Origin of the sequence: Amycolatopsis bullii (assembly GCF_014654205.1) — a bacterium.
GTDB classification, from domain to species: Bacteria; Actinomycetota; Actinomycetes; order Mycobacteriales; family Pseudonocardiaceae; genus Amycolatopsis; species Amycolatopsis plumensis.
Genome location: NZ_BNAW01000047.1, coordinates 1 through 57,671 on the forward strand (window position 1 = coordinate 1; position 57,671 = coordinate 57,671).

Annotated in this window: 47 protein-coding genes; 27 read left to right on the plus strand and 20 right to left on the minus strand. The window is 71.8% G+C overall.

All coding sequences use genetic code 11. The annotated features are described in order from the left end of the window. Positions 1–65 precede the first annotated feature (65 nt). Complete coding sequence (locus tag IE317_RS35205; RefSeq protein WP_444859551.1) at positions 66–632, plus strand: DUF6885 family protein; 567 nt, start codon at positions 66–68, stop codon at positions 630–632. On the opposite strand, the gene IE317_RS35210 is transcribed toward IE317_RS35205, so the two are convergent. Genes IE317_RS35210 through IE317_RS35220 form a run of 3 tightly spaced genes read right to left on the minus strand, consistent with a single transcriptional unit; the run spans position 610 to position 3,979 of the window. After that, a complete protein-coding gene (locus tag IE317_RS35210; protein ID WP_444859552.1) occupies positions 610–2,031 on the minus strand; it encodes an amino acid permease in 1,422 nt (473 codons plus the stop codon). The two genes, IE317_RS35205 and IE317_RS35210, sit on opposite strands and share 23 nt — an antisense overlap. Before the next feature lie 41 nt (positions 2,032–2,072). Continuing rightward, complete coding sequence (locus IE317_RS35215) at positions 2,073–2,753, minus strand: response regulator (protein ID WP_191315695.1); 681 nt, start codon at positions 2,751–2,753, stop codon at positions 2,073–2,075. After that, the gene (locus IE317_RS35220) at positions 2,750–3,979 is read right to left on the minus strand and encodes a sensor histidine kinase (protein WP_191315696.1); all 1,230 of its coding nucleotides are present in this window, start codon (positions 3,977–3,979) and stop codon (positions 2,750–2,752) included. The genes IE317_RS35215 and IE317_RS35220 overlap by 4 nt, the downstream gene beginning before the upstream one ends. A gap of 117 nt (positions 3,980–4,096) precedes the next feature. Here IE317_RS35220 and IE317_RS35225 point away from each other — a divergent pair, with 117 nt between their 5' ends. The 12 genes from IE317_RS35225 (at position 4,097) to IE317_RS35280 (ending at position 23,603) form a co-directional block, all read left to right on the plus strand. Beyond that, complete coding sequence (locus tag IE317_RS35225) at positions 4,097–4,723, plus strand: hypothetical protein (RefSeq protein WP_229903066.1); 627 nt, start codon at positions 4,097–4,099, stop codon at positions 4,721–4,723. Further along, complete coding sequence (locus IE317_RS35230) at positions 4,720–4,914, plus strand: hypothetical protein (protein WP_191315698.1); 195 nt, start codon at positions 4,720–4,722, stop codon at positions 4,912–4,914. Before IE317_RS35225 ends, IE317_RS35230 begins: the two co-directional genes overlap by 4 nt. Positions 4,915–5,008: 94 nt before the next feature. Beyond that, positions 5,009–6,991, plus strand: a complete 1,983-nt coding sequence (gene malQ / locus IE317_RS35235) for a 4-alpha-glucanotransferase (protein ID WP_229903067.1) — start codon at positions 5,009–5,011, stop codon at positions 6,989–6,991. 69 nt (positions 6,992–7,060) lie between these two features. After that, on the plus strand, positions 7,061–9,187 hold the full coding sequence (glgX, locus tag IE317_RS35240) for a glycogen debranching protein GlgX (RefSeq protein WP_191315700.1): 2,127 nt from the start codon (positions 7,061–7,063) through the stop codon (positions 9,185–9,187). Further along, on the plus strand, positions 9,184–11,460 hold the full coding sequence (gene treY / locus IE317_RS35245; protein WP_191315701.1) for a malto-oligosyltrehalose synthase: 2,277 nt from the start codon (positions 9,184–9,186) through the stop codon (positions 11,458–11,460). The genes glgX (IE317_RS35240) and treY overlap by 4 nt, the downstream gene beginning before the upstream one ends. Beyond that, on the plus strand, positions 11,457–13,193 hold the full coding sequence (gene treZ, locus IE317_RS35250) for a malto-oligosyltrehalose trehalohydrolase (RefSeq protein WP_191315702.1): 1,737 nt from the start codon (positions 11,457–11,459) through the stop codon (positions 13,191–13,193). Before treY ends, treZ begins: the two co-directional genes overlap by 4 nt. 51 nt (positions 13,194–13,244) lie before the next feature. Continuing rightward, a complete protein-coding gene (gene glgX / locus IE317_RS35255; protein ID WP_191315703.1) occupies positions 13,245–15,392 on the plus strand; it encodes a glycogen debranching protein GlgX in 2,148 nt (715 codons plus the stop codon). Between the two features lie 251 nt (positions 15,393–15,643). Next, complete coding sequence (locus IE317_RS35260; RefSeq protein WP_191315704.1) at positions 15,644–17,626, plus strand: maltotransferase domain-containing protein; 1,983 nt, start codon at positions 15,644–15,646, stop codon at positions 17,624–17,626. 40 nt (positions 17,627–17,666) lie between these two features. Further along, positions 17,667–19,475 carry a maltose alpha-D-glucosyltransferase gene (treS, locus tag IE317_RS35265; RefSeq protein ID WP_191315705.1) on the plus strand — a complete coding sequence of 603 codons (1,809 nt, stop codon included), beginning with the start codon at positions 17,667–17,669 and terminating at the stop codon, positions 19,473–19,475. Positions 19,476–19,480: 5 nt separating this feature from the next. Then, entirely contained in the window at positions 19,481–20,860 is a 1,380-nt protein-coding gene (locus IE317_RS35270; protein WP_191315706.1) for a maltokinase N-terminal cap-like domain-containing protein, read from the plus strand. Then, positions 20,857–23,064: a 1,4-alpha-glucan branching protein GlgB gene (glgB, locus tag IE317_RS35275; protein WP_191315707.1), complete on the plus strand. Its 2,208-nt coding sequence runs from the start codon at positions 20,857–20,859 to the stop codon at positions 23,062–23,064. The genes IE317_RS35270 and glgB overlap by 4 nt, the downstream gene beginning before the upstream one ends. Positions 23,065–23,210: 146 nt before the next feature. After that, positions 23,211–23,603: a hypothetical protein gene (locus tag IE317_RS35280; protein WP_191315708.1), complete on the plus strand. Its 393-nt coding sequence runs from the start codon at positions 23,211–23,213 to the stop codon at positions 23,601–23,603. Between the two features lie 55 nt (positions 23,604–23,658). Here IE317_RS35280 and IE317_RS35285 read toward each other — a convergent pair whose 3' ends face one another. Both IE317_RS35285 and ppgK read right to left on the minus strand, forming a co-directional pair. Next, positions 23,659–25,059: an RNA polymerase sigma factor gene (locus IE317_RS35285; protein ID WP_191315709.1), complete on the minus strand. Its 1,401-nt coding sequence runs from the start codon at positions 25,057–25,059 to the stop codon at positions 23,659–23,661. A gap of 173 nt (positions 25,060–25,232) precedes the next feature. After that, positions 25,233–26,000 (minus strand): polyphosphate--glucose phosphotransferase, encoded by a 768-nt coding sequence (ppgK, locus tag IE317_RS35290; protein WP_373309196.1) that lies wholly within the window; start codon positions 25,998–26,000, stop codon positions 25,233–25,235. A 64-nt stretch (positions 26,001–26,064) separates the two neighbouring features. On the opposite strand from ppgK, the gene IE317_RS35295 reads away from it, so the two are divergent. Beyond that, a complete protein-coding gene (locus IE317_RS35295) occupies positions 26,065–26,883 on the plus strand; it encodes an inositol monophosphatase family protein (RefSeq protein WP_191315710.1) in 819 nt (272 codons plus the stop codon). A 327-nt stretch (positions 26,884–27,210) separates the two neighbouring features. On the opposite strand, the gene cei is transcribed toward IE317_RS35295, so the two are convergent. After that, positions 27,211–27,894, minus strand: coding sequence for an envelope integrity protein Cei (gene cei, locus IE317_RS35300; RefSeq protein WP_191315711.1), 684 nt, complete (start codon positions 27,892–27,894; stop codon positions 27,211–27,213). Positions 27,895–28,454: 560 nt separating this feature from the next. Between cei and IE317_RS35305 the strand changes: the two genes are divergently transcribed. Further along, entirely contained in the window at positions 28,455–28,763 is a 309-nt protein-coding gene (locus IE317_RS35305; RefSeq protein ID WP_013224476.1) for a DUF4193 domain-containing protein, read from the plus strand. A 137-nt stretch (positions 28,764–28,900) separates the two neighbouring features. Here the strand turns inward: IE317_RS35305 and IE317_RS35310 are convergent, their stop codons facing one another. Continuing rightward, positions 28,901–29,383: a DUF3093 domain-containing protein gene (locus tag IE317_RS35310; RefSeq protein WP_191315712.1), complete on the minus strand. Its 483-nt coding sequence runs from the start codon at positions 29,381–29,383 to the stop codon at positions 28,901–28,903. 24 nt (positions 29,384–29,407) lie between these two features. Between IE317_RS35310 and dut the strand changes: the two genes are divergently transcribed. After that, complete coding sequence (gene dut, locus IE317_RS35315) at positions 29,408–29,911, plus strand: dUTP diphosphatase (protein ID WP_191315713.1); 504 nt, start codon at positions 29,408–29,410, stop codon at positions 29,909–29,911. After that, entirely contained in the window at positions 29,911–30,573 is a 663-nt protein-coding gene (locus IE317_RS35320) for a DUF3710 domain-containing protein (protein WP_191315714.1), read from the plus strand. Before dut ends, IE317_RS35320 begins: the two co-directional genes overlap by 1 nt. Before the next feature lie 39 nt (positions 30,574–30,612). On the opposite strand, the gene IE317_RS35325 is transcribed toward IE317_RS35320, so the two are convergent. Beyond that, positions 30,613–31,296, minus strand: a complete 684-nt coding sequence (locus IE317_RS35325) for an alpha/beta fold hydrolase (RefSeq protein ID WP_191315748.1) — start codon at positions 31,294–31,296, stop codon at positions 30,613–30,615. Positions 31,297–31,432: 136 nt separating this feature from the next. Between IE317_RS35325 and IE317_RS35330 the strand changes: the two genes are divergently transcribed. Beyond that, positions 31,433–31,813, plus strand: coding sequence for an OB-fold nucleic acid binding domain-containing protein (locus tag IE317_RS35330; protein WP_003074944.1), 381 nt, complete (start codon positions 31,433–31,435; stop codon positions 31,811–31,813). 9 nt (positions 31,814–31,822) lie between these two features. Further along, entirely contained in the window at positions 31,823–32,542 is a 720-nt protein-coding gene (locus IE317_RS35335) for a DUF3159 domain-containing protein (protein WP_191315715.1), read from the plus strand. Between the two features lie 451 nt (positions 32,543–32,993). Here the strand turns inward: IE317_RS35335 and IE317_RS35340 are convergent, their stop codons facing one another. Continuing rightward, entirely contained in the window at positions 32,994–33,650 is a 657-nt protein-coding gene (locus tag IE317_RS35340; protein ID WP_003067924.1) for a potassium channel family protein, read from the minus strand. Continuing rightward, positions 33,647–34,312, minus strand: coding sequence for a potassium channel family protein (locus IE317_RS35345; RefSeq protein ID WP_229903068.1), 666 nt, complete (start codon positions 34,310–34,312; stop codon positions 33,647–33,649). The genes IE317_RS35340 and IE317_RS35345 overlap by 4 nt, the downstream gene beginning before the upstream one ends. A gap of 93 nt (positions 34,313–34,405) precedes the next feature. Between IE317_RS35345 and IE317_RS35350 the strand changes: the two genes are divergently transcribed. From IE317_RS35350 to IE317_RS35360, 3 genes are read left to right on the plus strand one after another with little or no spacing between them, the layout of a single operon-like run. Continuing rightward, positions 34,406–36,439 carry an APC family permease gene (locus IE317_RS35350; RefSeq protein ID WP_191315717.1) on the plus strand — a complete coding sequence of 678 codons (2,034 nt, stop codon included), beginning with the start codon at positions 34,406–34,408 and terminating at the stop codon, positions 36,437–36,439. After that, the gene (locus tag IE317_RS35355; protein ID WP_191315718.1) at positions 36,436–37,623 is read left to right on the plus strand and encodes a class I SAM-dependent RNA methyltransferase; all 1,188 of its coding nucleotides are present in this window, start codon (positions 36,436–36,438) and stop codon (positions 37,621–37,623) included. Before IE317_RS35350 ends, IE317_RS35355 begins: the two co-directional genes overlap by 4 nt. Positions 37,624–37,656: 33 nt before the next feature. Next, entirely contained in the window at positions 37,657–38,220 is a 564-nt protein-coding gene (locus IE317_RS35360) for a TIGR03086 family metal-binding protein (RefSeq protein WP_191315719.1), read from the plus strand. 412 nt (positions 38,221–38,632) lie between these two features. On the opposite strand, the gene IE317_RS35365 is transcribed toward IE317_RS35360, so the two are convergent. After that, entirely contained in the window at positions 38,633–40,102 is a 1,470-nt protein-coding gene (locus tag IE317_RS35365) for an aldehyde dehydrogenase family protein (protein WP_191315720.1), read from the minus strand. A 175-nt stretch (positions 40,103–40,277) separates the two neighbouring features. Here IE317_RS35365 and dxs point away from each other — a divergent pair, with 175 nt between their 5' ends. Beyond that, positions 40,278–42,194, plus strand: coding sequence for a 1-deoxy-D-xylulose-5-phosphate synthase (gene dxs, locus IE317_RS35370; RefSeq protein WP_191315721.1), 1,917 nt, complete (start codon positions 40,278–40,280; stop codon positions 42,192–42,194). Between the two features lie 95 nt (positions 42,195–42,289). On the opposite strand, the gene IE317_RS35375 is transcribed toward dxs, so the two are convergent. Genes IE317_RS35375 through IE317_RS35395 form a run of 5 tightly spaced genes read right to left on the minus strand, consistent with a single transcriptional unit; the run spans position 42,290 to position 49,118 of the window. Next, positions 42,290–43,738 (minus strand): purine-cytosine permease family protein, encoded by a 1,449-nt coding sequence (locus tag IE317_RS35375; protein ID WP_191315722.1) that lies wholly within the window; start codon positions 43,736–43,738, stop codon positions 42,290–42,292. Next, on the minus strand, positions 43,735–45,093 hold the full coding sequence (locus tag IE317_RS35380) for an aminobutyraldehyde dehydrogenase (RefSeq protein ID WP_191315723.1): 1,359 nt from the start codon (positions 45,091–45,093) through the stop codon (positions 43,735–43,737). The genes IE317_RS35375 and IE317_RS35380 overlap by 4 nt, the downstream gene beginning before the upstream one ends. Beyond that, positions 45,090–46,736 (minus strand): thiamine pyrophosphate-binding protein, encoded by a 1,647-nt coding sequence (locus IE317_RS35385; RefSeq protein ID WP_191315724.1) that lies wholly within the window; start codon positions 46,734–46,736, stop codon positions 45,090–45,092. Before IE317_RS35385 ends, IE317_RS35380 begins: the two co-directional genes overlap by 4 nt. Next, complete coding sequence (gene speB, locus IE317_RS35390; protein WP_191315725.1) at positions 46,733–47,677, minus strand: agmatinase; 945 nt, start codon at positions 47,675–47,677, stop codon at positions 46,733–46,735. Before speB ends, IE317_RS35385 begins: the two co-directional genes overlap by 4 nt. Then, positions 47,670–49,118, minus strand: a complete 1,449-nt coding sequence (locus IE317_RS35395) for a sodium:solute symporter (protein WP_191315726.1) — start codon at positions 49,116–49,118, stop codon at positions 47,670–47,672. Before IE317_RS35395 ends, speB begins: the two co-directional genes overlap by 8 nt. A 96-nt stretch (positions 49,119–49,214) precedes the next feature. On the opposite strand from IE317_RS35395, the gene IE317_RS35400 reads away from it, so the two are divergent. From IE317_RS35400 to IE317_RS35410, 3 genes are read left to right on the plus strand one after another with little or no spacing between them, the layout of a single operon-like run. Then, on the plus strand, positions 49,215–50,717 hold the full coding sequence (locus tag IE317_RS35400; RefSeq protein WP_191315727.1) for a PucR family transcriptional regulator: 1,503 nt from the start codon (positions 49,215–49,217) through the stop codon (positions 50,715–50,717). Between the two features lie 35 nt (positions 50,718–50,752). Further along, the gene (locus IE317_RS35405; RefSeq protein WP_191315728.1) at positions 50,753–51,433 is read left to right on the plus strand and encodes a response regulator transcription factor; all 681 of its coding nucleotides are present in this window, start codon (positions 50,753–50,755) and stop codon (positions 51,431–51,433) included. After that, positions 51,430–52,554 (plus strand): sensor histidine kinase, encoded by a 1,125-nt coding sequence (locus IE317_RS35410; RefSeq protein WP_191315729.1) that lies wholly within the window; start codon positions 51,430–51,432, stop codon positions 52,552–52,554. The genes IE317_RS35405 and IE317_RS35410 overlap by 4 nt, the downstream gene beginning before the upstream one ends. A gap of 142 nt (positions 52,555–52,696) precedes the next feature. Here the strand turns inward: IE317_RS35410 and IE317_RS35415 are convergent, their stop codons facing one another. After that, positions 52,697–52,936, minus strand: coding sequence for an alpha/beta hydrolase (locus IE317_RS35415; RefSeq protein ID WP_373309195.1), 240 nt, complete (start codon positions 52,934–52,936; stop codon positions 52,697–52,699). Between the two features lie 110 nt (positions 52,937–53,046). Between IE317_RS35415 and IE317_RS35420 the strand changes: the two genes are divergently transcribed. Further along, complete coding sequence (locus IE317_RS35420; RefSeq protein WP_229903069.1) at positions 53,047–53,475, plus strand: hypothetical protein; 429 nt, start codon at positions 53,047–53,049, stop codon at positions 53,473–53,475. Here IE317_RS35420 and IE317_RS35425 read toward each other — a convergent pair. The 3 genes from IE317_RS35425 to IE317_RS35435 all read right to left on the minus strand — a co-directional run bounded on the left by IE317_RS35425 (position 53,472) and on the right by IE317_RS35435 (position 57,569). After that, positions 53,472–55,583 (minus strand): 3-hydroxyacyl-CoA dehydrogenase NAD-binding domain-containing protein, encoded by a 2,112-nt coding sequence (locus IE317_RS35425; RefSeq protein ID WP_191315731.1) that lies wholly within the window; start codon positions 55,581–55,583, stop codon positions 53,472–53,474. The genes IE317_RS35420 and IE317_RS35425 overlap by 4 nt on opposite strands. Continuing rightward, positions 55,583–56,773, minus strand: coding sequence for a thiolase family protein (locus IE317_RS35430; protein WP_191315749.1), 1,191 nt, complete (start codon positions 56,771–56,773; stop codon positions 55,583–55,585). The genes IE317_RS35425 and IE317_RS35430 overlap by 1 nt, the downstream gene beginning before the upstream one ends. A gap of 166 nt (positions 56,774–56,939) precedes the next feature. After that, positions 56,940–57,569: a DUF998 domain-containing protein gene (locus IE317_RS35435; protein WP_191315732.1), complete on the minus strand. Its 630-nt coding sequence runs from the start codon at positions 57,567–57,569 to the stop codon at positions 56,940–56,942. Positions 57,570–57,671: the final 102 nt, after the last annotated feature.

Sequence of the window (57,671 nt, forward strand, 5' to 3'; positions counted from 1 at the left end):
CCCCCCCCCCCCCCCCCCCCCCCCCCCCCCCCCCCCCCCCCCCCCTTTTTGTCCGCGGGCCGGCCGTGCGCCCGCCCGGCGAGCCGGGCCGGCGCGACTTCCGGCTGCCGCTGCCCGTCGTCGACGACCCGGCCGCGGCCGGCACCCGGGTCTCCGTGCTGGCGGCGGCGATCGGGTCGCTGTCGCGAGGCGCCCTCTCGGCCGTGCCGGTGACCGGGGAGTGGACCACCGAGGCCTTGTTCGACCTCCTCGTCGGCTTGTGGGACGTCCCGCGCGTCGCGGTGCTGGCCCGGATCGACGCCGCCGAGCTCGGCGCGCACGACACCCCGGAACGCGCGCTGCTCGACTACCTCGACACCGGCGTCCCGCCACTGTGGACATCCCGCTGGCGCCCGCCCGGCGGCCACTTCGTGCTCCTGGCGGGCATCCGCATCGGCGCCGAGGGCACCCTGCTGTCCATTGTGGACACTTATCCGTCGCTCGGCGACCACGGCCGCCACGACCAGCCGGTCGAATGGGTGACGGCGGCGCTGGCCGGGCTCGGTGTTCTCGTGGTCGTCGACGCCGACCAGGCGGCCGGGGTGCGGAGAGCGGCCGGGGACGCCGGGCTCACTCCGTCCTATTGGGACTGAAGCGCGAGTGGCGGCGGCCATAGGCGAAGTAGATCACCAGGCCGATCACCAGCCACGCGGCGAACCGGATCCACGTCAGCACGTTGAGGTTGAGCATCAGGTACAGGCACGCCAGCGCGGCCACGACCGGGACCGCCGGGGAGAACGGCACCTTGAACGGCCGGTCGAGGTCGGGACGGCGGCGGCGCAGCACCGGGACCGCCACGGCCACGATGATCATCGCCGACAGCGCGCCGATGCTCACCATGTCGGCCAGCTCGGAAATCGGGATGAACGCGGCCAGCACGGCGATGAGCGCCGCGCCGCCGACGGTCATCCGGTGCGGGGTGTCCCAGCGCGGGTGCGCGGTGCCGAGCGCCTTCGGCAGCAGGCCGTCACGGCCCATCGCGAACCCGATCCGCCCGATCGTGACCAGCTCGACCATCATCACCGACGTCAGCCCGGTCACCGCGCCGAGCGAGATCAGCGCGCCCACCCAGTGCTGGCCGACCCGGTCGAACGCGTCCGCCAGCGGCGCGCCCGTGTCGATGTCGGTGAACGGGATCATGCCGGTCAGCACGATCGAGACGCCGATGTAGAGCAGCGCGCACACGCCCAGCGCGCCGAGGATGCCGACGCGCAGGTCCTTGCGCGGGTTCAGCGTCTCCTCGCCGAGGTTCGCGAGCGCTTCGAACCCGGTGTAGGCGAAGAAGACCACGGCCGCCGCGGTGATCATCCCGGCGATGCCGTAGACCGACTGCTCCAGCCCCAGCACCGCCTGGACCGCCGGCTGTTCCAGCACCGTCGTGCCGGCTTCGGGCGCCTTGGCCGGCGGGATGAACGGCGTCAGGTTGGCGCCCTTGACGTAGAACAGCCCGACCCCGAGCACCAGCACGCAGACCGCGACCTTCACGCACACCAGCAGGTTGGTCAGCCAGGCCGATTCCTTGATGCCCAGCACGGCGACCACGGTCAGCACGGCGATGATGAGCACCGCGCCGATGTTGACCTTCGCGTCTTCGCCGAACCACTCCGGCGACAGCCCGAGCAGGTTCGCCAGGTACCCCGACCAGCCCCGCGACACCACCGCGGCGCCGAGCGCGAACTCCAGCAGCAGGTCCCAGCCGATGATCCAGGCGAACACCTCGCCGAGGGTGGCGAAGGCGTAGGTGTAAGCGCTTCCGGCCGTCGGGACGCTGGAGGCGAGTTCGGCGTAGCACAGTGCCGCGAGCCCGGCGACGACCGCGCCGAGCACGAACGACAGCGTCACCGCGGGTCCCGCGTGGGTCTTCGCCTCGACCCCCGCCAAGGTGAAGATGCCGGTGCCGATGATGATCCCGACGCCGAACCCGACCAGGTCGCGTCCGCGCAGCCGCCGTTTGAGCTCCCCGGAGTCCTGCCGTTCCAGGACCTCGTCCACGTTCAGCGTTCGCCGCTCACCCATGAGGAGAAGTTAGAAGGTCACGGGTCGTTCCGCAGATCGACGCCGGAGTCGTGCGAGGCGAGGCCGGCCTCCTGGGCGAGGATCGCGGCCTGCACCCGCGAGCGCAGGCCGAGCTTGGCGAGCACGCGCGAGACGTGCGTCTTCACCGTCGCTTCGCCGATGTACAGCCGGGCACCGATCTGGGCGTTGGACAGGCCCTCGCCGAGGCAGCCGAGCACCTCGCGCTCGCGGTCGGTGAGGTCGCCGAGGCCGGGCGGAAGGGTGGACCGGTCCGGGGCCGACGCGGCGAACGCGGTGATCAGCCGCCGTGTGACCTGCGGGGCGAGCACGCCGTCGCCGGCCGCGACGAGCTTCACCGCTTCGATCAGCCGGGGCGCTTCGACCGATTTGAGCAGGAAGCCGGCGGCCCCGGCCCGCAGCGCGCCGTGCACGTACTCGTCGAGGTCGAAGGTGGTCAGCACGAGCACCTGGGTCAGGCCCGCGGACACCAGTTCCCGGGTGGCGGCGATGCCGTCGGTGCCGGGCATCCGGACGTCCATGAGGGTGACGTCCGGCCGCAGGGCCCGCGCCTGGCGGACGGCGGCGGCGCCGTCGGCGGCCTCGCCGACGACCTCGATGCCGTCGGCGTGGCCGAGGATGGTGGTGAGGCCGAACCGGACGGCGCTGTGGTCGTCGGCGACCAGGACGCGGACGGTCACAACGGCTTCCGGGGGTTCCGGGTGGCGGAGCCCCCGGCCCGGGTCGAAGCCCCGGTTGTCACGGGTGTGCCCACCGGGAGTTCCGCGCGGACCAGCCAGCCGCCGCCCGCCGGGCCCGCGGTGAGCTCGCCGCCCACCGCGTCCGCGCGTTCGCGCATGTTCAGCAGGCCCGTCCCGCCGCCGGGAGCGGGGAGCGGACCGTGGACGTCGTTGCGGACCTCGACCGCGAGGACGCCGTCGAGGCAGTGGACGGCGACGTCGACGCGTGCGCCCGGGGCGTGCTTGACGGCGTTGGTCAGCGCCTCCTGCGCGATCCGGTACGCCGTCAGGTCGACCGCCGCCGGCAGCGGCACGTCTGCGTCCACAGTGGACTCGACGTGCACCTCCAGCCCGCTGGCCCTGGCCGACTCCGCCAGCTTGGCCAGGTCCGCCAGCCGGGCGGGCGCGGTCGTCTCCGCGTCCCCGCCGTCGGCCTTGAGCAGCCCGATCATCGCGCGCATCTCCTCCAGGGCGCTGACACTGTTCTCCCGCACCGACTCCAGCACCGCCTTCGCCAGTTTCGGGTCGGGCAGCGACAGTGCCGCCTCCGACTGGATGGCGATGGCCGAGAGGTGCCCGGCGATCACGTCGTGCAGGTCGCGGGCCATCCGCCCGCGTTCGGCGGCGACCGCGGCCCGCCGGTCCAGCTCCGCGATCTTCGCCAGCTGCCCGGCGTTGGCGCGCTCGGCTTCGGCGACGTCGCGTTGCTGGCGGATGTTGGCCGCCCACCACACCGGCGTGATGACGAACGGCAGCACGCCGACCGCGGCCAGCACCGCCGCCCGCCACTGCTGGGCGAAGACCAGCACCGCGGCGAGCACGCCCACCACGGTGAACGCGGCGAGGCCGATCATCACCCGGCTGGTGCGCCGGGAGCCGTAGAGCGTCGCCGCGTACAGGAAGTCGGTGTAGATGATCAGCACCGGAAGCGACGGGCCGAGCCCGACGTCCACCGCGAGCACCGCCGTGGCCAGGACGAGGGCGAGGGGCACCCGCCGGCGCAGCAGCTCGAGCCCGCACAACGCGGACAGCTCCAGCAGCCGCACCGCCAGCGGCCCGTGGTCGTACGCCGCCACGAGCCGGTGGATCCCGGTCGCGTAGACGAGGAACCCGAGCAGCCAGGTGGCCAGCGCGATCAGGCCGTCCTGCTGCCACACCGGGAGCGAGCGCAGGCGGGGCAGGGGCACCCGGTCATCCCAGCACACCGCGCGCCGGCCCGCGTCCGACGAAGTGATGACACCGGGTCCGCCGCTTCGCCGACGCGGCCGGCCGCGACGGCGCGCGAGCGTGGCGGGGTGGACGAGATGGGGAAGTTCTTCGCGGAGAACCCGATGGCCGCCGTCATCGCGGCGGGCGAGATCGGGTTCTGGGTGTTCATCGCGGCGGGGCTGGCGGTGCGGTACCTGCTGCGCGCGCGGCGCGTGTCGGCGGTGCTGCTGGCCATGGTGCCGCTGGTCGACGTCGTGGTGCTGGTGGCGACCGTGCTCGACCTGTCCGGCGGGGGCCGGCCGGGGTTCACGCACGGCCTCGCGGCGGTCTACCTCGGCTTCAGCGTGGTGTTCGGGCCCAGCATGGTCCGGTGGGCCGACGAGCGGTTCGCCCACCGTTTTGCCGGCGGCTTTCGGGGGGGTCCGGGTGGCGAAGCCCCCGGCCCGGGGCGAAGCCCCGGTTGTCACAGCGGGCCGCCGCCACCGCCGAAGCGGCAGGGGCGGGAGCGGGCGCGGTACGAGTGGCGTGAGTGGGGCAAGTGCCTGCTGGCCTGTGGGCTCTCCGCGGTCGCGCTGCTGGCGGCGATCTTCGCGATCGGCGAGCCCGACCGGGTGGCGCCGCTGTGGGAGTGGTTCCCGCGGCTGGGGACCGTCTCGGCGGTCTGGCTGTTCGCCGGGCCGGTGTGGCAGGAGCTGTTCGGCAGGGAGGAGGTGCGGCCGTGAGGGAGCTGCTCGGGATCCTGCTGGTCGTGCAGGGCGGCGGCGGGCTGCTCAACCGCCTGCTCGGGGCGCGCTCGCCGAGCTGGTTCGTCCAGTTGCACCTGCTGCCGGCGTCGTGGCAGGTCGGGGCCAGCGTGGTGATGGTGCTCGCGGGGGTGGCGGTGCTGGCCGGCGGCAGGAGGCGCCGGGGGTGACGGGTGGGGACGCAGTGAATGACTCATTCCTGGCGTCGGAGGCCAGGAATGAGTCATTCAAGACGCCGGAGCCGGGGTGACGTAGGCCGCGCAGATGGCGGGAACGGCCGGGCACCGGAATGCTGGTCCCGTGCCCGAACAGATCCCCGCCCTGCACGAGCTCGCCGACTCCTACGGTGTCGCGACCCGGTACGAGAACGCCGACCGGGTCTGGGTCGACGTCGACGACGACGTCGTCGTCGCCGTCCTCGGCCAGTTCGGCGTCGATGCCACCAGTGACGAGGCCATCGCCGCGGCGCTGGCCGCCGTGCGCGAAGCCCCGGCCGCCCTGCCGCCGACCATCGTCGTCCGGGAAGGCACCGGCAAGACGCTGGGTGTCGACGCCGAAGTCGTCCTCGAAGACGGGACGCGGCGGCGGGCCGACGGGGAACTGCCCGCGGACCTGCCGCTCGGGTGGCACCGGGTGGTCACCGCCGACCAGGACGTCGTGCTGGCCGTGGTGCCGGCGAAGCTGCCGCGGGTGCGGCCCGCCTGGGGCTGGATGCTGCAACTCTACGCCCTGCACTCACCCGGGTCCTGGGGCATCGGCGACTACGCCGACCTCGCCACCTTCGCCGCCCGGTCGGCCGCCGAACTCGACGCCGGCGTTCTGCTGGTGAACCCGGTGCAGGCGATCAGCCCGGCCCACCCGATCGAACGCTCGCCGTACTCGCCGGCGAGCCGCCGGTTCGCCAACCCGGTCTACCTGCGCGTCACCGCCACCGAGACCTTCCGGCAGGCCGACGCCGCGACGCAGGAGGCCGTCGAGTCCCTGGCCCCGGACCGCGAAGGCGAGCTGGTCGACTACGACGCCGTCTGGACGGCCAAGCGCGCCGCCCTCGAACTGCTGTGGCCACACCGGGTCGAGGAGGTGCCCGAGGACGCCGACCTGCTGGACTTCGCCCTCTTCTGCGCCCTCGCCGAGCGGCACGGCGGTGACTGGCGCGACTGGCCGGAAGACCTGCGCGACCCGGCCGGACCGGCGGTGGCGAAGGCGCGCGACGAGCTCGAGGACCGCGTCGCCTTCCACGCGTGGCTGCAGCACCTCTGCCGGGTTCAGCTGGAAGCGGCGCGCACCGCCGCGCGCGAGGCGGGGATGACCGTCGGGATCGTGCACGACCTGCCGGTCGGGGTGCACCCCGGTGGGGCCGACACGTGGGCGCTCGAAGACGTCTTCGCCGCCGACGTGCGGGTCGGCGCGCCGCCGGACGCCTTCAACCAGCAGGGGCAGGACTGGAACCTGCCGCCGTGGCGGCCGGACAAGCTGGCGGAGGCCGGGTACGCGCCGTTCCGGGACGTCATCCGGGGCGTCCTGCGCTTCGCCGACGGCATCCGGGTCGACCACATCGCCGGCCTGTGGCGGCTGTGGTGGATCCCGCCGGGCGAGCCCGCGCACCGCGGCACGTACGTCCACTACAACGCCGAGGCCATGGTCGGCGTGCTCGCGCTCGAGGCGCACCGGGCCGGCGCCGTCGTCGTGGGGGAGGACCTCGGCACCGTCGAGGAGGTCGTCACCGACACGATGCACGATCGGGGGATGCTCAGCTCGGCCGTGCTGTGGTTCGAGCGCGACTGGGACGCGCCGGGCCAGCCGTTCACCCGACCGGAAAGCTGGGACCCGGACGCGATGGCCAGCATCTCCACGCACGACCTGCCGACGGTGCCGGGCTGGCTGAAGAGCGAGCACGTCCGGGTCCGGGCCGAGCTGGGCCTGCTGGACCGCGGGGTCGAGGCCGAAGAGGAAGCCGCCGCCGGTGAACGCAGGGCGTTGCTGGAACTCGTTGCGCGGGAAGGAATCCCGGACGACGACCCGGTCGTCGCGCTGCACACCCTGCTCGCGAAGGCCGCGTCACGGCTCGTGCTGACCTCGCCGGCCGACGTCGCGGGCCAGGTGCGGCAGCCGAATCTGCCCGGAACCGTCGACCAGTACCCTAACTGGCGGATTCGCCTGCCCGTCAGCGTGGACGGCTTCTTCACCGCGCAGGGGGTCCGCGCCGCGGTCGCACCGCTGGCGGCGGCCCGGCCGCTGCCCCGGTAACGACCACCCCGGTGCGCGCGACCCCCGGTGATACGGCACCGGTACGACCCAAGCTCGAGGAGACACCCAGTGCGGCCCTGGCCCGGAACGCCCTACCCGCTCGGCGCCACCTACGACGGAGTCGGGACGAACTTCGCCCTGTTCTCCGAGGTGGCCGAGCGCGTCGAACTGTGCCTGTTCGACGCCGAGGGCAAGGAGACGCGCTACGCGCTCGAAGAGGTCGACGGCTTCGTCCACCACGGCTACCTGCTCAACGTCGGCCCCGGGCAGCGCTACGGGTTCCGCGTGCACGGCCCGTACGACCCGAAGCGCGGCCTGCGCTGCAACCCGAACAAGCTGCTTATCGACCCGTACGCGAAGGCCGTCTCGCACGGCGTGAAGTGGGACGAGTCGCTGTTCGGCTACCAGTTCGACAACCCGGCCGAGCGCAATGACGACGACTCCGCCGGCCGCGTGCCGTATTCGCTGGTGGCGAACCCGTTCTTCGACTGGGGCAACGACCGGCAGCCGAATCGGCCGTACAACGAGACGGTCATCTACGAGGCCCACGTCAAGGGCATGACCGTGAACCACCCGTTCGTGCCGGAGCAGCTGCGGGGCACGTACGCCGGCCTCGCGCACCCCGCCGTCGTCGAGCACCTGCAGAAACTCGGCGTCACCGCGGTGGAACTGCTGCCTGTGCACCAGTTCGTCACCGACCACGGTCTCGCCCAGAAGGGGCTGACGAACTACTGGGGCTACAACACGATCGGGTACTTCGCGCCCCACGACTCCTACGCGGCGATGCCCGGCGAGGGCGGCCAGGTCCAGGAGTTCAAGGGCATGGTCAAGGCGTTCCACGAAGCCGGGATCGAAGTGATCCTCGACGTGGTTTACAACCACACGGCCGAGGGAAACCACCTCGGGCCGACGCTGTCGATGCGGGGCATCGACAACGAGGCCTACTACCGGCTGGTGGAGGGGGAGCCCGAGTACTACATGGACTACACCGGCACCGGCAACTCCCTCAACGTCCGCAACCCGCACACCCTGCAGCTGATCATGGACTCGCTGCGCTACTGGGTGACGGAGATGCACGTCGACGGCTTCCGGTTCGACCTCGCCTCGGCGCTGGCGCGCGAGTTCTACGACGTCGACCGGCTGTCGACGTTCTTCGACCTGGTCCAGCAGGACCCGATCGTCAGCCAGGTGAAGCTGATCGCCGAGCCGTGGGACGTCGGGCCCGGTGGCTACCAGGTCGGCAACTTCCCGCCGCTGTGGACGGAGTGGAACGGGCAGTTCCGCGACACCGTCCGCGACTTCTGGCGCGGCGAGCCGTCCACGCTGGGCGAGTTCGCGAGCCGGATCACCGGCTCGTCGGACCTCTACCAGGACGACGGCCGCCGCCCGTTCGCCTCGATCAACTTCGTCACCGCGCACGACGGCTTCACACTGCGGGACCTGGTGTCCTACAACGACAAGCACAACGAGGCCAACGGCGAAGACGGCCGCGACGGCGCCGACGACAACCGCTCGTGGAACTGCGGGGTCGAGGGCGAGACCGACGATCCCGAGGTGCTCGCCCTGCGGGCGCGGCAGCAGCGGAACATGCTCGCCACGCTGATGCTGTCCCAGGGCGTGCCGATGATCCTGCACGGCGACGAGTTCGGCCGCACCCAGCAAGGCAACAACAACGTCTACTGCCAGGACTCCGAACTGTCCTGGGTGGACTGGGAACTGGCCAAGGAGAACGCCGACCTGGTCAAGTTCACCGCCGGGCTGGGCGCGTTCCGGCACCGGCACCCGGTGTTCCGCCGCCGCCGCTTCTTCCAGGGCGGCCCGGTCGGCAAGGGCGCGAAGCTCGGCGACATCGCCTGGTTCACCCCGGCCGGCGAGGAGATGACCGAGCAGAACTGGGACGACGGCTTCGGCAAGGCGGTCGTCGTCTTCCTCAACGGCAAGGCGATCCCCGACCTCGACCCGCGCGGGATGCACGTCGAGGACAACTCGTTCCTGCTCGCCTTCAACGCCCACTACGAGGACATCGACACCACGCTCCCGGGCAACGGCTACGGGGAGAGCTGGACCGTCGTGGTCGACACCGCGACCGGGGAGGTCGAGCCCGCCGACACCAAGCCCATCGAAGGCGGCGGACGGCTCACCCTCCCCGCCCGGTCCCTGATCGTGCTGCAACGGACGGAAACGGAAGCCGAATGACGGTGCCGGAGTCGACCTACCGGGTGCAGCTGCGCCCGGAGTTCACCTTCGCCGACGCGGCCGGCATCGCCGGCTACCTGCGCGACCTCGGCATCGGGGCGCTGTACGCGTCGCCGGTGCTGGACGCGGCCCCCGGGTCGACGCACGGCTACGACGTCGTCGACCCGACGCAGGCGCGGCCCGCGCTCGGCGGCGAGGCGGCGCGGCAGGAGCTGTCCGCGCTGCTGAAGGAGCTCGGCCTGGGCCTGGTGGTCGACATCGTGCCCAACCACATGTCGGTCGAGGTGCCGAAGGTCAACCGCTGGTGGTGGGACGTCCTGAAGCACGGCCGCGACTCCGAGTACGCGGCCTTCTTCGACGTCGACTGGGAGCGCGGCCCGCTCCTGCTGCCCGTCCTCGGCGACGATGACGCCGTCGGGGAGCTGACGGTCGAAGGCGACGAACTGGTCTACTACGACCACCGGTTCCCGATCGCCCCCGGCACGGGAACCGGGACGCCGCAGGAGGTCCACGAGCGCCAGCACTACCGCCTGATCGGGTGGCGCCGCGGCAACGCGGAACTGACCTACCGCCGGTTCTTCGACATCACGAACCTGGCCGGGGTCCGCGTCGAGGACCCGAAGGTGTTCGCCGAGACGCACGGCGAGGTGCTGCGCTGGGTCGCCGACGGGGACGTCACCGGCCTGCGCGTCGACCACCCGGACGGCTTGGCCGACCCGGGCGGCTACTTCCGGCGGCTGCGCGAGAACGCGCCGGACGCGTGGATCGTGGCCGAGAAGATCCTGCACCCGGGCGAGCCGCTGCCGCAGAGCTGGCCGGTCGACGGCACCACCGGCTACGACGCCCTGCGCGAGATCGCCGGCGTCTTCGTCGACCCGGACGGCGAGCCGGGCTTCACCGAGCTGGCGAACGAGCTGGGCGTGCAGACCGGCTACCACCGCGTCGAGGCCGAGGCCCGGCGCCTGGTCACCGACCGCATCCTGGTCGCCGAGGTGCGGCGGATCGCCGCGCTGCTGCCGGACGTCGACCCGGAGCAGGCCCGGCAGGCGGTGGCCGAGACCATGATCGCCTTCCCCGTCTACCGCTCCTACCTGCCCGAGGGCGCTTCGCACTGGGCGGCCGCGATCGCCGGGGCCCGTGAAGCCCGGCCCGACCTCGCCGACGCGCTGGCGCGCCTCGACACCGCGGTCCGCGAGAACCCGGAGAGCGAGCTGGCCACCCGGCTCCAGCAGACGTCCGGCATGGTCGTCGCCAAGGGCACCGAGGACACGACGTTCTACCGCTACACGCGCTTCGCCGCGCTCAACGAGGTCGGCGGCAACCCGGACCGGTTCGGGCTCGGCGTCGAGGAGTTCCACCGGCTGGCCGCCGAGCGCGAGGCCGGCTACCCCGCGGCGATGACCACGCTCACCACGCACGACACCAAGCGCTCGGAGGACACCCGCGCGCGGATGGCGGTGCTGGCCGAGGTGCCCGGCGAGTTCGCCGAGGCCCTCCGGCGGTGGACCGCGCGGCGGGGGATCGACGAGCCGTCGCTGAACCTGCTGGCCTGGCAGACGCTCGTGTCGACCTGGCCGATCGAGCCGTCCCGGCTGCGGGACTACCTCGACAAGGCGGCCAAGGAGGCCAAGCTCCGGACCAGCTGGACCGACCACGACGAGGCCTTCGAGGCCGACGTCGCCGCGTGGCCCGAAGACGTCGTGAACAACGCCGAACTGGCCGCGGACGTCGAGGCGTTCGTCCAGCGCATCGAGGGGCCCGGGTACGCGAACTCGCTCGGCCAGAAGCTCGTCCAGCTGACCGCGCCCGGTGTCCCGGACGTCTACCAGGGCACCGAGCTGTGGGACTTCTCCCTGGTCGACCCGGACAACCGCCGCCCGGTCGACTACGTGGCCCGCCGGGAGATCCTCGCCCGGATCACCGACGGCGAGCTGCCGGAGATCGACGCGTCGGGCGCGGCGAAGCTGCTGGTCGTGCACAAGGCGCTGCGGCTGCGGCGCGAGCACCCGGCACTATTCCGCGGCTACCGGCCGCTGCGGGCCGAGGGCCCGGCCGCGGCCCACTGCCTGGCCTACACGCGCAGCCCGGACCTCGCCGTGGCGGTGACCCGGCTCCCGGTCGGCCTCGAGGCCGGTGGCGGGTGGCGCGACACCGTCCTGCCGCTGCCCGCCGGCGTGTGGACCGACGTCCTGACCGGCCGCGAGGTCACCGGCGACCTGGCCACCCTGTTCGACCGTTACCCCGTCGCGTTGCTGGTGCGAGGAGACGTATGAGGTTCAGCGTGTGGGCCCCTTCGGCCCGCCGGGTCCGGGTGAGCGTCGACGAAGGCGTGCACGAGATGACCGAAGGCGACGGCGGCTGGTGGCACGCCGACGCCGACGGCGTCAACTACGCCTTCCTCCTGGACGACGACGAGAAGCCGCTGCCCGACCCGCGATCGCGGTGGCAGCCGCACGGCGTCCACGCGGAGTCGCGCGTCTACGACCACGGTGAGTTCGCCTGGACCGACGACGCGTGGCACGGCCGCCAGTTGCCCGGCGCCGTCCTCTACGAGCTGCACATCGGCACCTTCACCGAGGGCGGCACCTTCGACGCGGCGATCGACCGGCTCGACCACCTCGTCGAGCTCGGCATCACGCACCTCGAGCTGCTGCCGGTCAACGCCTTCGACGGCACCGCGGGCTGGGGCTACGACGGCGTCCTCTGGGGCGCGGTCCACGAGCCCTACGGCGGGCCGGACGGGCTCAAGCGGTTCGTCGACGCGGCCCACGCGCGGGGCTTGGCCGTCGTGCTCGACGTCGTCTACAACCACCTCGGGCCGTCGGGCGCCTACCTCGACAAGTTCGGGCCGTACTTCGCCGGGCAGAACGAGTGGGGACCCGGCCTCAACCTCGACGGCGCCGGCTCCGACGAAGTCCGCCGGTACGTGGTCGACAACGCGCTGAGCTGGCTGCGCGACTTCCACATCGACGCCCTGCGCCTGGACGCCGTGCACGCGCTGCTCGACCGGCGGGCCGTGCACCTGCTCGAACAGCTCGCCGCCGAGGTCGACAGCCTGTCGGCGGCGCTGAACCGGCCGCTGACGCTGATCGCCGAGTCCGACCTCAACGACCCGCGGCTGGTCACACCCCGTGAGCGCGGCGGCTTCGGCCTGCACGCCCAGTGGTCGGACGACTTCCACCACGCCCTGCACGTCAAGCTGACCGGCGAGACGACCGGGTACTACACCGACTTCGCCGCGCCGGACGCCGTCGAGCGGGTCCTGCGCGAGGTGTTCTTCCACGCGGACACCTGGTCGTCCTTCCGGGAGCGGACCCACGGCCGCCCGGTCGACACGCGGACCGTGCCCGGCCACCGCTTCCTCGGCTACCTGCAGAACCACGACCAGATCGGCAACCGCGCGACCGGCGACCGGCTTTCGGCGACGGTCCCTCGCGACCGGCTGGCGTGCGGCGCGGCGATCCTCTTCTGCTCGCCGTACACCCCGATGGTGTTCATGGGGGAGGAGTGGGCGGCGAGCACGCCGTGGCAGTTCTTCGCATCCTTCCCGGACCCGGAGCTGGCCGAGGCCGTCCGCACGGGCCGCCGTCGCGAGTTTTCCCGGCACGGCTGGGGCGAGTCCGACGTACCGGATCCGATGGACGCGGCCACGGTCGAGCGCTCGCGGCTCGACTGGGCCGAGCCGGAGCGTCCCGGTCACCGGGACGTGCTGGAGCTCTACCGCGCGTTGATCCGGCTGCGCCGCGAGCGGCCCGAGCTGGCCGACCCGTGGGTTGCCGCCCTGCGCGTCGACGCCGCGCCCGACGGTTCCTGGCTGGTGCTGCACCGCGGCGGGCTGCGGCTGGCCGTCAACTTCGGCGCCGGCCCGGTCACGCTGCCCCTCGGGGCCACCGGGTCGCTGCTGGCCTGGGGGGAGGCCACCGTGGACGGTGGGGCCGCCCACCTGCCGCCGGACACCTTCGTCATCGCCGAAACGACCACCCCGACCGCGGTTGCCTCCGGGTAACTCATCGGTAATGGCGCGCACGGACCACCTCCGATCTGGGACGATTCAGGAATGGCCACACGACCCTCCGCCGACCACGTCCTCGCCGGCCGCCCCTTCCCCCTCGGAGCCCACCCCGAGGCCGGGGGAGTGCGGTTCGCGATCACGTCCGCCGTCGCGGACGCCGTCGAACTGTGCCTGATCGACGCCGACGGCTCGGAACGCCGGATCGCGCTGACCGAGCGCACCTTCGGCGTCTGGCACGGCCTGGTCCCCGGGGTCACGCCGGGGCAGCGGTACGGCTACCGGATCCACGGCCCGTACGACCCGGCCCGCGGCCTGCGGTGCAACCCGCACAAGCTGCTCGTCGACCCGTACGCCCGGCAGATCACCGGCGGGCTCACCGACCTGGCCGCGGCCCAGGGCTTCACCGGCGACCCCGAGCGCGGCCCGATGTCCACTGTGGACTCCCTGGGCAGCGTGCCGCTGTCGGTGGTCAGCTCGCCCGGCGGCCCGGACACCGGGATCAAGCCGGAGGTGCCGTTCGAGGAGGCGGTGGTCTACGAACTGCACGTCAAGGGCTTCACACAGCAGCACCCGTTCATCCCGGAGGCGCTGCGGGGCACCTACCTCGGCCTGGCCCACCCGGTGGCGATCGAGTACCTGACCCGGCTCGGCGTCACCTCGGTCGAGCTGCTGCCGGTGCACGCGTTCCTCGACGAGCCGTCGCTCATCCGGGCCGGGCGGCACAACTACTGGGGCTACTCGCCGCTGGGCTTCTTCGCCCCGCACGCCGCCTACGCCAGCGAACCCGGCCACGAGGTCGAGGAGTTCCGGCTGATGGTGGCCGCCCTGCACGCGGCCGGCATCGAGGTGATCCTCGACGTCGTGTTCAACCACACCTGCGAGGGCGGGCCGGACGGGCCGACGCTGAGCTTCCGCGGGCTGAACGCGCCGGTGTACTACCTGCACACCGACCGCGGGCACATGGCCGACATCACCGGCTGCGGCAACACCCTGGAGGCGGGCTCGCCGACCGTGGTCCGGCTGGTCACCGACTCGCTGCGGTACTGGACGCAGGAGATGGGGGTCGACGGGTTCCGGTTCGACCTCGCCAGCACGCTCGGGCGGCCCCGCGGTGGCGCGTTCGACCCGGCGTCGACGCTGCTCACCGCGATCACCACCGACCCGGTGCTCTCCCGCTGCAAGCTGATCGCCGAGCCGTGGGACGCGACCGGCGAGGGCTACCGCGTCGGCGGCTTCGGCGCCCAGTGGGCGGAGTGGAACGGCCGCTACCGCGACACCGTGCGTGACTTCTGGCGCGGCGCCACCGGCGTCCGCGACCTCGCGTACCGGCTGTCCGGGTCGTCGGACCTGTACGACCACAACCTGCGGCGGCCGTGGCAGTCGATCAACTTCGTCACCGCGCACGACGGCTTCACGCTGCGGGATCTGGTGTCCTACAACGAAAAGCACAACGAGGGCAACGGCGAGGACAACCGCGACGGCACCAACGACAACCGGTCGTGGAACCACGGCGCCGAGGGCGACACGGCCGACCCGGCGATCCGGGAGCTGCGCGCCCGGCAGGCCCGCAACCTGTTCGCGACGCTGCTGCTGTCCACCGGCACCCCGATGCTGACCGCGGGTGACGAGTTCTGGCGGACCCAGGGCGGCAACAACAACGCGTACTGCCTCGACGACGAGACGTCGTGGTTCGACTGGACCCCGGACGACCCCGCGGCCGAGGCCATGCTCGCGTTCGCCCGCCGGGTCGTCCGGCTGCGCGCGAACAGCCCGGCGCTGCGGCAGCCGGAGTTCTTCGAAGGCCGGACCACCCCGACCGGTAAGCCGGACCTGGTCTGGTTCCGCCCGGACGGCGAGGAGTTCGGCGAGAGCGACTGGTTCGAGGACCGCCACACGCTCGGCATGTGGATCGACGGCTCGAACAGCCAGGCCCGCAACCGCGAGGGCGAACTGGTGCCCGACCACTCGTGGCTGCTGTGGCTGCACGCCGGCGACGCCCCGGCCGAGGTGATCCTGCCGGGTCGCGAGTACGGCGAGACGTTCAAGCCGACCCTCGACACGAGCACCGCCGACGGCAGCCCGGCCAACCCGGGCACGCTCGAAGCCAAGAGCCGCGTGACCCTCCAGTCCCGCTCCCTGCTCCTGCTCCGCGCCCCGCGGCTGGCCGCAGAGCCGCACCCCGAACCCTACTGACCCGTATCTCGCCGGAGGGGCACTTTCACGTGAAAGTGCCCGGAGTGCGCGAGGCGTGCGCCGGAGCGGTGGGGCCGGGGGAGCGGGCGTGCGTAACCTGCGGGACACGCGCCCGGAACTCGTTGCCCCGAAAGTGTTTCGGTTGATCCGTTTTGGGTACAGGGATAGAGAACCCTGCCTCGTGGGCGCTTGATCGAGTCAGGCAGACTGTCGCCGTCTGCGTCCAACCGACACATCGAAGGGCGTTGCCCATGACCGGCCGGCTCGGCATCGACGACGTCTCCCCCAGTGTGAGCTGCGGCCGGTATCCGGCCAAAGCCGTTGTGGGGGAACACATCCCGGTCTTCGCGACCGTCTGGCGCGAGGGCCACGACGCCGTCGCGGCGACCGTCGCGTGGCGCGGTCCGGAAGACCGGCTGACCCGCCAGACGCGGATGGTGCCGCGCGGCCCCGACCACCCCGACGAGTTCGCCGCGGTGATCGCCCCGGACACCACCGGCCTGTGGACGTTCCGGGTCGACGCGTGGGGCGACCCCTGGGCGACGTGGGAGCACGCCGTCGAGGTGAAGGTCGCCGCCGGGCAAGGCCCCGAGGACCTCGCCAACGACCTGGAGAACGGCGCCCGCCTGATCGAGCGCGTCTCCCGCCGCCCCGACCGGCGGGGCGAGAAAGCGCTCCTCACCGGCGCGGTGAAGGCCCTGCGCGACGAAGAGCGCAGCCTCGCCGAGCGGGTCGGGCCCGCGCTCTCGCCCGAGGTCCGCCAGGTCATGCACGAGTTCCCGGTGCGGGAACTGATCACCAAGGGCAAGCCGCAGAAGATCTGGGTCGACCGCCGCCGCGCCGCGTACGGCTCCTGGTACGAGCTGTTCCCCCGCTCGACCGGCGGTCTCGACGCCGAGGGCCGGCCGGTGCACGGCACCTTCGCCACCGCCGCGACCGCCCTGGACCGCGTCGCGAAAATGGGCTTCGACGTCGTCTACCTGCCGCCCATTCACCCGATCGGGCGGGTGAACCGCAAGGGCCCGAACAACACCCTCGACGCCAAGCCGGAGGACGTCGGCTCGCCGTGGGCGATCGGCGCCGACGAGGGCGGCCACGACTCGATCCACCCCGAGCTGGGCACCTTCGACGACTTCGACGCCTTCGTGGCCCGCGCCGAAGAGCTCGGCATGGAGGTCGCGCTCGACTTCGCGCTGCAGGCCGCGCCCGACCACCCGTGGGTGCTCAAGCACCCGGAGTTCTTCACGACCCGCCCGGACGGCTCGATCGCGTACGCGGAGAACCCGCCGAAGAAGTACCAGGACATCTACCCGATCAACTTCGACAACGACCCCAAGGCCGTCTACGAAGAGATGCTGCGGGTGATCACCGTCTGGATCGACCACGGGGTGAAGATCTTCCGGGTCGACAACCCGCACACCAAGCCGCCGGACTTCTGGGCCTGGCTGATCCAGTCGGTCAAGGACGCCCACCCGGACGTGCTGTTCCTGGCCGAGGCGTTCACCCGCCCGGCGCGCCTGTGGGGCCTGGCCCGGCTCGGCTTCACCCAGAGCTACACCTACTTCACCTGGCGCACCGGCAAGCAGGAACTGATCGACTTCGCCATCGACCTGCGGGAACACTGGAACGAAGGCCGCCCGAACCTGTTCGTCAACACCCCGGACATCCTCCACGAGTCGCTGCAGCGCGGCGGCCCGGGCATGTTCGCGCTGCGGGCCGCGCTGGCGGCGACGATCTCGCCGACGTGGGGCGTCTACTCCGGCTACGAGCTGTTCGAGCACGTCCCGGTCCGCGAAGGCAGCGAGGAGTACCTCGACTCCGAGAAGTACCAGCTGCGCCCGCGCGACTTCGAACGCGCGCTCGCCGAAGGGCGTTCGCTGGAGCCGTGGCTGGCGAAGCTCAACGCCGTCCGCAAAGCGCACCCCGCGTTGCAGCAGATGCGCACCCTGCACTTCCACCACATCGACAACGACGCGCTGCTGGCCTACTCCAAACAGGACCCGGCCACCGGCGACACCGTGGTCACGGTCGTCACCCTCGACCCGTACGGGCCCCAAGAGGGCACGCTCTGGCTCGACACCGGCGCACTCGGTTTCGAAGCGCACGAACGGCTGATCGCCCACGACGAGGTCACCGGCGACACCTGGGAGTGGGGTCCGGCGAACTACGTCCGGCTCGAGCCCTGGCGGGCGGTCGCGCACGTCGTGTCGGTGAGACGACGGCTGGCCGGCTGAGAACGGAAGGACAGGAATCCGAGGGACTGAGGTGGAACACATGGCGGATGAATCCCGGCCCGACGCGGCGTTGGGGCTGGAGGGCGTGCCGCACACCGGCGAGGCGATGACCGCCGACGGCATGCTCGTGGAACCGCAAGCCGGGGACTTCCGGTCGGCGCAGCAGGCGCCGAGCAACCCGGAGTGGTTCAAGGGCGCGGTGTTCTACGAAGTGCTGGTGCGCGCGTTCGCCGACTCCAACGGCGACGGCACCGGCGACCTGCGCGGCCTGGCCGGGCGACTCGACTACCTGGCCTGGCTGGGTATCGACTGCCTGTGGCTGCCGCCGTTCTACGCCTCGCCGCTGCGCGACGGCGGGTACGACATCAGCGACTTCCGCGCGGTGCTCCCGGAGTTCGGCAGCGTCGAGGACTTCGTCTTCCTGCTCAACGAGGCGCACCGGCGTGGCATCCGGGTGATCACCGACCTGGTGCTCAACCACACCTCGGACGCGCACCCGTGGTTCCAGCAGTCCCGCAGCGAGCCCGACGGCCCGTACGGCGACTACTACGTCTGGAGCGACGACGACTCCCGCTACGCCGACGCGCGGATCATCTTCGTCGACACCGAGACCTCGAACTGGACCTACGACCCGGTCCGCGGCCAGTTCTACTGGCACCGGTTCTTCTCCCACCAGCCCGACCTGAACTACGAGAACGTCGACGTCCAGAACGCGATGATCGACGTCCTGCGGTTCTGGCTCGACCTGGGCATCGACGGGTTCCGCCTGGACGCCGTGCCGTACCTGTTCGAGCAGGAGGGCACCAACTGCGAGAACCTGCCGCGCACGCACGAGTTCCTCAAGCGCTGCCGCAAGGTCGTCGACGACGAGTACCCGGGCCGGATCCTGCTCGCCGAGGCCAACCAGTGGCCCTCGGACGTCGTCGAGTACTTCGGTGACCCGGCCGTCGGCGGCGACGAGTGCCACATGGCCTTCCACTTCCCGCTGATGCCGCGGATCTTCATGGCCGTCCGGCGCGAGTCCCGGTTCCCGATCTCGGAGATCCTCACCCAGACCCCGGAGATCCCCAGCGGCACGCAGTGGGGCATCTTCCTGCGCAACCACGACGAGCTGACCCTCGAGATGGTCACCGACGAAGAGCGCGACTACATGTACGCGGAGTACGCCAAGGACCCGCGCATGAAGGCCAACATCGGCATCCGCCGGAGGCTGGCCCCGCTGCTGGACAACGACCGCAACCAGCAGGAGCTGTTCACCGCGATGCTGCTGTCCCTCCCCGGTTCGCCCGTTCTGTACTACGGTGACGAGATCGGCATGGGAGACAACATCTGGCTCGGCGACCGCGACGCGGTGCGCACACCCATGCAATGGACCCCGGACCGCAACGCCGGGTTCTCCTCCTGCGACCCGGGCCGCATCTACCTGCCGGTGATCATGGACCCGGTGTACGGGTACCAGGGCCTGAACGTCGAGGCGCAGTCGAACAACGCGTCCTCGCTGCTCAACTGGACCCGGCGGATGATCGAGGTGCGCAAGCAGCACCACGCGTTCGCCGAGGGCGAGTTCGTCGACCTCGGCGGGTCCAACCCGAGCGTGCTGGCCTACAAGCGCCAGTGGCGGCGCCCGGACGGCGGCGAAGACGTCGTGCTCTGCGTGAACAACCTCTCCCGGTTCCCGCAGCCGGTGGAGCTGGACCTGTCGGCGCACCGCGGGTGCACGCCGGTGGAGCTCACCGGCGGCGTGCGGTTCCCCAGCATCGGGGACCTGTCGTACCTGCTGACGCTGCCCGGGCACGGCTTCTACTGGTTCCAGCTGACGAGTCCGGGAGACGAAGGCGAAGCGAGGTGAGTCCCTTGTCCGACCCGCGTGAGCTGGTCGACGACCTGACCGAGGACCTGAAGCGCTGGCTGCCGGAGCAGCGCTGGTTCGCCGGCAAGGACCGGCCGGTGACCGGCGTCCGGCCGCTCGGCGTGACCGAGCTGGTGTCCGGCGATCCGCAGCTGCTGCACGTGGTCGTCGAGGTCGCCCAGGACGACCGGCGCGAGCCCTACCAGCTGCTGGTGGGCCGGCGGACGCATCCGCCGGAGATCGCCTCGAGCAGCTGGATCGGCGCCGTCGGCGACCTCAACGCCTACGAGGCGTCCGGCGACCTGGACGTCACCGGCGTGCTGCTGGACCTGATGGCCCGCGAAGAGACAGTGGGCTCGCTGGTCTTCGAGCACGAGCCCGGGGTGGAGCTGGAAACCGGCCTGCGGGCCCGGCCGATCACCTCGGAGCAGAGCAACACGTCCCTGGTCTACGGCGGGCAGTACATCCTCAAGCTGTTCCGCAAGCTGACGCCGGGCAAGAACAAGGACCTGCTGCTGCACCGCGCGCTGCAGGGCGTGGGCAGCAAGCACATCGCGGTCCCGCTCGGCTCGATCACCGGCGACCTGGACGGCGAGCCGACCACGGTCGGCATGCTCCAGCAGTTCGTCTCGGACGCGGTCGACGGCTGGGCGATGGCCACCACCAGCGTCCGCGACCTGATGGCGGCGCCGGAACTGCACGCCGGGGAGGTCGGCGGCGACTTCGCCGGCGAGGCCGAGCGGCTCGGGCGCGCGGTCGCCGAGGTGCACGCCGACCTGGCCGAGGCCCTCGGCACCGAGCCGGTCGACGCCGAAGAGCTGGAACGCTCGGCGAAGGCGATGCTCGACCGGCTCGACACGATCGCCGCGCGGGTACCGGAGCTGGCCGAGCACGCCCCGAAGCTGCGGGCGGCGTTCGAGAAGCTGCGTGCGCTGCCGCTGGACTCGGTGACCATGCAGTACATCCACGGTGACCTGCACCTCGGCCAGGTGCTGCGGACGGTCGGCGGGTGGCTGCTGATCGACTTCGAGGGCGAGCCCGCGGCCCCGGTCGAGGAGCGCCACGCGCTGCGGTCGCCGTTGCGCGACGTGGCGGGCATGCTGAGGTCGTTCGACTACGCGGCCCAGCAGATGCTGGTCGGCCAGCCGGACGAGCCGGCGCTGGCCGACCGCGCCCACGAATGGTCGGAGCGCAACCGGGCGGCGTTCTGCGAGGGCTACGCCGCGGTGGCGGCCGACCCGCGCGAGCAGGGCGAGCTGCTGCGCGCCTTCGAACTGGACAAGGCGGTCTACGAAGTGGGTTACGAGCACGCGAACCGGCCGGACTGGCTGGGCGTGCCGCTCGCCTCGATCGCCCGGATCACTAGCGGAGGGACGACACCGTGAACGCGGCTCCCGAAGGCCTCCCGGCCGCGGCCCCGCCGGCCGCGGACATCGACCGGCTGCTCGCCGGCTCCCACCACGACCCGCACTCGGTGCTGGGCGTGCACGCGGTGGGCAAGGGCTTCGCGGCCCGGGCCCTGCTGCCCGGCGCGAAAGCCGTCACGCTGTGCGCGGGCGGCGAGAAGTACCCCATGGAACCGGTGATCGACGCGCTGTTCGCCGTCGCCGTCCCCGAGCACCCGGGGGACTACCGGCTGGAAGTCGAGTACGACGGGCACACCGCGACGGCCGACGACCCGTACCGCTGGCTGCCCACGGTCGGCGAGCTGGACCTGCACCTGATTGGCGAGGGACGGCACGAACGGCTCTGGGAGGCCCTCGGCGCGCACGTCCGGTCCTACGAGACGCCGAACGGCGTCGTCGAGGGGACGTCGTTCGCGGTCTGGGCGCCGAACGCGCGCGGCATCCGCGTGATCGGCGACTTCAACGGTTGGGACGGGCGCGGGCACCCGATGCGCTCGCTCGGCGGGTCCGGGGTCTGGGAGCTGTTCGTGCCCGGCGTCGGCGCCGGCACCTGCTACAAGTTCCGGATCCTCGGCGCCGACGGCAACTGGCACGAGAAGGCCGACCCGATGGCGTTCGCCACCGAGCAGCCGCCCGCGACGGCGTCGGTCGTCACGCAGTCGGCCCACCTGTGGGAAGACGACGAGTGGGTCGCCCAGCGCGAGGCGACCCAGTGGGCCGCGGCGCCGATGAGCGTCTACGAGGTCCACCTCGGTTCGTGGCGGCCCGGGCTCGACTACCGCGAGCTGGCCGACCAGCTGGGCGACTACCTGGTCGAAACCGGTTTCACGCATGTGGAGCTGCTGCCGGTGTCGGAGCACCCGTTCGGCGGCTCGTGGGGCTACCAGGTGACGTCGTACTACGCGCCGACGTCCCGCTTCGGCTCACCGGACGACTTCCGCTACTTCGTCGACCGCCTGCACCAGCGGGGGATCGGCGTGCTGGTGGACTGGGTGCCGGCGCACTTCCCGCGTGACAGCTGGGCGCTGGCCCGCTTCGACGGCACGCCGCTGTACGAGCACGCGGACCCGCGCCGCGGCGAGCAGCCCGACTGGGGCACGCTCGTGTTCGACTTCGGCCGCAACGAGGTCCGCAACTTCCTGGTCGCCAACGCGTTGTTCTGGCTCGACGAGTTCCACCTCGACGGCCTGCGCGTGGACGCCGTCGCGTCGATGCTGTACCTCGACTACTCCCGCAAGGACGGGGAGTGGCTGCCGAACCAGTACGGCGGGCGGGAAAACCTCGACGCGGTGCGGTTCCTGCAGGAGCTGAACGCGACCGTCTACAAGCGACACCCGGGTGTCGTGATGGTCGCCGAGGAATCCACGGCCTGGCCGGGCGTCACCCGTCCGACCCATCTCGGCGGGCTCGGGTTCGGCTTCAAGTGGAACATGGGCTGGATGCACGACACGCTCCGGTACCTTTCGCACGAGCCGATCCACCGCGCGTACCACCACAACGAGATGACGTTCTCGCTCGTGTACGCGTGGAGCGAGAACTTCGTCCTGCCGCTGTCGCACGACGAAGTGGTGCACGGCAAGGGATCCCTGTGGGGCCGGATGCCGGGAGACGCCTGGAACAAGGCGGCCGGGCTGCGGTCGCTGCTGGCGTTCATGTGGGCGCACCCGGGCAAGCAGCTGCTGTTCATGGGCGGCGAGTTCGGCCAGCCGGGGGAGTGGTCGGAGTCGAAGTCGCTCGACTGGCACCTCATGGACGAGCCGCTGCACCTCGGGGTGTGGGAGCTGCTGCGGTCGCTGAACACGGTGTACCGGTCGTCGCCGGCGTTGTACAGCCAGGACACTTCGCCGGACGGCTTCCGCTGGATCGACGCGAACGACTCGAGCGGCAACGTGCTGAGCTTCCTGCGCATCGGCGCCGACGGCTCGCGGCTGGCCTGCGTGGCCAACTTCGCCGGGGTCCCGCACCACGACTACCGGGTCGGCCTCCCGGCGGCGGGCCGCTGGCTGGAGGTCGTCAACACCGACGCGGAGGCGTACGGCGGCTCCGGCGTCGGCAACATGGGCGCGGTGGAGGCAACGGAGGAGCCGTGGCACGGCCAGCCGGCCTCCGCGGTCCTCCAGCTCCCGCCCGCCGGCGTTCTCTGGCTCGTCGAAGAAACCCCGGAGACCCCCGAACTCCCGTAACGCAAGAGGCATCACGCGTGTCCCGAGGGGCATCACGCGTGACTGGGCGGGCATCACGCGTGATGCCCCTCCAGTCACGGGTGATGCCCCGTCAATCACGCGAAAAGAGCTCCGCGGGGTGGGCCTGGCGGGCTTACCATCGGGGGATGGGCGGCAGTGGTGGCGTCCTTGCGAACCTGATCCTCTTCGCCGTGGTGTGTCTCGCTCCCACGGTGCTGTTCTGGTGCGCGCTGCGCGTGCCCAAGCTGGTCGGCTGGGTGCGGGAGAAGCGCGCGCAGCCGCAGCCCGAAGGCCCGCCGATCGAACGCGTCGCCGCGGACCTGCGGCGGGTGCACCGGCTGCTGGCCGGCTACCCGTCCGGGACACCGGCCGCGCGCCGGCTCGGCACCCGGCAGGCGTACGACGAACTCCTCACCGTGGCCTGCCGCCAGGTCGGCGTCCCGCACCGGCTCGGGGAGCTGCCCGAGGGGATGGACCGCGAGATCGAACGGCTGCGGGTCGAGCAGTCGCTGCGGGAGCGCGGCCTGGCCGTGCCCTGAACGCGGAAAACCCCGCCACCGAAGTGACGGGGTTTTCCGTTGTGCCGTAACGGACTCAGTCCAGGTAGTCGCGCAGGACCTGGGACCGCGACGGGTGACGCAGCTTCGACATCGTCTTCGACTCGATCTGCCGGATGCGTTCCCGGGTGACCCCGTACACCTGGCCGATCTCGTCGAGCGTGCGCGGCTGGCCGTCCGTGAGGCCGAAGCGCAGCCGGACCACGCCGGCCTCGCGCTCGGACAGCGTCTGCAGCACCGACTGGAGCTGGTCCTGCAGCAGCGTGAACGACACGGCGTCGACCGCGACGACCGCTTCGGAGTCCTCGATGAAGTCGCCGAGCTGGCTGTCGCCCTCGTCGCCGATCGTCTGGTCGAGCGAGATCGGCTCCCGCGCGTACTGCTGGATCTCCAGGACCTTCTCCGGGGAGATGTCCATTTCCTTCGCGAGCTCTTCCGGGGTCGGCTCGCGGCCGAGGTCCTGGAGCAGTTCGCGCTGGATGCGGCCCAGCTTGTTGATGACCTCGACCATGTGCACCGGGATGCGGATGGTGCGCGCCTGGTCGGCCATCGCGCGGGTGATCGCCTGGCGGATCCACCACGTGGCGTACGTCGAGAACTTGTAGCCCTTGGTGTAGTCGAACTTCTCCACCGCGCGGATCAGGCCGAGGTTGCCCTCCTGGATCAGGTCCAGGAACGCCATGCCGCGGCCGGTGTAGCGCTTGGCCAGCGAGACGACCAGGCGGAGGTTCGCCTCCAGCAGGTGGTTCTTGGCACGCTCGCCGTCACGCACGATCCACTTGAGATCGCGGCGCATCTGGGTGACGAGCTTCTCGCCCTCCTCCTCGGCGGTGCGCACGCGCTCGGCGGCGTAGAGCCCGGCCTCGATCCGCTTGGCCAGCTCCACCTCCTCCTCGGCGTTCAGCAGCGCGACCTTGCCGATCTGCTTGAGGTAGGCGCGCACGGAGTCGGCGGACGCGGTGAGCTCGGCGTCCTTGCGCGCCTGGCGCAGCGCCTCGGACTCCTCCTCGTCCCAGACGAAGTCCGGGTTGTCGGAGCTGCCCTTCGACTTGTCGGCCGCGGCGCCGCGGCGGCGGGCCGCCGGGGTCTCCTCGTCGGCTTCCTCGTCGTCATCGTCGTCTTCGGCCGAGTCGGTGTCCGGCTCGTCGTTGACCGTTTCGTCGACGACGTCGACCTCGACCTCTTCCAGGTCCGACAGGTCGGGTGCACCCAGTTCGTCGTCCTCGAGCTCGCCGGGACCGTCCGGCTCGCCGTCTTCGGTCTTGACGCCCTTGGTCACGGCCTTCTTCGCCGGTGCCTTCTTGGCCGGCGCCTTCTTGGCGGTGGTGGTCTTGCGGGCCGCCGGCTTCGCCGTCCCGGTGGCTGCCTCTTCGGCCGGCTCGCCGGCTGCGGTCGCGGTCTTCGTCCCGCCTCGGGTTGCGGTTCTTGCGGCTGCCACTTACGCCCTTTCGCAGCGGTCGATCACGACGAGCAACGGCACGGGTGCCACTGCTGCCTCACATTCGGGGATCACGCCTCGGCCTGCGGTTTTGCCCTCCGCAGCCGTGGGCCGTGTTCCATTGTAACGACGGTACGCGCATGCGGTGCGAAGCGATCACCCTCAGAGCCGAATCAGTGCTGGATGCCCTCCGCCGCGGCGGCCGCGGCGCCGACGATCCCGGCGTTGTTCTGCAGGCTCGCCACCAGCACCGGAGTGCGGATGTCCAGCAGCGGCACCCATTTCTCCGACTTCTTGCTGACCCCGCCGCCGACGATGAACAGGTCGGGCCAGATCAGGTTCTCGAGCACGGTCAGATAACGGTGCACGCGCTTGGCCCATTCGGGGTAGGAGAGCCCCTCGTTGTCCTTGACCGAGGCGGCCGCGCGCTTCTCGGCGTCGTGGCCGTCGATCTCGAGGTGGCCGAATTCGGTGTTGGGGACGAGCTTGCCGTCCTGGAACACCGCGCTGCCGATGCCGGTGCCGAAGGTGAGCAGCGCGGTCACGCCCTTGCGGGCGACTGGGTCGCCGAAGCGGATCTCGGCCATGCCCGCCGCGTCGGCGTCGTTGAGCATCGCGATCTGGTCGACGCTGCGGCCGAGCCGCTTGGCGAACAGCGCGTCGGCGTCGGTGCCGATCCACTGCTTGTCGATGTTCGCCGCGGTGTGCGCGACGCCCTTCTTCACGACCGCCGGGAGCGTCACGCCGACCGGGCCGTCCCAGCCCGCCTGCGTGACGATGTCGTGGACGACGTCCGCCACCGCCGACGGCGTGGACGGCTTCGGCGTCTCGATCCGGATGCGGTCGCCGATGAGCTGCCCTTTGTCCAGGTCGACCAAGGCGCCCTTGATCCCGCTGCCGCCGATGTCGATGCCGAAACCTCGGCGGGTCGCCTCCACCACGGACGTGGTCCCTTCTCGCACGATTCAGAAGCCTGCCTCGGAGACTTTAACCGGATGTGGTGACATGTCGGACGTGGGAGTTGACGAGTCGTTGCTGAAGAGCGTCGCGGTGCAGGTCGCGACGGAAGCCTCCGCCCTGGTCCGCGAGGCCTGGGAGGGCATGGCGGCCGGCCGTTCGGTGGCCGTGGGCACCAAGTCCGGCGCCACCGACGTGGTCACCGCGGTGGACCACGAGTCGGAGCGGCTCGTGCGGTCGCGGCTGGCTTCGCTGCGGCCGGGGGAGCCGGTGCTGGGCGAGGAAGGCGGCGGCGCCGCGGGCGACGGCGTGACCTGGGTGGTCGACCCGATCGACGGGACGGTCAACTTCCTGTACGGGCTGCCGTGGTTCGCGGTGTCGGTGGCCGCGCAGGTCGGCGGGGTCTCGGTAGCCGGCGCGGTGGTCGAGCCGGCGAGCGGCCGCGTGTGGTCGGCGGCCCGCGGGCAGGGCGCGTACCTCGACGGACGGCGGCTGGCGGTGTCGGCGCCTTCGAGTCTGGAGGTGACGCTGGTCGGAACCGGTTTCGCGTACTCGCCTTCGCGGCGGACGCGCCAGTCGAAGTTCGCGGCCGGGCTCTTGGGGCGGGTGCGGGACATCCGCCGCAACGGGGCGGCGTCGCTGGACCTGTGCGCGGTGGCGGCGGGCTGGCTGGACGCGTACGTGGAGCACGGCCTCAACCGCTGGGACTGGGCGGCGGGGGCGCTGATCGCGGCGGAGGCGGGCGCGGAGGTGTCGCTGCCGGGATCGGCCCCGGAGCTGGGCGCGGACGCGACGTACGCGGCGGCGCCGTCGATCGCGGACCCGCTCCGGAAGGTCTTGGCGGAGTGCGGCGCGGCAGAGGTCTGAGCAAGTCCCGATGACCGGGCCGGTTCACGTACCCGCAGCGCCGCCCCACGTACCCGAAGGGTCGGCCTGCGTACCCACGGGGTCGGCCTGCGTACCTAGGGATTCGGCCTGCGTGCCTGAGGGGTCGGCTCGCGTGGTTGATGGTCGACTCGTAAGCCGACTCTTCCGGTACGCAAGCCGACTGTCCGAGTACGCGGGCTGACCGGGCCGGTACGTGGGCCGGCTTTCGCGGGAGCGGCTCCACCTGCGGAGCGACCGGAATTGTCGGTGCCGTCCGGTAGTGTGGAAAACGGGGGGCGCCCCCGCGGGCGGGGTGATCGGCGCAGGTCAGCAGGCCACGTCGCGGGCCGAGGCCAGCAGGGTCTGGTCGACCACGGGGGCCTTCGCGCCCGCGGACTGCTCGTCGCCGCCGCCACCCTGGTGGGCCTTCGACCAGTCGGCGAGCTGGGTGATGATCTGGCGGGCTTCGGCGCGGGGCCGGAGGTCGCCGAACAACGTGCCCGTGACCACGTCGACGCTCGCGTCCTTGCGGTTGTCCTGGACCAGCTCGGCGCACGGCACCACAAGGCTGAGCGTCCGGGCCGCGGTGACCCCGTTCTCGCCGAAGCGGATCTGGCCGCGGCACTTGGCCTCGCGGTTTTCGTACGCCGGGTCGTTGGCCGGCTCGGCGCCGCTGGTGAACCCGAGCTCCTTGAGCGCGGTCGTGGTGATGCCGCCCTGGCCGCGGCTGCCCGAGGCGTTGAGGACCCGGTAGGCGACCTTGTCCGGCGGGATGGGCGCGCGGTCGTCGAGCGCGTTGTGGGGCAGGCTGCTGAAGGTCACGCCCGGCGGCGGGCTCGCGGGCGGGTCGCACTTGACGGCTTCGTCGACGTCGCCCTTGCCGATGGCGGCGTTCACCCAGACGACGATCGCGCCCACGGCGAGCACGCCGATCACGATCAGCGCGGGCAGCGGCTTGTGCTTGCGATACGGCCGCGTCCCACGGTCCCCGATGCCGTTCCCCGACGCCACCTGCCCGTCCCTTCCCCAACACGAAACCGACCGTGCGTTCCGGCCACCGCCGAGTCCGATCAGCCTAGGCGCTGCGCCCGGCGCGCGTGGTCCCGGGTCGCCCCGGAGCACACGGGCCCGGAGGCCCCGCCACCCGGACCCCGGAAGACCTGGTCGTTCCCGTGCCGGTCCTGCGGTACCGGGCCCCGACCGGACCGATCCCCGTGGCAGCGATCGCACCACGCCGGGGCGGCGCGGGGCAAGCGGACACCGGCCGCGCGTGAAGTTCTCCACCTCCGCGCAACCCGAACGGACGACAACGCGTCTTACCTGCGGGTTCCCCCTGTCGGGTGACGATTCCCCGGCAATGTCTGACTCGTTGCAGAACCCGGACAGCGGTGAGCTACCCTTCCCGGGCTCCGGCCGCAGGAAGAGGCCCGAAAAGAAGAGACCTCGGTCACTTCGGCCGTCGGGCACAAACGAGGGCCCTGGGACGTTGACCAGCGGCACGGCGGACTCACGGGCGCATCCCGGGGTCCGGGAAAACGACTACACAAGCTGATCGCAGGGGTGAGGGACACATGGCTACCGACTACGACGCTCCGCGCCGCAGCGAAGCCGACGAGCTGGCCGAAGACTCGTTGGAGGAGCTCAAGGCCCGGCGGAACGAGAACCAGTCCGGCGTCGTCGACGTCGACGAGGACGCGACCGCCGAGAACTTCGAGCTGCCGGGTGCCGACCTCTCCGGGCTTTCCGGTGAGGACATGACCGTGAAGGTGGTGCCGAAGCAGGCGGACGAGTTCACCTGCTCCGTGTGCTTCCTGGTGCACCACCGCAGCCGGCTGGCCGAGGACAACGGCGGACGCCTGATCTGCCGCGACTGCGCCTGAGCCGCGCAGAGGGGTTCTCGGACACAGGGGACGAACAGACGCGGCGGAGAGCCTCGAGGGAACGGGGGAGGCTCGAAGCGCGCTGGGGACAAGGGGGCCGGCCGGCAGGCCGGCCCCCTTCCATGTCCGGAGGGTGTTCAGGCGCCTTTGAGCAGCTCGGCGACCTTTTCCGGGTGCCGGGTGCTGAACAGCCAGTACGGCGTCGGGTCGTTCGCGTCGGTCAGGTGGACCTTCACGACCGGGCCGACCCAGCCGCGGTGCAGCACGTAGGCGGCCGGGTCGCCGTCGCGGCCGAGGGCCTTGCGCTTGGCTTCCTTGTCGAAGATCTCCACCTCGCCGGCGTACCGCAGCGGCAGGTGGGCGTCGCCGACCCACAGCTCCGGCTCGTCACCGCCGATGATCCGGATCTTCGACCGGCCCAGTGACAGCAGCAGCGCCACGACGACCGGCAGCGCGATCACGTACGGCAGCCACGCCCGGATCCCCGGGTAGCCGAGGTCGATCTCGGCCGCGAGCAGGACCGCCCCCAGCACCGGCAGCGGCCAGCCCCACCACGGGACGTACAGCCGTTCGGAATGCCGGACCGCGGCGTTCGCGGCCGTCTTCGCTGATTCACCCACGGGTAGAGAGTAATCTCGCCGCCCGTGTCCAGCGTTCAGGTACTCCTCTCCCGGCTCGATCCGGAAGTCCCGCTGCCCGCCTACGCCCGACCGGGCGACGCGGGCGCCGATCTCGTCACCACCTCGGATATCGTGCTCGGACCCGGGGAACGCGGCGTCGTCGGCACCGGCGTCGCGATCGCGCTCCCGCCCGGGTACGCGGGGTTCGTGCACCCGCGGTCCGGACTGGCCGCCCGGGCGGGCCTTTCGGTGGTGAACACCCCCGGCACGATCGACTCGGGCTACCGCGGCGAGATCAAGGTCTGCCTGATCAACCACGACCCGGTGCACCCGCTGGAGCTGACCCGCGGCGACCGCATCGCCCAGCTGGTCGTGCAGCGGGTCGAGCACGCCGAGTTCGTCGAGGTCGACGCGCTCGACGCGACCGAGCGGGGCGACGGAGGCTACGGATCGACGGGCGGACACGCCACACTGGGAGCACCGGCGCTCGCCGCGAGCGCCGCCACGGGGGAAGGAACGGAGAAGTAGTGGGGATTTTCGGACGCAAGCGGCGGACCGAGGGCGGGTCCGCCGGACGGCACGCCGCGCCCGAGGCCGACGACACGATCGAGGACGAGGCGTACGACGAGGAATCGGAGCTTTCGGACGTCTCCGACGGCCCGTACGACGTCGCCGACTTCGAAGACGACGGCATCCCGCGGATCGACCTCGGCTCGGTGAAGGTGCCGGTGCCCGACGGTTCCCAGGTCCAGGTCGAGATGGACCCGGAGGCCGGGGGCGTGCGCGCCGTGCACGTCGTCACCGAGCAGGGCCAGATCACGGTCAGCGCGTACGCCGCGCCGCGCTCGGGCGGGCTGTGGCGGGAGGTCAGCTCGGAGCTGGCCGACCAGCTGCGGTCCGACGGCGCCAAGGTCAGCATCGGCCGCGGCGTCTGGGGCCTGGAGATCTCGGCCATCATCGGCGACGTCGCCCTGCGCTTCGTCGGTGTCGACCGGCCCCGGTGGATGCTGCGCGGCGTCATCGCCGGCCCCCAGTCGGAGGCCGCGGCGGCGGTCGAGGTGCTGCGCGAGATCGTCCGGCGGACGATCGTCGACCGCGGCGACGCGCCCATGCCGGTCCGGACCCCGCTGACCATCACGCTGCCCGAAGCGGTGGCCGAGCACATCGCGGCCCAGCAGCAGCAGGGCTGACCCGCTCCCGAAGGGCGTCCTCGCCGTCGAGGGCGCCCTTCAGCGCGTCTTCAGGGCCTTCAGGAAGGCGAGGACGGTCGCCCGGCCGAGGGACTCGCGGTCCGTGCCCAGCGCCGTGAGCGTCGTCTCGCCGAGGGCCGCGCGGGGGAGTGCGTCCGCCCACTCCGCTGCGACTTTCGTCGGGTGCACCGGGTCGTCGGTGCACGTGCCGATCCCGGCCGGGACGGCCAGCGCCGCCAGCTCGGCGAGCGTGGGGGAGGGACGGCCGGCCGCGGCGCGCAGGCTGCCCGCCAGCCCGTCGCCGTGCCGCCGCCACGCCCGGTCCAGCTCCGCCCGCAGCCAGTCCGGACTGCCCTCGGTCTGCGCCAGGGCCGCGTCGACGCCCTGACCGGCCACCAGATCGGCCGTGAGCGTCGCGGCCAGCGAGGCGGGTGCCGGGCCCGGCGCGCCGTTCCAGGCCGGGAGCGCGGCCAGCAGGCCCCCGCAACGGCCCGGGTTGCGCACCGCCCACTCCGCCGCCAGGTGGGCGCCGAACGAAATGCCGCCTACGAGCAGTTCGCCGTGTTCGTCCGCCAGCGCGTCCAGCGTGGCCAGGTAGCCGTCGGCGAGCGCCGCGCCCGGGGGCGGGGGTGGCGCGATGAGCGGGACACCGAGGGCGCGCAGGGGCCGCTCGAAGACGGCCCGGACGAACACCTCGTCCGAGCCGGTGCCGGGCAGCAGCACCACCGGGGGAACTCTGATTGCGGACGTCACGTTGCAATCCTTGCGCAAAGGCGTTTCCCTGGCGGGGACCGCAGCTACGCTGGAAATCGCACGGGCCGCATGCACACGTCGGGGGCCCCGGAGCACAGGAGTACCTATGTCCGCCAAAGACGGCGGCTACTTCAGCCGGTTGGTTCGCAAGCTGACCAGCGACGTCGAGGATCTCGACGCCGACGAGATGTCGATGAGGTCCGGCGCCGAAGGGGCGCAGCGGGCGTGTGACTGCCGCTCCGGCGAAGAGGTCACCGTGATGGGCCGGCTCCGCAGCGTCGAGCTCTGCCCGACCAACGAGGCCGCCACGCTGGAGGCCGAGCTGTTCGACGGAACACAGGGCGTGACGCTAATCTGGCTCGGCCGCCGCCGGATCCCGGGCATCGAGCCTGGCCGGACGATCAAGGTGCGCGGCCGGATGGCCGAGCGTGATGGCCAGAAGGTGCTGTACAACCCCTATTACGAGCTCCAGAGCCCAGTGAGTTGATCACCCATCGTGACTGAACCCGCCCAGAGCGAGAAGAAGACCGACGCGGAAGAGCCGCAGCCGACCCTGCTCGAGCAGATGGGCGGCGTGTCCGGCCTCATCTACTCGTCGGTGCCGGTGATCGTCTTCGTGCTGGCGAACTCGTTCTTCGGCCTGACCGCGGGCATCTGGACGTCGATCGGCAGCGCGGTGGCCATCACCGTGCTGCGGGTGGTCCGGAAGGAGCCCCTGCAGCCGGCGATCTCCGGCTTCTTCGGCGTCGCGATCGCGGCGTTCATCGCCTACCGCACGGGGTCGGCGAAGGGCTTCTTCCTGTTCGGGATCTACGCGAGCTTGATCTACTGCGGCATCTTCGTGCTGTCGGTGGTCGTGCGCTGGCCGATCGCGGGCGTGGTCTGGAACATGCTCAACGGCACGGGCCAGGCGTGGCGGCGCGACAAGCCGTCCCGCTACGGCTACGACGTCGCGACGCTGGCGATGGCGGCGATCTTCGCGGCCCGGTTCGTGGTGCAGCGCTGGCTCTACCAGGAGGACTACACCGGCTGGCTGGCCTTCGCGAAGATCGCGATGGGCTACCCGCTGTACGCGCTGGGCCTGCTGGTGGTCGTGTGGGCGGTCCGGCGGTCGGACAAGCGCCTGAAGGCCCTGGCTGAGTCCGAGCCGGTCCCGGAGACGGACGCCGAGGTCGAGGCCCGGCTCCGCGAGAAGTGCGCAACCCCGGAAGCCTGAGCCCCACAACCCGCGCGCGAGGGGGACCCCCCGGTTCCAACGTTACCGGCAGGCACCGACAGTTTTGGCGCGCGGACCGCCTGATCAGGCGAGATGCCCCACCAATCACACGTGATGCCCCTCGAATCGCGGATGATGCCCCGCTGATCACGCGAGATGCCCCTCCCGGCACGCGAGATCCGGCTCCGATCACGCGAGACGCCCGGCGCGGGACGACTGCGGCACCCGGCGAAAACCCCGGCAGCAAACAAACCGGACGACATCCAGACCCCCCGCAACCCCGATCCGAAGCCCCAACACGGCCGGCAGCGCCGGGTCAAGGCACGCTTTCCCGCCTTGACCCGGCGCTGTCGACCGTAGTCACAATCAGGCTTCGGGGTGGCGGAGAAAGCTGGGTCCAGCGCCCGCGAAAAGACCCCCGGCGAACTTGCCGGGGGCCCCACGCACAGCCTCAATACCCCAAAGCCGTCCGAATCTCCGGCTCAACATCCGCGGTCGCGACGAACAACAGCTCGTCCCCGGGCTCCAGCGGGTCCTCCGGCTGCGGCACGATCACCCGGTCCCCCCGCAGGATCGTCACCAGCGCCGCATCCCGTGGCAGCGTCAGCTCGCTCACCGGCTTCCCGGCCAGCGGCGTCTCCGCCGGCAGCGTCAGCTCGACGAGGTTCGCGTTGCTCTGCCGGAACGTCATCAGCCGCACCAGGTCGCCGACGCTGACCGCCTCCTCGACCATCGCCGCCAGCATGCGCGGGGTCGAGACCGCCACGTCGACGCCCCAGGCGTCGGTGAACAGCCACTCGTTGGCCGGGTTGTTCACCCGGGCCACCACGCGCCGCACCGCGAACTCCGTCTTGGCCAGCAGGGACACCACCAGGTTGGCCTTGTCGTCGCCCGTCGCGGCGATGACGACGTCGCACTGCTCGATCCCGGACTCCTCCAGGATCGACACCTCGCACGCGTCGCCCAGCACCCAGTCGGCCTGCTCGACGGCGTGCGGCTCGAACTGGTCGGCCTCGCGCTCGATGAGCATCACCTGGTGCCTGCCGTCGATCAGCTCGGCGGCGATGGAACGGCCGACCGCCCCGGCGCCCGCAATCGCGACCCTCATGCCTCGTCCTCCGGTTCGCGGTGGGCCACACTGGTCACGTCGGTGACGGTGCCGGACCGCGCCGCCACCCACACGACGTCGTCGGCCTGCAGCACCGTCTTCGTGTCGGGCAGCACCCCGGTGCCGAAGCGCATGATGAACGCCACCCGCGCGCCGGTCGCCTCCTGCAGCGACTTCACCGAGTGCCCGACCCAGCCCTCGTGCAGCGGCAGCTGCAGCAGCGCCACGTTGCCCGAGGGGTCCCGCCACGCCGACGCGACGCCGTCCGGCAGGAGGGTGCGCAGGAACCGGTCGGTCGTCCACGGCACGGTCGCGACCGTCGGGATGCCCAGCCGCTCGTACACGGCCGCGCGCTTGTGGTCGTAGATCCGCGCGACCACGTGCTCGACGCCGAAGTTCTCGCGCGCGACCCGGGCCGAGATGATGTTCGAGTTGTCGCCGCTGGACACCGCCGCGAACGCGCCGGCCCGCTCGATGCCGGCCTCGATCAGCACCCGGCGGTCGAAGCCGACGCCGACGACCTGCTGGCCGTGGAAGTCGCTGCCGAGCCGGCGGAACGCCTGCTGGTTCTTGTCGATGACGGCCACCTCGTGGCCGAGCCGCTCCAGCGCAGCGGCCAGGGACGCGCCGACCCGGCCGCATCCCATGATCACCACGTGCACGCCCTGCCTCCTCCTCGGCGGTTTACCCGTCCGTCGTACCCCCGACACACCAGCGCCGAACCTACCGTGCGCACAGGCGGCTACGCTTTCGTGGTGTCGAAGTTCCCGACCGTGCTGAAACGCCTGGTCCTCGGACGTCCGTTCCGCAGTGACCGGCTGTCCCACACGCTGCTGCCCAAGCGCATCGCGCTGCCGATTTTCGCCTCGGACGCGCTCTCGAGCGTCGCCTACGCCCCCGAGGAAATCTTCCTGACGCTGAGCGTGGCGGGCCTGTCGGCGTACGCGCTCGCGCCCTGGATCGGCGTCATGGTCGCCCTGGTCATGCTGGTCGTCGTCGCCTCCTACCGGCAGAACGTGCACGCCTACCCGAGCGGTGGCGGCGACTACGAGGTCGCCAACACGAACCTGGGCGGCAAGTTCGGGCTCACGGTGGCCAGCGCCCTGCTGGTCGACTACGTGCTGACGGTCGCGGTGTCCACTTCGTCCGGTGTGGCCAACATCGGCTCGGCGGTCCCGTGGGTCGCGCAGCACAAGGTGCTCGCGTCGATCGTCATCGTGGTCGTGCTGACGTCGCTGAACCTGCGCGGCATCCGCGAGTCGGGCAAGGCCTTCGCCATCCCGACCTACGGGTTCATCATCGGCATCCTCGCCATGGTCGTCTGGGGACTGGCGCAGGCCGCCACCGGCACCGAGATGAAGGCCGAAAGCGCCGGCTTCACGCTGAACGCCGAAGGCACTTTCGCCGGCGTCGCGTACGCCTTCCTGGTGCTGCGGGCGTTCTCCTCCGGCGCGGCGGCGCTGACCGGGGTCGAGGCGATCAGCAACGGCGTCCCGGCGTTCCAGAAGCCGAAGTCGAAGAACGCGGCCACCACGCTGCTGCTGATGGGCGTGCTCGCGGTCACCATGCTGGTCGGCATCATCACGCTGGCCACGATCACCGACGTCAAGTTCGCCGAGGACCCGGCGACGCAGCTCGCCGGCGCGCCCGCGGGCTACGAGCAGAAAACGATCGTCGCGCAGATCGCGCACGCGGTGTTCGCCGACTTCCCGCCGGCGTTCTACTACATCTCCTTCTCCACCGGCATCATCCTGCTGCTGGCCGCGAACACCGCGTTCAACGGCTTCCCGGTGCTGGGTTCGATCCTGGCGCAGGACCGCTACCTGCCCCGGCAGCTGCACACCCGCGGCGACCGGCTGGCCTTCTCCAACGGCATCCTGTTCCTCGCCGCCTTCGCGCTGGTCCTGATCATCGCCTTCGACGCCGAGGTGACCCGGCTCATCCAGCTCTACATCGTGGGCGTGTTCGTGTCGTTCACGGTGAGCCAGGCGGGCATGATCCGGCACTGGAACCGGTTGCTGGCCAGGGAAACCGACCCGGGCGCGCGGCGGCGGATGCGGCGCTCGCAGACGGTCAACGCGATCGGCCTGACCATGACCGCGACCGTGCTGGTGATCGTCCTGATCACGAAGTTCCTGCTCGGCGCGTGGATCGCGATCGCCGCGATGGTCGCGATCTTCGTGCTCATGACCGCGATCCGGCGGCACTACGACCGGGTGGCCGACGAGCTGAAGGACCTCGGCGACACCCCGACCGTGCTGCCTTCGCGCAACCACGCCATCGTCCTGGTGTCCAAACTGCACCGGCCGACGCTGCGCGCGCTGGCCTACGCCAAGGCGATGCGCCCGGACGTCCTCGAGGCCGTGACGGTCAATGTGGACGATGCGGACACCCGCCGGTTGACCGCCGAGTGGGACGCGCACAACTTCAAGGTGCCGCTGAAGGTCGTCGAATCGCCCTACCGGGAGATCACGAAGCCGGTCCTCGACTACGTGAAGCGCGTGCGCGGTGACAATCCGCGCAACGTGGTCACCGTGTTCATCCCGGAGTACGTGGTCGGGCACTGGTGGGAGCAGGTGCTGCACAACCAGAGCGCGCTGCGGCTCAAGGGCCGCCTGCTGTTCCAGTCCGGGGTGATCGTGGCGAGCGTGCCGTGGCAGCTCGAGTCGTCGGCGAAGGCGGCCGCGCGCGTCCGGAACGAGTGGCCGGCGGCCGGCGACGTCCGCCGTGGGTTCTCGCCCGACGCCAAGCCCGCCGTCGCGCCGAAGCCCAAGGAGCCTGCCGAATGACGAGCTGGCTGGGCCGCGTCCTCGAGGTCGAGGTCGGCGCGGTGGCGCACGGCGGCCACTGCGTCGCCCGCGCGGACGGGCGGGTCGTGTTCGTCCGGCACGCGCTGCCGGGCGAACGGGTCCGCGTCGAGGTCACCGAGGACAACGGCGGTTCGTTCTGCCGCGGCGACGCGATCGAGGTGCTGTCGGCGTCCCCGCACCGGGTTCCGCCGCCGTGCCCGCTGGCCGTGCCGGGCGGCTGCGGCGGCTGCGACTGGCAGCACGCTTCGCCGGACTACCAGCGTTCGCTCAAGGCGTCGGTCGTGGCGGAGCAGCTGCAGCGGCTGGCGGGGATCGAGCGCGAAGTCGTCGTGGAGGCCCTCGACGGCGGGCCGCTGGACTGGCGCAGCCGGGTCCGGCTGGTCGCCGGGCGCGACGGGCGCGCCGGGCTGCGCGCGCACCACAGCCACCGCGTGGTGGCCCTGGACGACTGCCCGATCGCCGTCCCCGGCGAGCTCGACGACGTCCTGGCGCGGCGCTGGCGGCCGGGCAGCGAGCTGGAGGTCACGACCGACGGCGACGGTGAAGTGCACGTCCGGGAGCTGTCGACGGTCCGCGGCAAGGTCCGGGCCCGGCAGCTGACCGGCGGGGTCGCGGTCCAGCACGCGGCGGGCCGCGACTGGCGTCTCGACGCGCACGGGTTCTGGCAGGTCCACCCGGCGGCGGCGTCGACGCTGGCCGCCGTCGTGGGGGAGTGGGCGGAGGCCCCGTCCGGCGGCACGGCCTGGGACCTCTACGCGGGGGTCGGGCTGTTCGCATCGGTGCTGGCCACGCAGGTCGGTGCTGCGGGGCACGTGCTGGCGGTCGAGTCGGGACGGCGAGCGGTGGCCGACGGGGAGAAGAACCTGGCGGACCTGCCCCAGGTGTCCTGGCAGGCCGGGCGCGTCGAACACGTGCTGGCGTCGGCGGCCAAGCCGGTCGACGTGGTCGTGCTGGACCCGCCGCGCAAGGGCGCGGGCAAGGCGGTCGTGGAGTCGATCGTCGCGGGTTCACCCGATCGGATTGTCTACGTGGCGTGCGACCCGGCGGCCCTGGCTCGTGACCTGGCGTTCTTCGGGACGCACGGGTACTCGCTCACCGACCTGCGGGCGTTCGACGCGTTCCCGATGACCCACCACGTGGAGTGCGTGGCGCTGCTGTCGTGAGGTTTTGTCGGTGGTGGTCGCCACACTGTCCGCATGACTGCTCTCGACGACTTCGACCTCGCAGCTTCGACGGTGACCGGCCTGGTCACCGCGGTCCGTGCCGACCAGTGGGCGCTGCCCACGGCGTGCGTGGACTGGGACGTGCGGGCGGTGGTGAACCACCTGGCCCACGGCAACGCCAAGGTGGCGTTCTGGGCGGGCACGGGCCCACCGGCGCCGGACGGTGATCACCTGGGTGCTTCGCCGGTCTCGGCCTTCGCCGCGTCGGTGGCGGCGGCCCGGGCGGTGCTGGCCGAGCCCGGGCTGTTCTCGCGGCAGGTGACGACGCCGCTCGGTGAGGTGCCCGGGGTGTTCCTGGTGCACATGCGGGTCAACGAGTACCTGGCCCACGGCTGGGACATCGCGGACGCGACGGGGCAGCCGACAGACTGGGCGCCCGAGCTGGCGGCGCGGGCGCTGGAGCAGTGGCGGTCCCGGTTCGGAGCGGCGCCACGGCAGCCGGGCGGGCCGTTCGGCCCGGAGCTTCCCGCGCCACCGGAAGCCACGGCGGCCGACCGGCTGGCGGCCTTCCTGGGACGGAAGGCGGTGAACGGCTAGGTCGAGCCGGCGGAAAGGGTTACGAGGGGAGGGCTTCGCTCGGCGGCAACGGATGAGCGCGGTGGGCTTCAGGTGCTCCGGCGGGGTGCGGTACGCCGAGCATGGCGCCGCGTTGGGCGTGCTGGCGGGTCGGGTGTGTTGCCGGGCTGGGCGTGCTTGCCGCGCCGGTGTGCTGCCGGGCCGGACGTGCCGTCGCGCTGGGTGGGCCGGGCGGCCGGGCTGCGGAGCCGGGCGTGCTGGCGGGTCGGGTGTGCCGGGCGGGCGCCGCCGCCGCGCGGCGGTGCTTTCCTGGTGCACCGGCCGCGACCCTCGCCGGGAACGCCGGGCACGGCCCGCGGGCCTCGGAGACGCTTGCGCCGCTCGTCCACTCCGGCCTCCCCTGCGTCGCCGTGGACGCAGCATAAGGCGGCCGTCAGCCGGAGAACCAGCGTTGCGGCGCCGGCCGCAGGTTCTGGTACACGTGCTTGACCTCGGTGTACTCGGCCAGCCCCGTCGGGCCCAGCTCGCGGCCGAAGCCGGACTGCTTGTAACCGCCCCACTCGGCCTGGGGCAGGTACGGGTGGAAGTCGTTGATCCACACCGTTCCGTGGCGCAGCCGCCCGGCCACACGCTGCGCCCGCGAAGCGTCGTTCGTGAACACCGCGCCGGCGAGGCCGTAGTGCGTGTCGTTGGCGATGCGGACCGCGTCGTCCTCGTCGGTGAACGTCTCGACCGTCAGCACCGGGCCGAACGACTCGTCGACCACCGCCGACGAGCCCTGCTTCACCTCGTCGAGGATGGTCGGCAGGTAGTAGAAGCCGTCGGCCAGGGCCGGGTCGTCCGGACGGCGGCCGCCCGTGCGCAGCACCGCGCCCTCGGCCAGCGCGGAGGCCACGTACGCCTCGACCTTCTCGCGGTGCGCCGCCGAGATCAGCGGGCCGGTCTCCGCCTGTTCGTCGAACGGGCCGCCCAGGCGGATCCGCTCGGCGCGGCGCACCAGCTCGCCGACGAACTCGTCGTGCCACTCGCGCTGCACGATCAGCCGCGCGCCCGCCGAGCACACCTGGCCGGAGTGCAGGAACACCGCCGTCAGCGCGTAGTCGACCGCGGTCTCGAAGTCGGCGTCGGCGAACACCACGTTCGGGTTCTTCCCGCCCAGCTCCAGTGCCACCTTCTTGACCGTGGCCGCGGCCGCCGCCGCGATCACCTTGCCGGTCGCCAGGCCGCCGGTGAACGACACGAGGTCGACGTCCGGGTGCGACGCCAGCGGCGCGCCCGCCTCGGCGCCCGCGCCCAGCACCAGGTTGCCCACGCCCGGCGGCAGGCCCGCCTCGGTGAGCAGCTCGAGGAACCGGATCGCGGTGTGCGGGGTGAGCTCGCTGGGCTTGAGCACGAACGTGTTGCCCGCCGCCAGCGCCGGCGCGATCTTCCACACGGTCTGCAGCAGCGGGTAGTTCCACGGCGTGATCAGCCCGCAGACGCCGACCGGTTCGTGCACGATCCGGCTGATCGCGTCCGGGTTGCCGGTGTCCACGACGCGCCCGGCGTCCTGGCCCGCGAGCTTGCCGAAGTAGCGCAGGCAGGCGGCGATGTCGGCCAGGTCGTACCGGCTCTCGACCAGGCGTTTGCCGGTGTCGAGCGACTCGGCGCGGGCGAACGCCTCCGCGTCGCGGTCCAGCAGCTCCGCCGCCCGCAGCAGCAGGTCGCCGCGCAGCTGGGCGGGGGTGCCGGGCCACGGGCCGGTGTCGAACGCCCGGCGCGCCGCCGCGATGGCGGCCTCGGTGTCCTTGGCGGTGCCCTCGGCGACCGTCGCGACCAGGGAGCCGTCGGCGGGGCAGCGGATCTCCCGCCGGCCGCCGTCCACCGCGTCCACCCATTCGCCGCCGATGAAGAAGTCCGCCATGCGGTCCATTCTCGTGGCCACGCCGCGTGACCGCCACAGCGACGCCGGGAGACGAGGTTCACCCCGGGTGCTGACCCGCGGTCGCGCTCCGGTTGTGATGCCGGACGCGGCCTGCGGTGCCGCTCTGGCGGGTCTCCGTAGACTGGCCGGAACCGAGCGAGTGAGGTGGAGACGAGTGACGATGCTGGAGTCCGTGAGCGGACCGGCGGACCTGAAGCGCATGAGTGTCGAGGACCTCGGCGAACTGGCCGCCGAGATCCGGGACTTCCTCGTCGACAAGGTCCGGCGGGCGGGCGGTCACCTGGGGCCGAACCTCGGCGTCGTCGAGCTGACCCTGGCGCTGCACCGCGTGTTCGACTCGCCGCGCGACGCGATCGTGTGGGACGTCGGTCACCAGGCGTACGTCCACAAGCTCGTCACCGGCCGCGCGGCCGGGTTCGACCTGCTGCGCCAGACCGGCGGGGTCACCGGGTACCCGTCGCGCGCGGAGAGTGAGCACGACTGGGTGGAGAGCAGCCACGCGTCGTCCGGACTGTCCTATGTGGACGGCCTGGCGAAGGCGTTCGAGCTGGCCGGCGGCGGCCGCCACGCGATCGCCGTCGTCGGCGACGGCGCGCTCACCGGCGGCATGTGCTGGGAGGCGCTCAACAACATCGCCGCGCACAAGGACCGTCCGGTCGTCATCGTGATCAACGACAACGGCCGGTCGTACTCGCCGACCATCGGCGGCCTGGCCGACCACCTCGCGGCGCTGCGCCTGCAGCCGGGTTACGAGCGGCTCCTCGACGGCGGCCGCGAGATCCTCAAGCACACCCCGGTCGTCGGCAAGCCCATCTACGCCGCGCTGCACGCCGCCAAAGCCGGCCTGAAGGACGCGCTGAGCCCGCAGGCGATGTTCTCCGACCTCGGCCTGAAGTACCTCGGCCCGGTCGACGGCCACGACCAGGTGGCGCTGGAGAAGGCCCTGCACAGCGCGCGCTCCTTCGGCGGCGCCGTCATCGTGCACGTGGTCACCGAGAAGGGCCACGGCTACGCGCCGGCGGTCAACAACCAGCACGACCAGATGCACCAGACCGACCCGATCGACCCGGAGACCGGCCTGCCGCCGGTGAAGGGCCCGAGCTGGACCGGCGTGTTCGGCGACGAGCTGGCGGCGATCGGCGCCGAGCGTGAAGACGTCGTCGCGATCACGGCGGCGATGCTGCGCTCCACCGGGCTGGACAAGTTCGCCGAGGCGTTCCCGGACCGCTGGTACGACGTCGGGATCGCCGAGCAGCACGCGGTCACCTCGGCCGCGGGGCTGGCCATGGGCGGACTGCACCCGGTGGTGGCGATCTACTCGACGTTCCTGAACCGGGCGTTCGACCAGGTGCTGATGGACGTCGCGCTGCACCGCCTGCCGGTGACGCTGGTGCTCGACCGGGCCGGGATCACCGGGCCGGACGGGCCGTCGCACCACGGTATGTGGGACTTGTCGCTGCTCGGGATGGTGCCGGGGATGCGGGTGGCCGCTCCGCGTGACCCGGGGACCCTGCGTGAAGAGCTGCGGGAAGCCGTCGCGGTGTCCGACGGGCCGACGGCGCTGCGGTTCTCGAAGGGCAAGGTCGGGACCGATGTGGCCGCCGTCGAGCGGATCGGCACGGTCGACGTGCTGCGGCGCCCGGCCGAGGGCGCCGACGTGCTGCTGGTGACGGTCGGCTCGTTTGCCACGCTGGGGCTGGCGGCGGCGGATCGCCTGGCTGACCAGGGGATCGGCGTGACCGTCGTGGATCCTCGGTGGGTGCTGCCGGTTCCTGCCGAGCTGGTTGCGCTGGCTTCGCAGCACAAGCTGGTGGTGACGGTGGAGGACAGCGGCCGCCACGGTGGCTTCGGCTCGGCGCTGGCGGCCCTGTTCCGCGACGCGGAGTGCGACGTCCCGCTGCGTGACCTGGCGGTCCCGCAGTCGTTCCACGACCACGGCAGCCGCGACGAGGTGCTGGGGCGGATCGGCCTGACGGCCCAGGACGTGGCCCGGCGGGTGACGGAGTGGGCCTCGGGACGGCTCGGCACTTCGGAAGAGGAACCGGCTAAGAAGAACGCCGACCGCAGCTGAGCGAACGCCCCCGCTCGGGGGGCGTTCGCGGCCGAAACTGTCGGTGGTCGCCGGTAGAGTGGAAAACGGGGGGCGCCCCCGCGCGGGGGGTCGGGTCAGGCTTCGGCGGGGAGGGCGTCCGCCACCGGCAGGGGCGCCGAAGCGAAGACCTCCGGCGGTTCCGGGAACAGCTTCACCAGCACCGGGTACGCCACCGCAGCGGTCGCCAACGTCACCAGCAGGCTCACGTCCACGCCGCCGGCCACGTCCCGCCACGGCCCCGCGATCATCGGGGTGTTCGCGCACAGCAGCCCCAACGTCGTCGCCGGGATCCAGGCCGCCATGGCTCGCCAGTTCACGCCCCGGGCGAACCAGTAGCGCCCGCCCTGGCGGCCCTCGTTGAACACCTGCAGGTCCGCCACGTCGTAGTATCCCCGCCGCTGGACGAAGCCGATCATCATGATCACCATCCAGGGTGAGGTGCACAGGACGATCAGCGTGGCGAAGGCGTTGATGCTCGACACCATGTCGAGCACGAAATTGCCGATGAAGATGAACGCCACGCTCAACGTCCCGATCAGCAGCGTCGCCTGGACCCGGGACAGCTTCGGGAAGATCGAACTGAAGTCCAGGCCCGTTCCGTACAGCGACGTCGTTCCGGTCGACAGGCCGCCGATCAACGCCACCACGATCAGCGGGATGGCGTACCACAGCGGGGAAATCGCCGTCAGGCCGGTGATGTAGTCGGCCGGGTTCGCCACCAGCGTCGCCGTCGCGATGCCGAAGCCGAACGGCAGCAGCGTCGCCACCTGGGCCAGGAACGGCGCGGCCAGCAGGGAACGTTTGCGGTGCGACGCGGGAATGTAACGAGCCCAGTCGCCGAGAAAGGCGCCGAAGGAGATCGGGTTGGCCAGGGCCGTCAGTGCCGCCAGCGTGAACGTCGGCCAGAACGTGCCCAGCGCGTACGTTCCCGTGCCCGCGTAGCCCGGGTCGAACGTTCCGCCGTAGGCGAACACGCCCAGCAGCATGATCGCCGTGCCGAGGACCACCGCGATCCGGTTGACCAGCAGCATGAACCGGTAGCCGTAGATGCACACCACCAGCGTGGCGATCGCGATCACACCGTACGCGAAACCGCGCAGCACGGGGCCGCCGTCGAAGCCGAACAGCCGTTGAGCCGCCCCGGCCACCGCGTCGCCGCTCACCCACACCGAGATCGCGAAGAACGTGATCGCCGTCAGCAGCGACAGGAACGAGCCCACGCAGCGGCCGACCACGCCGAAGTGCGCGCCCGACGACACCGCGTTGTTGGTGCGCGTGCGCGGGCCGAACAACGCCATCGGGGCCAGCACCGAGCCGCCCACCACGACGCCGAGGGCCGTGGCCAGGACCGCGTCGCGGAAGCTCAGGCCGTACGCGATCGGCAACGTGCCCAGGATGATCGTGGCAAAGGTGTTCGCGCCGCCGAACGCCATGCGGAACAGGTCGCGCGGGCGCGAGGTCTGCTCCTCCGGCGGGATCGGGGCGATGCCGTGCTGCTCGACCTCGGTGATCTTCTCGCTCATGCGAACCTCGTCATCACGTGCTTGACGCGGGTGTACTCGGCGAAGGCGTACGCCGAGAGGTCCTTGCCGTGGCCGGAGTGGCCGAAGCCGCCGTGGGGCATCTCGGCCACCAAGGGGCCGTGCGTGTTCACCCACACGCAGCCGAAGTCCAGCTCGGCCGACACCCGGGCGGCGACGGCGAGGTCGCGGGTCCAGACCGAGGAGGCCAGCCCGTACGGGACACCGTTGGCCAGGGACACCGCCGTAGCTTCGTCCGAAAAGGACTGGACGGTGAGCACCGGGCCGAAGATCTCCTCCTGGACGATCTCGTCGTCCTGGCGCACTCCCGAGATCACCGTGGGGGAGAAGTAGAACCCGCGCGTTCCGAACCGTGTCCCGCCGGTTTCGAGGTGGGCGTGCGCGGGCAGCCGCGCGATGAGGCCCTCGACGCGCGAGAACTGCGCTGCGCTGTTCAACGGCCCGTAGTCGACGCCCGGGGTCTGCTCCGCAGCGGCCTTCGCCAGCGAAGCGACGAAGTCGTCGTGGATCGACTCGTGGACCAGGACCCGGCTGCCCGCCGTGCAGTCCTGGCCCGCGTTGTAGCACGCCGCGCCCACGATGCCCTCGGCCGTCGACGCGAGGTCCGCGTCCGGGAAGACCAGCAGCGGTGCGTTGCCGCCCAGTTCCAGGTGGGTGCGCTTGAGGTCCGCGGCCGCCACGGTGGCGACGTCGATGCCCGCGCGCGTCGAGCCGGTGATCGAGACGAGTGCGGTGATCGGGTGCCTGACCAGGGCGCGGCCGGTGTCGCGGTCGCCGGTCAGGACCGTGAACGCCCCCGCCGGCAGGTACTCCGCCGCGACGCGGGCCAGCAGCACCGCCGTCGACGGGGTCGTCTCCGCCGGCTTGAGGACCACCGTGTTGCCCGCCGCCAGCGCCGGGGCGATCTTCCAGACCGCCATCATCAACGGGTAGTTCCACGGCGCGATCTGCGCGCAGACGCCGACCGGCTCGCGGCGGATCACCGACGTGTGACCCGGGGCGTACTCCCCGGCCGCGGTGCCCTCCAGGTGCCGCGCGGCGCCGGCGAAGAACCGCAGCGCGCTCACGCACTCCGGGATCTCCTCTTCGAGCACCACCGACCGGATCTTGCCGGTTTCACGCACCTCGAGGTCGGCGAACTCGGCCGCCCGCGCCTCGAGGGCGTCGGCGATCTTCAGCAGGGCCAGCTGCCGCTGCGCCGGGGTACTGCGGCGCCAGGTCGCAAACGCTCGCGCGGCCGATTCGAGCGCCGCGTCCACCTCGGACTCGGAGGAGACGGGGCTGGTGCCGAAGACCTCGCCGGTCGCCGGGTCGGTCAGGTCGAGGGTGCGGGTCATGCCTTCTCCAGGTGGGTCGGCGCGAACAGCTTCAGCAGGGCGGGGAGGACGACGACGGACGGCCCGGGCGTGCGCAGCGCTTCGGCGAGGTCCGCGCCCACCGCGTCCAAAGAGGACATCCGGGCGGGCACGCCGAACGAAGACGCCAGTGCGGCGAAGTCGGGCCGGGCCAGCTCGGTGGCCGTCGTCCGGCCGAAGGCGCCGATGAGGTATTCGCGCAGGACGCCGTAGCCGCCGTCGTCGACGATCAGCCACGTGACGTCGAGGCCGTGCTGCACCGCCGTGGCCAGCTCGGCGACGCCGTACATCGCGCCGCCGTCCCCGGAGACCGCGAGCGTGGGACCACCACCGGCCGCGGCGCCGCCGAGCGCGCCCGGCAGGCCGTAGCCCAGCCCGCCCGCACCCTGTGCCGTGTGGATCGGCGCGCCCTCGGGGTTCCACGCCGACCAGGCCCAGTACGCCGCGATCGTCATGTCCCAGAACGTCTGGGTGCCGGCGGGCAGCGCCGCGCGGATGTCGTCGATCAGCTTGCGCTCGACGGCGAGGTCTTGAGCGTCCAACCGCGATTCGACCCGCGCGAGCAGCCCCGACACCGCCTTCTCGGCCCGACCGTCGGACGCCCGCATCGGCACCCACTCCAGCAGGGCCTGCAGCGTCGGCCGCACGTCGGCGTGGATGCCCAGGCCCGGGTAGTTCGACTCCAGCTTCCCGAGGTCGGCCTCGACCTGGATCACCCGGCCGCGCGGCGCGAACTCGCGGTAGTTGCTGGACAGCTCGCCGAGGCCGGAGCCGAGCACGAGCAGCACGTCGGCGTCGGCGAGGAACTCCGTGGTGTGCCAGTCCTCCAGCCACGACCGCCCGGACAGCTCGTGGTCCCAGCCGAAGATGCCCTTGCCGCCGAACGTCGAGATCACCGGCGCGCGCAACGCCTCGGCCAGCGCCGTCAGCTCGGCGAAAGCACCCGACCGCAGCGCGCCGCCGCCGGCGAGGATCACCGGGTTGGCCGCCGCGCCCAGCAGCTCCGCCGCCGCGGTGACCAGCTCCGGCAAGGGTTCCAGGGCCGCGGGGGCGGCCGACACCGACGTGATCGGCGGGAGCCCGGCCGGGCCGAGCAGCACGTCCTGGGGGATCTCGACCCACACCGGGCCGTAGGGCGCGGTCGCCGCCGACGTCCACGCCTCGCGCAACGCCGTCGGGAGCTGGCTCGCCCGGCGCACGACGTGCACCGACTTGACGACGTCCCGGAAGCTCGCCTGCTGGTCGGGCAGTTCGTGCAGGTAGCCGTGCCGCCCGCCGCCGAGCCCGGCGACCGGGACCTGGCTGGAGATCCCGAGCACCGGCACCGAGGCCGCGCGGGATTCCTGCAGCGAAGCCAGCGTCAGCAACGCACCCGGGCCCGTCGACACGACCAGCGGCGTCACCGGCACCGGCCCGTCCGGGGCCGCCGCGAGCCGCGCGCGGGCGAACCCGTCGGCGGCGAAGGCGAGGTTGTTCTCGACGCGCCCGCTGATCACGCGCACGTCGCCGGCGCGCCGCAGCGCCTCGAACAGGCCGAGCGCGTGCTGGCCCGGCAGGCCGAACACCGTGTCGGCACCCAGCGCCCGCAGGGTTTCGACGACGACGTCGCCGCCGATGCGGGTCATGCGCCCTTCCCCAGGGCCAGCAGGCTCACCAGGTCGTAGGCGACGTGGGAGGCCGCGATGGCGGTGATCTCGGCGTGGTCGTAGGCCGGGGCCAGCTCGACGACGTCCGCGCCGACGAGGTTGAGGTCGCGCAGCCCGCGCAGGATCTCCAGGAGCTCGCGGCTGGTCATGCCGCCCGCTTCCGGCGTGCCGGTGCCGGGCGCGTGGGCCGGGTCGAGGACGTCGATGTCGACCGAGACGTACAGCGGCCGGTCGCCGATGCGCTGTCGCAGCGCGTCCACGGTTTCGGCGACGCCGCGGCGCAGGACGTCGCCGGAGGTGACGATGCCGAAGCCGAGCCGCCGGTCCTCTTCGAGGTCCCGCTTGCCGTACAGGGGCCCGCGCGTGCCGACGTGCGACAGCGCGCTCGTGTCGAGGATCCCTTCCTCCGACGCCCGCCGGAACGGGGTGCCGTGGGTGTACGGCTCGCCGAAGTAGGTGTCCCACGTGTCGAGGTGCGCGTCGAAGTGCAGCAGCGCAACGGGTCCGTGCTTCTTCGCCGCGGCGCGCAGCAGCGGCAGCGCGATCGTGTGGTCGCCGCCGACGGTCACCAGCCGCGTTCCGTCCGCCTGCAGTGCTTCGGCTTCCTGCTGCAGCGTCTCGATCGCCTCGCCGATGTTGAACGGGTTGACCGCGATGTCCCCGGCGTCGACGACCTGCTTCTCCTCGAACGGCGAGACGTCCAGCTCCGGGTGGTACGGCCGCAGCAGCCGGCTCGCCTCGCGGACGGCCGCCGGGCCGAACCGCGCGCCGGGCCGGTAGGACACCCCGGAGTCGAAGGGCACCCCGACGACGGCGACGTCGGCGCGCTCGACCTGGTCGATCCGCGGCAGCCGCGCGAAGGTCGCGAAGCCGGCGAACCGGGGGACGCGCGACGAGTCGAGGGGTCCGATGTTAGGCACTGGTGGGCTCCTGTTCCCGGTTTTCGATCGGTGTTTCTTCGGCGCCGCTCAGGCGGCGGGTCCAGACGGAGAGGATGGTGTCGGAAGTGCGGGGTGTGGCGAGGCTGACGGCCAGGTAGACCACCAGGCTCACGCCGAGGCCCCAGTAGATCGGCGTGTTGGCGTCGACGCCGTCGATGATCATGAAGGCGATCACCGAGATCGTGCCGGCCACCATCGACGCGTACGCGCCCTGCCGGGTGCCGCGCTTCCAGAACAGCGCGCCGACGATCGCGACCAGCAGGCCGCCGACCAGGAGGTCGTAGGCGATGGTGAGCGCGTTGACGACGTCGTCGACGACCATCGCGATGCCGATCGCCAGCAGGCCGAGCAGCAGCGTGGCGAGCCGGTTGCGGCTGACCTCGCCGCCCTTCTTCAGGCCCAGCTTGGTGAGCAGGTCGGACGTCGTCGTGGTGGAGCAGGCGATCAGCGCGCCGCTGGCCGTCGACATCATCGCCGACAGCGCGGCGGCCAGGACCAGGCCGCGGACGCCGGTCGGCAGCAGCCGCTCGACGATGGTCGCGAAGGCGTCCTGCGCGCTGGCGATGTCCGGGTACAGCGCGTGGGCCGCGGTGCCGATCAGGGCGCCGGCCAGGCCGTAGACCAGGCAGTAGACGCCGGACGTGATGCCCCCGGACGTCGCGATCGCCGGCGTGCGGGCGGTGAACACGCGCTGCCAGATGTCCTGGCCGATCAGCAGGCCGAAGGTGTAGATCACGAAGTAGGTGATGATCGTGTCGGTGCCGATCGAGGTGAAGCTGAAGAAGCTCGCGTCGAGTTTGGCGCTCATGCCGTCGAAGCCGCCGGCCGAGCTGATCGCCACCGGCAGCAGGATGGCCAGGATGCCGATGGTCTTGATGACGAACTGGGCGATGTCGGTGAGCGTGATCGACCACATGCCGCCGAGCACCGAGTAGAGGACGACGATCGAGCCGCCGATCGCGATCCCGGCCCAGTTCGGCAGGTCGAACAGCACCTTGAAGATGGTCGCGAAGGCCAGCGTCGAGGTCACCGTGAGCATCAGGGTGTAGCCCCACATGACGACGCCGGACACCGCGCTGGTGCGGCCGCCGTAGCGCAGGTCGAGCATCTCGCCGACGGTGTAGACCTTCAGCCGCACCAGCCGCCGCGCGAACAGGGCGTGCAGCACCAGGATGCCGACGCCGATGCTCACCACCAGCCACATGCCGGAGATGCCGTAGGTGTAGCCGAGCTTCACGCCGCCGACGGTCGACGCGCCGCCGAGGACGACGGCCGACATCGTGCCGGAGTACATGAACCAGCCCAGCCGCCGTCCGGCCACCAGGTAGTCGGACTTCGTCTTCGCGAGCTTCAGGCCGTACCAGCCGACCCCGAGCATGCCCGCGATGTACAGCGCGATCACCGCGTAGTCGCCGGTCACGGTGTCCTCCTCACGTCGTTTCGGGTCACCGTAGGTTCGCCCGCCACCTCCCCGGCATGGGATGATTCGTCCCCACTCGACCTCGGTAGGGATGAAATGACCCCGAACACGGATCCGCTGTCCACGGAGGTGAATGTCCCGTTACGGGACGTGGTCGGCAACCGGGAGCTCGCGCTCGAGGTCGTCCCGGAAACCCTGCGGCCGGGTGCGCTGGACACCCCGGTGCGCTGGGCGCACGTGAGCGAGCTGCAGGATCCCGCGCCCTACCTGTTGGGCGGCGAGCTGATCCTCACCGCCGGGGTCGACCTGCCCGAGCGGATCGACCGGTACGTGCGCGGGCTGCGGGACGCCGGCGTGACGGCGCTGGGCTTCGGGCTCACCCCGAACGTGCACGAAACCCTGCCGGAGTCCTTGCGCCGGGCCTGCGCGCGCTGCGGGCTGCCGCTGCTGGTGGTGCCGCCGCGGACGCCGTTCCTGGCGATCAACCGGGCCGTTTCGGTCGCACTGACCGAGGCCGGACAGCGGGAGCAGCGGCGGATCACGGCGGCGCGCGAGGCGCTGACCCGCGCCGCGGGCGGCGGGCTCGGCGAGCTGACGTCGGCGCTCGCGGCGGTGCTGCGGTGCTGGGTCGCCCTGGTCGGCGCCGGGGACGTGCTGGCCGCGGCGCACGACGCGCCCGTGCCGCTGCCGCCGTCGGTGCGGGAGCTGATGGCGACCGTGCGCGCGGGCAGCGGGATCCGGAGCGCGACGACCGAGACCGGCGGCGGCTTCGTCGTCGTCCAGCCGGTGTACCCGCAGGCCACGGCGTCGCACCTGGTGGTGGTCGGCCGGTCCCGGCGGCTCGACGGCGCCGAGCGGGCGATCCTCGCCGTCGGCGCGGCCCTGCTCGGCCTGGTCGGCCGCGCGGGCTCGGACGCGGCCGAGCTGGGTGCGGCGGCCACCGGCCTGCTGCTCGGCCGGACGTCGCCCGGGGAGGTCGCCCGGGCGCTGCTGGGCTCGGAGGTCGTCCGGCTGGTCGCCGGGACGGCGTACCGGCGCGGCCCGGACGAGGTGGCCCAGCGCCCGGACTGGCTGCGGGCCCGGCTGGACACGCCCCTGGTTTCGGTGTCGCCCGGGCGGTTCGTCGCGATCGCCGGGTCCGCGCCGCCCGTCCCCGTGCTGGAGGACCTGCGTGCGCACGGCTGGCTGGCGGCCGTGGGCACGCCGTCGCCCGCTTCCCGGGCGGCTTCGGCCGGGGCGGAGCTGGAGGTGCTGCTTTCGCGGGCTTCCGCGCTCGGCCGTCCGGTCGTGGCGGGAGATGCGCCGCTGGACTTCGACGCGCTGCTGGACCCGGGCGCGTCCCGCGGATTCGCGTCGAAGGCGTTGGAGCCGCTGGTGGTGCTGGACCGCGCGGGCGACCGGGCGCTGGTGCCGACGCTGCGGACGTGGCTGGCCCACCACGGCGGCTGGGAGCCGACGGCCGCGGAACTGGGCGTGCACCGCAACAGCGTCCGGCACCGGATCGCGCAGGTGGAGAAGGCGCTGGGAGTGGATCTGGCGGACCCGGAGACCCGGATGCGGCTGTGGTTCGCGCTCCGCTGGATCGCCCCTGATCCTTAAAGGGCACTCTCAGGAAAATATGGGATTGTAGGTTCGTGCGAGTTTTGGTAGTCGAGGACGAAGAACCCCTGGCCGACGCGATCGCCCGCGGGCTGCGCCGGGAGGGCATGGCGGTGGACGTCGCGCTCACCGGGGACGACGGGCACGAGAAGGCCGCCGTCACGCGGTACGACGTCGTGCTGCTAGACCGGGACCTGCCCGGGATGTCCGGCGACGAGCTGTGCCGGGAGATCGTCGCGTCCGGTGAGCTGACCCGGGTGCTGATGCTCACCGCGAGCAGCTCGGTGTCCGACCGCGTGGACGGGCTGTCGCTGGGCGCCGACGACTACCTCGCCAAGCCGTTCGCCTTCCCCGAGCTGGTCGCGCGGGTGCGGGCGCTGGGCCGCCGGGCCACACCGGCCGCGCCGCCGCTGCTCACCGCCGGGGACGTCGAGCTGGACCCGGCCAAGCGGACGGTCCGGCGCTCGAGCGGGCCGGTCGAGCTGACGCGCAAGGAGTTCGGCGTCCTCGAGGTCCTGCTGCAGGCCGCCGGTTCCGTGGTCAGCAGCGAGGAGCTGCTGGAGCGCGTCTGGGACGAGAACGCCGACCCGTTCACCACGACCGTCCGGGTCACCGTGATGACGCTGCGCAAGAAGCTCGGCGAGCCGGGGATCATCGAGACCGTCGTCGGTTCCGGGTACCGGGTGCCGGAGCCCGGCACACCGCAGCGCGCGTGAACCTGCCGGGCACCCGCACCCTCCGCGCCCGGATCACCCTGCTGGCGACCGTGCTGGTCGCCGCCGTCAGCCTGCTGCTGCTCTGGCTGGCCTGGACGCTGGTGCGGGACTCGCTCGACACCGTCCCGCAGATGCCGCCGGGCAGCGTGGTGGTCGTCGACGGCGTGCAGGTCGACGCGTCGGCGCTGGCGGAGCACCTGCGGGTGCACGCCCGCGACCGGATGCTGCTGTTCGGCTCGATCGCGTTCCTGCTGGTGGTGGCGGCCGCGGCGATCCTCGCCTGGACGTTCACCTCGCGGGTGCTCCTGCCGCTGCGCGAAATCACCGGCACCGCGCGGCGGCTGTCGGTCGAGTCGCTGGGGGAGCGGATCGGCGAGATCCGCTCCCGCGACGAGCTGGCCGAGCTGGCGAGCACGTTCGACGACATGCTCGACCGGCTCCAGGCCGCGTTCGACGCACAACGCCACTTCGTCGCCAACGCGAGCCACGAGCTGCGGACGCCGTTGTCGGTGATCCGCACGGAACTGGACGTCACCCTCGCCGACGACGACGCCGACGAAGCCGAGCTGCGCCGGATGGGCGGAGTGGTCCGGGACGCCACCGAGCGGGCCGGGCAGCTGGTCAACTCGCTGCTGCTGCTGGCCCGCACCGACGGCGCCGGGCTCGGCGTGCACGAGCCGGTCGACCTCGCGGTGGTCGTCGACCGGGCGTGGCGCGCGGTTCAGCGCGAAGCCTCGCAACGCGGCATCCGGGCGACGTTCTCCGTCGTGTCGGCGTCCGCGTTCGGCGACCCGGCGCTGCTGGAGCGGATCGCGGGGAACCTGCTGGAGAACGCGGTCCGCCACAACGTCGACGGCGGCTGGCTGGAGGTGGTGACGCAGCCGGGTCCGCGGTGGTCGATGCTGCGCGTCCGGTCCTCGGGCGGCCTGGTCGACCCGGCGGCGGTGCCGGAGCTGTTCGAGCCGTTCCGCCGGGCCGGCGTGGCCCGCACGGCCCGCTCGGGCGCGGGCCTGGGGTTGTCGATCGTCCGCGCCGCGGTGGCCGCCCACGGCGGAACGGTCACGGCGGAACCCATCGTGGGCGGCGGCCTGGGCGTGACGGTCCACCTCCCGGTCCACTGACCGCGCGCCAAGAGGACTCTCGCGTGATTGCCGGGGCATCTCACGTGATTGGAGGGGCATCACGTGTGATTGGCGGGGCATCAGCCCGATGCCCCGCCAATCACGGGTGATGCCTGCTCAATCACGTGTGATGCCTCGTGAATCACGGGGCAGGGCGAGGGCGGCGCGGGAGGACTCCGGCTGCGTCCGAAGCCGCCGCCGGGAACGGGTGTTCCGGGGCGAGCCGGTAGCCGATCGACACCACCCGCACCCCGGCTTCCTCGGCGAGCGGCCGGCACGCGCCTTCGTGCGTGTCGATGCTGCCGAGCACGAAGCCGCCGCCGTGGAAGTACACGATCGCCGGGCCGGGTGCCGGGACGCCGGCCGGTTCGCGTCCCGCCACAAGTCCTCGAACGGGTTCGCCTGCCCGATGCGCTGTGGTCACCGGGGGACGCTGGGCCGCCGGGGTGAACGGGCGGTGTTCCGGCGGCCGGCTGTGCTGTGATCGTCGGTGTGGAGGAGAACCGCCTGACCCGGGTGCTGCCGCCGGTGATCGCGCTGGCCCTGGCCGCAGGCGCCGGGCTCGCGTTCTTCGTCACCGCGCTCGTCCGGCCGCCCGAGCTGCCGGTCGACACGAACCCCGCCCCGCTGGCCGGCCACACGCTGTGCGCGGCGGTCGTCGTGACCTTTTCGTCCGAAGACGACATGACGGCCGCGGTGCCGTCCTTCCGTGCCGACCCGAAGGCCCGGCGGGTGTTCGTGGACCCGCCCTCGGTCGACCTGCTCGCCGTCCCGGGCACCGACCTCAAGGCGTGGGCGCTCCAGCTGCACGCCCGCTACCGGACCGCCGAGCGGGTCACGGTGATCGACTCCGACGCGACGGCGGCGCAGCTGAAACTCACTGCGCCGCCGCCGAAGTGCCCTCGCGAGGGCGAGTACTAGGCCGTCGGGACCGAGGCCACACCCGGGGCGAGGAACGGCTTGCCGTTCACGCGCTCGGACACGCCCGAGCGGTCCAGGTACGGCGTGATGCCGCCGTTCCAGAACGGCCAGCCCGCGCCGAGGATCAGGCACAGGTCGATGTCCTGCGCCTCGGCGACCACGCCCTCGTCGAGCATGATCCGGATCTCCTCGGCGATGGCCGACAGCGCCCGGTCGCGCACCTGCTCCGAGGTGGACGGCTTGTCACCCTGCGTCCAGAGCTCGACGACCTCGGGGTCGGCCGACTGGTTGCCCTGCGCGTCCCAGATCCAGACGCCCTTCTTGCCCGCCTTGACGAACTTCGCGAGATTCTCGGACACGGTGAACCGGTCCGGGAAGGCCTCGTGCAGCGTCTCGCCGACGTGCAGGGCAATGGCCGGGCCGACGAGCTGCATCAGCGTCAGCGGCGTCATCGGCAGGCCCAGCGGCTCCAGGGCCTTGTCGGCGACCTCGAACGGCGTGCCCTCGTCCACGGTGACCAGCACCTCGCCGAGGAAGCGCAGCAGGAGCCGGTTGACGACGAACGCCGACGCGTCCTTCACCAGCACGCTGGACTTCTTCAGCTGCTTGCCGACCGAGAACGCGGTCGCCAGCGCGGCGTCGTCGGTCTTCTCGCCGCGGACGATCTCCAGCAGCGGCAGCACGGCGACCGGGTTGAAGAAGTGGAAGCCGACGACCCGCTCGGGGTGCTGCAGCTTCGACGCCATCGCGGTGATCGACAGCGACGAGGTGTTCGTCGCCAGGATCGCCTCGGGCTTGACGTGCTGCTCCAGCTCGGCGAACACCTGCTGCTTGACGCCGAGCTCCTCGAAGACCGCTTCGATGACGAAGTCGGCGTCGGCGAACGCGGCCTTGTCGAGCGAGCCGGTGACGAGCGCCTTGAGCCGGTTCGCGCCGTCCGGGGACAGGCGCTTCTTGCCCAGCAGCTTGTCGATCTCGGCGTGGACGTAGCCGACGCCCTTGTCGACGCGTTCCTGGTCGACGTCGGTCAGCACGACCGGCACCTTCAGGCGGCGCACGAACAGCAGCGCGAGCTGGCTGGCCATCAGGCCGGCGCCCACGATGCCGACCTTGTTCACCTTGCGCGCCAGGGACTTGTCCGGCGCGCCGGCCGGGCGCTTGGCGCGCTTGTTGACCAGGTTGAACGAGTACAGCCCGGCGCGCAGGACGTCGGACATGAGCAGCTCGGCGAGGCCGTCGGTCTCGGCTGCGTACCCGCGGTCGAGATCGTTCTCGCGAGCCAGCTCCAGCAGCTCCACGGCCTTGGTGGCGCCCGGCGACGCACCGTGCGTCCGACCGTCCACGATGGACTTGGCCCGCGCGATGGCCGCGTCCCAGGCCGAACCCCGGTCGATCTCGCGGCGCTCCGGCTTGATCTCGCCGTTGACCACCCGGGCCAGCCACAGCAGCGACTGCTCGAGGTAGTCGGCCGAGCCGAAGACCGCGTCGACGATGCCGAGCTCGGCCGCCTGCTTGACGCTGAGCATCTTGTTCTGCGCCAAGGCGTTCTCGATGATCACCGTGACGGCCGCGTCCGCGCCGATGAGGTTCGGCAGCAGCTGCGTGCCGCCCCAGCCCGGGAACAGGCCGAGGAAGACCTCGGGGAACGCGATCGCGGCGGTGTTCTCCGACAGCGTCCGGTAGTGGCAGGAGAGCGCCAGCTCCAGGCCGCCGCCCATGACCGCGCCGTTGACGAACCCGAACGTCGGGATCTTCGACTCGGTGAGGCGGCGGAACACGTCGTGCCCGGTCTGGGCGATTTCGCGCGCCAGCTTCGGGTCGCTCACGGCCTCGACCCCGGAGAGGTCGGCGCCGACGGCGAAGATGAACGGCTTGCCGGTGACGGCGATCGCGGCCGGCTCGGCCTCGAACGCCTTGTCGATGGCCGCGTTCAGGGACACCAGGCCCTGCGGGCCGAAGGTGTTCGGCCGGGTGTGGTCGTGGCCGTTGTCGAGCGTGATCAGCGCGACCGGCTTTTCGAGCCCGGGCACCTTCACCAGCCGCGTCACGGCGTGCGTGACGACCTCGTCCGGGAAGGCGGCCTTCGCTTCTTCAGCGGTGAACGTCATTACTTGGCCCCCTCGAACGCCGGGTTTTCCCAGATCACGGTGCCGCCCATGCCGATGCCGATGCACATCGTGGTCATGCCGTACCGGACGTCGGGCCGCTCGGCGAACTGGCGGGCCAGCTGCGTCATGAGCCGGACGCCGGACGAGGCCAGCGGGTGGCCGCACGCGATCGCGCCGCCCCACTGGTTGACGCGCGGGTCTTCGTCGTCGATGCCGAAGTGGTCGAGGAAGGCCAGCACCTGGACGGCGAAGGCCTCGTTGATCTCGAACAGGCCGATGTCGTCGATGGACAGGCCGGTGCGCTTGAACAGCTTTTCGGTGGCCGGCACCGGGCCGATGCCCATGACCTCGGGCTCGACGCCGGCGAAGGAGTAGCCGACCAGCCGCATGGCGACCGGCAGGCCCAGCTCGCGGGCGGTCTCCTCGTCGGCGAGGATCGAGGCGGTGGCGCCGTCGTTGAGGCCGGCCGCGTTGCCCGCGGTGACCCGGCCGAACGGGCGGAACGGCGTCTTGAGGTTCGCCAGCTGTTCGACCGTGGTGCCCGGCCGCGGCGGCTCGTCGTCGGTGGCCAGGCCCCAGCCGAGTTCCTTCGACCGGGTGGCGACGGGGACCAGCTCGGGGCCGATCTTGCCGGTCTTGACGGCCTCGGCGTACTTCTCCTGGCTGCGCGCGGCGTAGGCGTCGGTGCGCTGCTTGGTGATGGCCGGGAAGCGGTCGTGCAGGTTCTCGGCGGTCTGGCCCATGACCAGGGCGGTCGGGTCGACGAGCTTGTCGGCGATGATCCGCGGGTTCGGGTCGACGCCTTCGCCCATCGGGTGGCGGCCCATGTGCTCGACGCCGCCGGCGATGGCGATGTCGTAGGCGCCGAAGCCGATGCCGGACGCGGCGGTCGTCACGGCCGTCATGGCGCCGGCGCACATGCGGTCGATGGCGAAGCCGGGGACGGACTTGGGCAGCCCGGCCAGCAGCGCGGCGGTGCGGCCGATGGTCAGGCCCTGGTCACCGGTCTGGGTGGTGGCGGCGATGGCCACCTCGTCGACGCGCTCGGGCGGCAGCTCGGGGTGCCGCCGCAGCAGCTCGCGGATGGCGTTGACGACCAGGTCGTCGGCCCGGGTCCCGGCGTACATGCCCTTGTCGCCGGCCTTGCCGAAGGGGGTGCGGACCCCCTCGACGAAGGCGACGGTGCGCACGCCTCGCGCGGTCGGCGCGAGCGGCGTTGCTGGTGCGGCCACGAATGCTCCATGAAGTAGACAGGTCTTCTTGCGGGGGTCCGAGTGGCGGAGCCCCGGTTGTCACTGTCCGCACGATAGCCCTTGTTACCCACCGGTAACCAGTGGTGTGGCCCGGTCGAGTGGGCTACGGCACACTCCGGGGCTCCATCGTCCGTCCTTTCACGAGCCACGCGACGCCGAACGCCTCGACGGCGATCGCCTCCAGCCACAGCGCCGGGTGCAGCGACGGCGCGATGGCGAGGTACTTGGCCAGGGCGATCAGCACGAGGCAGGCGAGGATCACGGCCCCGCAGACCCGGTAGAGCGCGCCGAACCGCTCCGGCTGCTCGCCGTCGTGGGGGAACAACCTGAGGCAGAAGTAGGCGAGGGAGAGGAAGAACACGGCCGCGAACACGAGGTGCAGCACGCCCGCGGTCCGATCCCACCCCGTCACGTCGTGGTCGGGGGTGGTCGGGAACAGCGCGAGCCCGATCGCGCCCAGCCCGGCGACCGTGCTCACGACGTTGTCGACGTAGTCGTGGCCGTAGTAGGCGAGGAGGAACACCCCGACCGCGCACATCGCGCCGACGAGGACGTCGCGCAGGTCGGTGTAGTAGTAGCCGCTCAGCGACCCGAGGAGGTCACCGCCCTGGACGAGCTGCTTGCCGAGGATCAGCACGACCGGCAGGGCCAGGCCGACGAGGCCGATGGCGCGCCGGAGGAACAGGTACGAGTGGACGAGGGTGTTCTGCGGGGATGTGGTCGCCGTGGTCATGGCCGCCTCCGGGGGTTCACTGAGGTGGATCGGCGTCCAAGTGCCCAGGGATGAGGCTTGTTACCCCGGAGTTGTCCAAGTCCTCGGCTGATCGTTACTGGG

Coding starts and splice junctions, on each gene's coding strand:
- treS (WP_191315705.1), top strand. CDS start 17,667: ATGGCGGATGAATCCCGGCCCGACGCGGCGTTGGGGCTGGAGGGCGTG.
- IE317_RS35425 (WP_191315731.1), bottom strand. CDS start 55,583: ATGACGTTCACCGCTGAAGAAGCGAAGGCCGCCTTCCCGGACGAGGTC.
- IE317_RS35375 (WP_191315722.1), bottom strand. CDS start 43,738: ATGAGCGAGAAGATCACCGAGGTCGAGCAGCACGGCATCGCCCCGATC.
- IE317_RS35360 (WP_191315719.1), top strand. CDS start 37,657: ATGACTGCTCTCGACGACTTCGACCTCGCAGCTTCGACGGTGACCGGC.
- malQ (WP_229903067.1), top strand. CDS start 5,009: ATGGCGGGAACGGCCGGGCACCGGAATGCTGGTCCCGTGCCCGAACAG.
- IE317_RS35385 (WP_191315724.1), bottom strand. CDS start 46,736: ATGACCCGCATCGGCGGCGACGTCGTCGTCGAAACCCTGCGGGCGCTG.
- IE317_RS35355 (WP_191315718.1), top strand. CDS start 36,436: ATGACGAGCTGGCTGGGCCGCGTCCTCGAGGTCGAGGTCGGCGCGGTG.
- IE317_RS35260 (WP_191315704.1), top strand. CDS start 15,644: ATGACCGGCCGGCTCGGCATCGACGACGTCTCCCCCAGTGTGAGCTGC.
- IE317_RS35330 (WP_003074944.1), top strand. CDS start 31,433: ATGTCCGCCAAAGACGGCGGCTACTTCAGCCGGTTGGTTCGCAAGCTG.
- IE317_RS35295 (WP_191315710.1), top strand. CDS start 26,065: ATGTCGGACGTGGGAGTTGACGAGTCGTTGCTGAAGAGCGTCGCGGTG.
- IE317_RS35400 (WP_191315727.1), top strand. CDS start 49,215: ATGACCCCGAACACGGATCCGCTGTCCACGGAGGTGAATGTCCCGTTA.
- IE317_RS35380 (WP_191315723.1), bottom strand. CDS start 45,093: ATGACCCGCACCCTCGACCTGACCGACCCGGCGACCGGCGAGGTCTTC.
- IE317_RS35365 (WP_191315720.1), bottom strand. CDS start 40,102: ATGGCGGACTTCTTCATCGGCGGCGAATGGGTGGACGCGGTGGACGGC.
- IE317_RS35280 (WP_191315708.1), top strand. CDS start 23,211: ATGGGCGGCAGTGGTGGCGTCCTTGCGAACCTGATCCTCTTCGCCGTG.
- glgX (WP_191315703.1), top strand. CDS start 13,245: ATGGCCACACGACCCTCCGCCGACCACGTCCTCGCCGGCCGCCCCTTC.
- IE317_RS35340 (WP_003067924.1), bottom strand. CDS start 33,650: ATGAGGGTCGCGATTGCGGGCGCCGGGGCGGTCGGCCGTTCCATCGCC.
- IE317_RS35435 (WP_191315732.1), bottom strand. CDS start 57,569: ATGACCACGGCGACCACATCCCCGCAGAACACCCTCGTCCACTCGTAC.
- treZ (WP_191315702.1), top strand. CDS start 11,457: ATGAGGTTCAGCGTGTGGGCCCCTTCGGCCCGCCGGGTCCGGGTGAGC.
- IE317_RS35225 (WP_229903066.1), top strand. CDS start 4,097: ATGGGGAAGTTCTTCGCGGAGAACCCGATGGCCGCCGTCATCGCGGCG.
- IE317_RS35305 (WP_013224476.1), top strand. CDS start 28,455: ATGGCTACCGACTACGACGCTCCGCGCCGCAGCGAAGCCGACGAGCTG.
- treY (WP_191315701.1), top strand. CDS start 9,184: ATGACGGTGCCGGAGTCGACCTACCGGGTGCAGCTGCGCCCGGAGTTC.